Genomic DNA, 57,671 nt, shown 5'->3' on the forward strand with positions numbered 1-57,671 from the left:
AAGAAATTTTCAAGGGTTTGTTGTCTATTGTTTAATTATCAAGGTACTTTTTGTCGTTTGCTGTCTCTCGCGAGTCAGCTTAGATATAATATCATTTCTCATATACATTTGTCAACAGTTTTTTTAAATTTTTTCAACTTTTTTTCAAATGCTTTTTTTGACACTATATTTAGTGGACAAAGTGATGTTTTCTACTACATTTTCGGCAGGGCCTACATGCAAAAACTACTGGTTTTGCCCAGTAGTTCTGGAAAACATCAAACGGAGAAAGAGGGATTTGAACCCTCGCGCCGGTTTCCCGACCTACACCCTTAGCAGGGGCGCCTCTTCAGCCTCTTGAGTATTTCTCCTGATTCTGAATAATACCTGCCTTTTCAGCAGGACATTATTAAATTCTACCTATTGAATAATTGCTTTCAATTAAGTAAGCACCAACAGTGCAAAATTTATTATACTAAACTGATCTCTTAATGTCAACGCTAAAATTGCAACTTTTTCATTTTTTCTCATTTTTGTCAATTGTATCCTGTATCTTATCATGGACAAGGGCTGCAATCTCAGGTGTTTTCATATCTTTATAGTCATCATAATATAGAGGTTTCAGGAAATGTACCTGTACGGTAACCTTACTGATCGTATTCGTATCAAATGGTTTAAATGAGTCTATCAGTGCAACCGGCACGATTGGACACTTTGCTTTTGTGGCTGCCTTGAAACTTCCGCCTTTAAATTCTCCAATTCGGTTTTCATTTTTAGAACGGGTGCCTTCAGCAAAGATCAGATAGTTTCTACCATTTTTCACTTCATTAGATACATCAATAATAACCTGCATAGCCTGACGTACGTTTTCCCTGTCAATCATATATGCTTTCATGCATGCAAAAACCTGTTTTAAAAACTGGATATTCTTAATTTCTTTTTTTGCAACGACAGAAAAAGGCCTTGGACAGGCTTCTAATATTGCAAGTACATCATATAAGCCCTGATGGTTTGGAAAAAACATATATCCATTTTCTTTCGGAATATTTTCGATACCATGCGTTTCTATACGGACATTTCCGCCCTTATTGGCACGGAGTACAATAAACTTTAGGAGGTCATACTGCTCATCCTCAGTATATTTTTCCGTATGAGATGCATGATAACACAAGCGGCACCACATATAAGGCACCAGCAGTATATTTCGAAATACCATCAGTAGTATACGTTTCATTACATTTTCCTCTCAGATCCTATTCTTTCCAAAATAAATAATAAATAAACATTAATATAGAAATATTTTGCATTTCAGGTATGTCCATGCCGGCACAGCTCAAGCTGGTCCGGCATACACAAAAATTACTGTTCCGTACAGTATTCTTTAATGGCGGTCTCGTACAGGTTGTTTCCTTCACTGTCGATTACGACAATTACAGGAAAGTTTTCTACGGTAAGTTTTCGGATTGCCTCTGTCCCCAAATCATCATAGGCAATCACCTCCGAATTTACAATACATTTTGAAAGCAATGCTCCGGCTCCGCCGACTGCTGCAAAGTAGACACATCCATTTCTTATAATCGCATCGATCACTTCCGGGCTGCGCTTTCCTTTTCCTATCATAGCGCCAAGTCCGAGATCAAGCAGCTGCGGTGCATACTTGTCCATGCGGCTTGCTGTGGTCGGTCCGGCAGAACCAATCGGACGTCCCTCTCTGGCCGGGGATGGCCCCATATAATAAATCACCTGGTCCTTTATATCAATTGGCAGATCTCCGCCCTCGGCAAGAATATCATACATCCTCTTGTGCGCGGCATCACGTGCCGTATAGATTGTCCCTGTAATATACACATAATCACCTGAATGAAGCGATTTTGAAGTCTCCTTCGTAATAGGTGCCGTAATATGTTTGTCCATATCAAAGATTCCTTTCTGGCTAAATTTTGAGAATATTCTGAAAACGAGAGGCAAAAGGGTCTGACCCCTTTTCACACGTTAATATGCTAAACTTCCCGGACGATGTGTCTGTTTACATGGCAGCATATGTTGACTGCTACCGGCAGGCCGGCTATGTGGGTCGCGTAGGTATTGATGTTGACAGCGAGTGCTGTTGTTGTTCCGCCGAGGCCTCCCGGGCCGATTCCTAGGCTGTTGATACGGCTTAAGAGTTCTTCTTCCAACTCTTTTACATATTCTATGTCAGAATGTAAGCCTACTTCGCGTGTTAGTGCTTCTTTTGCCATGATTGCGCTTTTTTCAAATGTACCGCCGATTCCGACCCCTACTACCATTGGCGGACAGGCATTGGGGCCTGCGTCTTTGACTGCTGTGAGGACTGCGTTTTTGACGCCTTCGATTCCTTCGGCAGGTTTTAGCATGAAGATGCGGCTCATGTTCTCGCTGCCGAATCCTTTTGGCGCTATTTTTATCTTTACTTTGTCTCCTGCAACGATTCTTGTATGTATGATGGCAGGAGTGTTATCCTTAGTGTTTTCTCTGATCAAAGGGTCTTTAACTACGGATTTTCTTAAATAGCCCTCTGTATAGCCCTGACGCACGCCTTCGTTAACCGCGTCTTCCAGCAGGCCGCCCTCAAGATGGACATCCTGTCCGATCTCCAGAAATACTACTGCCATTCCTGTGTCCTGGCAGATCGGAATCATTTCTTCTGCTGCAATCTTCAGATTCTCCTGAAGCTGCTCCAGTATCTGTTTCCCGAGCGGCGCTTTTTCTTCCTGTTCTGCTTTTTTCATGGCTGCGTCCATATCTGGTGACAGGTAATGGTTTGCTTCGATACACATTTCTTTTATGTTCTTTGTAATTTCTCCAACATTAATTGATCGTAACATGGCTCCTCCTGATGACCTTATATTTATAACTTTTCTTATTATAATATAGTTTTTAAAAAAAGAAAATAGTGGTATAGTAAAGTTGGCCTGAAAATACAGGTTTTTCTTGTAAGTAAAGTGATTATTTGATCAGGAGGTTCATTCATAATGGGAAAAAATTATAATACTGAGATTAATATGGAAGAATTGCAAAAAGATGCTGTTGATATTTTCCATTCCGGCTTTGCCTGTTCAGAATCTATTGTATATGCAATCCGAAAACATTTTCAGCTGGAGCTTTCTGATGACGCGATCGCCATGAGTTCCGGCTTTCCCTGGGGACTTGGCGGCGGAGGATGTATCTGCGGTGCACTGGCGGGCGGAACGATGATGCTGGGATATTTCTTCGGACGTACAGAACCCGGCGACCCGAAGATTCATAAATGCTTCGAGGTCTGCCGGGAACTGCATGATGACTTTTGTAAACACTGCGGGGCCTCCTGCTGCCGGGCGCTGACACGGGGAATGGAGAAAAATTCTCCGGAAAGAAAGGCGCAGTGTACAGATTTTGTTTCTTTCACAGTAAAGAGGACCGCTGAAATTATTCTCGCGAACGCAGAATCTATTAACAGATAGCAGCTACGGCTGATTGTTCCTGTCTTCCTGCGAAACAGAGAAAGGTGCATCCGGCGGTGTATTCTCATTGCATGCCGGAGGTACATCCATCTGCGGAGGTACAGGCGGCGGTACAGGTCTTTGCGGCTGCACTGGCCTGTATTGCTGCACCGGCTGCCGGTAAACCGGGTATACCTTTACTTTCCTGCCATACACCACCCGCGTATCACACAGGAAATCATGAAGGCCCCTTTTTTCCTTATCGATCCCGATCATGATATATCCGATTCCAAGGATGATCCCGCTTAAAAACCTTCCGACCGTCTCCCTGTATACAACATTTAAAAATGACAGTTTCTTTGTCTCATCCGCGTGTATGACCCTGAGGTTCATTGCACGCTTTCCAAGTGTCGTTCCTGTGTAGTAGGTACATAAGATAAAATACAATACCTGGGCCGCATACAATACAATATCTTTCAGCGTATATTGAAAGAGGATACGGCCGCTGAAAAGTTCACCGTCAAACACAGACATTCCCATCCACATGACAAACCGTACGACGAGAAGTCCTGAAAATACAACGATGCTGTCTATTATATAGGCACCCAGACGAACCCAGAAACCTGCATATGTGTTCTCTGCCCTGCCTTGTTCCGGATGGGGTCTGCCTGTATTCCCCTGAAACGGCGGAGTACCTTCTCTCATGCCCTCGTTCGGGATATTACTGCAGTTGTTCTGCATAATACATCAGCCCTCCATTCGCCTTTTCTTCAGCAAGTTCCGTGAGTACCTGTGCCTCAGACTTAGGTGTAGCTTTTTTTACTTCGGAAAATAGTGAAGCCAATACGGAATCGGCCGACTTTGGTTCATAATAATAATATGTGTTTAATTCCTCACTCATTTCGGCTGTCATCTCTTCAAAAGAAGAAATCTCATCGATCAGGCCATTTTCCAAAGCCTGATTTGCAGTGTATGTCCGGCCGTCTGCGAGCTTCTTCACCTCTTCCACTGTCATACCCCTGCCCTCAGCCACAATTTCGACAAACCGTTCGTAAGCTTCATTTACCTGACTCTGGTAGATTTCAACCTGTTCGTCCGTCATTTTAGAGGAATCCTTGTTGGTCCCACTTGTAATGCTGACATACCGGATTCCAAGCTTTTCGTACAGGCCGCTCATGTCATATCCAGACATAATGACACCTATCGATCCGGTAACCGTGTTGCGGTTTGCATAAATCCTGTCCGAATTCATAGACACATAATAGCCGCCGGAAGCCGCATAATGTGACATGTAATCCCAGATCGGACGGCCGGTGCTCTCTTTATACTCCGCCAGCTTCTCATACAGCTCATCTGACTCATAAATCGTACCGCCCGGGGAGTCAACGTAAAGAAGAATTCCTTTGTTGTAACCGTCTGCCATCAGGTAGTCAATATAATCCAGTGTTGTGATATGCTGATATCCTTCCGCCGCTTCAAAAAGCGAAGTCGATGTCTGCTGCTGGATCGTACCCTCAACTCTGACGACAGCAATGTAGTCGCTTCTCGGTGCATCGAATCTAACACCCCCGGCCAGAAGCTTTTCCGCAGTCTCTGCTGCCCTGCGCTCTGCCGATACGTTTGTAAAAACACTGATTACCCCGGTCACAATAAATAGTATAACCGCGATAACCAGGCCACCTATCTGTTTTTTATTCATCCAAACTGCCTCCTGCCTGTGTGGTATAGTGCATTAATAACTGCCTTTAACATCATTATATAGGTAATGCACCCCTTAGGCAATGAGTTTTCTCTTTAATCTTTCAGGCTTATAATGGATGTTTCATATACTCTCTGGCCGCCTTCTTTGCCTCTGAAAGTGAATAATTCCATGATCTTAAGGTCATCTCCCTGTCCAGAATATTCTGGTAATAATCCGTGATGAGCTGCTTATAAGAAACATCTTCAATTCCCCCCTCAGGTACAGCCACCCTGCTGCCCATCTTAGCAATCAGCGGGGCCGCATCCAGAGAACCTGTGTAAATATGCTGGAGGAGGTCCTGCTGTGAAATCTGCTCCCATTTTGACAGATTATATTCTGCCGCTGCTTTATCGACTCTTACAAAAGAAAGCCCGATATAGCTTACCGCTACGACTGCCATGATATACTGGAACAGCCGGAACTGCTTCCTTAGGATACTCCTCATAACGCCAAACATGATCAGCAGAAGCACGCCGAGGAACCACAGGACGAGGATTCTAAGAAATGTAAGATGATAGGCTTTCACATAGAGCACCATCCTGTAAGCGGCAGAAAGAGTCATGATGCAGGTGCAGACTGAGATCGTCATCAGCAGGATTTTCAGAATCTTATTTTCAGGAAATATGCTTATGCAGATCAGAACGGTGACAAAGTTAATCAGGCTGACCGCAAGGAGCTGCCAGAAGCCCGAATTTGCATACTGTGAATACGTGACCCCCGCCGGAAGCCCGCTGTCCAGTCTGAGAAACAGGAACAAAATCTGGATCGCAGAATAGAAGACATAGATTGCTGCCAGTATTCCTGCAAAAGTGATTCCAGAAACAGCATTAACCTTTCCTTTTACAATATCTGTTCTTTCCCTGATTACATACCCCGACATACCTGAAAGAAACGCATACATCAGGATAAAACCAAGAAAAAATGTTAGGATAATCCCCCATTCAGCGCCAAAATGAACCGGCCTGAAAAGTTTCATAACAATCGTCCCGAATACTCTGTCTGAATACACAAGAAGTGGGAGAACGACAAACAAAATTGCTGCCGCAACACTGGCTCCCGCCAAAACAGGTTTTAAATAGGTACTTTTTTCCTTTTGTTTCCTTGCTCTTTTATATCTCATTCCATGAATAAATGGGTCACAGACCGAGATCATAGTCCTTCCTGTCAGAATCAGCAATGAGACTATATAATGCTGAAAACTCCAGCCGCTGTCCTCATTGAGCTGCTGCAGTACGGCAGTCAGAAGGAGAAGAAGAATCCCCATCCAGTTAAAAAAATGAAAGAAGATACTGGTCGTCAAAACTGTAGAAATTCCGAGCAGCATCATCCCCGCCGCATACAGCATAAATTCTTTTTTCACAGTAATCCCCATACGTTTTAAGAACAGCACCGTAGTCACAATCGTGCCTGCTACAAAAAGAGGAAATGTAATCCCTGACAGGTTCTTATACAGACAGAATGTGAAAACAATCCCGTAAATCCCGCACAGACAGCCTGTGAAAATGTAATTCTCTTCCAGTTTATTGATTGATAAAGTACCCATATAACAACTCCTTCCCGGCATGCATACCGCCCTGCCTACTCTTCGTCTTCCACATACTCCAGAATATCACCAGGCTGGCAGTCCAGTGCCCTGCAGATCGCATCCAGCGTCGTAAAGCGGACCGCTTTTGCCTTATTGTTTTTCAAAATCGAAAGATTCGCCATTGTAATATCTATTTCTGACGCAAGCTGGGTAACGCTCATCTTTCTCTTTGCCATCATTACATCCAGATTTACTATAATCGCCATACCGCGCCTCCTAAATTGTCAAGTCATTTTCTTCTTTAAAGCGGACCGCCTCCTGAAAAACACAGGACAGCACATGGCTGAATATCCCCGCAATAAAAAAGGTCAGAATAATAACAAAAGTGGCCAGCGTAGGCAGAAAGAAAATTTTTAGAATAAATAATACTGAAATCACCAGACTCACCTTTCCCATCAGCTGTAAACTGCTGACATTTTCAGTTACGAAACAATTCTGGTCCCGAACCGTCTTCATCATCCTGCGCAGCTGGTATACGATCGTGAGACCGCATATTCCAGATGCTCCAACTACAAACAGCATCGGCCAGAACTGTTTTGTGATGTCACTGTCATAATAATCTCCTGCCAGCTTTAACAAAAACGGGAGTCCGATCAGGACAACGATCCCTGCGTAAAACATAAGATTTAAAAACATACTCGTAAACTTTATTAACTTTTCATGACTCATATACTTCATATCCTTTCCTGAATATAAATCACTTGTAACTGTTCAGGACCATGAACAGTTACAATCACTTTATAATTTTACTGCTTCCTTTTTCTGGATTATATCACTTGCAGTCATGAATTTCAATATATTTTTATTGTTTATCAATATATTTTTATTATTTTAGAATAAATACAGATTATGTATGGGACGGGGGATAGGCTGACATGCAGTAAAAATTCACAGCAAAAAACCTGCTGGAACTTGTAATGTCCCAACAGGCCTTTTAGCTAATAACTACTGCATCCGTTATTACTTGTCTTTCATATTCTTTTTTCTTTTCATGCAAATAAATATACCAGCTATTGCAAGCGATAAAGCACTCAGGTTCACAAGCATTCCTGTATCACTGATGTCCCCGGTTTTTACGCTTTTCACGCTTTTACCTGTACTGCTGTTCTTCTTGGAATCATCATTTTTAGGCATACCCTCCTTTTTAGGTTCGCTTTTCTTAGCAATTGTAAACTTCTTAATCTCTTCCAATCCCATATAATTCATAGTCTCTTCAACAGATGCTTTCATGTAAAATGTTCCTGCCTTATCCGGCACTTTGTCTGTGAAGTTCCCGTTCTTCGAATCGCTGTATGTAAAAATCACATCTCCATATTTTGCACTCCCGGACGGGGTATTTGCTTTTTCTCCATATGTCCAGCCTTTGATGGCCGGGGCGCTAATCCAGCTGTTTGCTGCCTGTGATACTTTAAATTCTCTGATATCTTTTAAAGGCGCGTAATTTTGTGTCTCTTCAACGGATGCCTTAAGATACCATGTTCCTGCCTTATCCGGCACTTTGTCTGTGAAGTTTCCGTTCTCCGAATCGCTGTATGTAAAGATCACGTCTCCATATTTTGCACTTCCGGACGGGGCATTTGCTTTTTCTCCATATGTCCAGCCTTTGATGGCCGGGGCGCTGATCCAGCTGTTTGCTATCTGTGATATTGTAAATATTTCAGGTTCAGAGGAAGCCCCGTTGTTAAAGGTATCCTCCTTCAATTGGGCAGTCACTCTGTATGTTCCTGCATTCTTTGGATTTTCTGTGATTAAATTCCAGACATCACCTTTGTATTCTTCATATACAAACTGCACGTCCCCCGTGCTGCCTGAAATACTTACATCGTTTTTTGATAAACTCACTTCTGTACCGTCATAAATCTTATCGAGTTTTTTCGTTATTTCCACACTGCGGTCAAGCTTTGTAATATTAAGATTTACTTTTACAGTCAGCACCTCTGGTCCTTCAGCGCTTGTTCCACATGCATATTCATACATAAAAAATTGTGCATTGTCTAAGGTAACAGTATTTCCTTCAAGTTTTCCGCCTTGTATCATTTCTACTTTATCTAGATCGATTCCGGGAATTTTACTTGTGATATCAAATGAATTACCAGTTACATCTATTGTGGCTGGCAGGATAGGGTTTATAAGCTTTGCATTTAAATTATCATTATTCCCGATATTCAGCCATGTAAGAGGTGTATTATAACAAGTTAGTATTTCCAGTTTTGTATTATTACTTACATCAAGATTTGAGATTCCTGTATTATTGCATCCCAGTTCTCTTAAATATTTATTACCGCTTACATTTATATCCGTTACAGCAGTCCTCCCGCAAAACAGCCTTACTAGTTTTTCGTTATTACTAACATCCACTTTTGCTACATTTGTAATCTCACAATTCAGAAGTAATAACTCCTCATTATTACAAACATCTATAGCATCGATACCTGTGTTGTAGCAGTACAAATTAGTTAGTTTTATATTCTTATCAACTTTTAATTCCTTTATTTTTGTATTATTACAAGTCAAATATAAGAGCTCAGGAAAATGACTTACATCCAGACTAATGATCCCTGTATCATTACAGATCAGATACTTTAATGAAGTAAAATTTTCTATTCCAGTTAAATCATATATATTTTTATTGTATGCTACACTAATGTCAGTAACTTTTTTTATTTCATCTGCAGATAGAACGTCATCCTTAGGATTCTTGTCAAACTTCTTTACATATTCTCTGAATGCAGCATCCGGAAAGTTCTGTTCTGTAATTTCCACATTACCGGTGGACAATTGGCCGATACTACTGGATGCAAGATCCGGCGTTGTTTCTTCTACCCCATTTTCCTGACTGCCTTCCTGTGTTACAACTGGTGGTGATACCTCCTGTGCATAGACAACTGCCGGGCTGTTTACAGCCGTTATTATCAGTACCGCAGCCATTAAAACAGCTCTCATCCGCTTCCTGTTTTTCATAATTTCCGGTCCCCCTCTTTGAGTATTAAGTCTTCTTTTATCATAACAAATAGGCAGAAACCGACAATGAACTGGCTGAAATTTGCAGATTTTGGCCGAAAATTGCATTGTTTCATCACCATTTTTCATGTAAAATGGGGTTGACAAAAAATATTTATATTGACATAAGATAGTTAGGAGACAGTATGAAAGCAGCTATTATAGATGACCTTTTAGAATGTCAAAATGAGATCCGGGATTGTCTTCATCGTTTTTTTACAGAACATTATGCCAAAGACCCTGTTCAGATTGAAAGCTTTTTTAGTGGGGAAGAATTTCTGACAGGTTATACTAAAGACTCTTTTGACCTTATTTTTATTGACCAGTATATGCACGGGCTGTCCGGAATTGAAACGGCTGAAGGGATCAGAAAAATTGATGAGCTCGTCGTTCTGGTGTTTATTACCAACAGCCGCGAACATGCTATAGACAGCTACCACGTCAGGGCGGGAGGGTATCTGCTAAAACCATTTTCTTATGATGATTTTAAGCAGACGCTGACTCTGGCAGGCATCGCAAAGCTGAGAAATGCGAGATTCATCTCTATAGAAAATGATAAAATACTGCTGCGTGAAATTCTCTGGTGTGATTTAGACGGACATTATATACAGATCCATACAACGCAGCGGGGGATTCTGCGCTACCGCATCCCGTTCAGTACAGCGGCGGCTATGCTGAACTACCCGCAGTTTCTGACCTGCTATAAAGGATGTATGGTGAATCTTGACCATGTGGAGAAAATAGACGGGCTGCATTTTGTGCTGACAACAGGGGATAGAATTCTTTTTTCTAAAAGAGATAAAAAGAAGATTGAAAGTGACTATCACACGTATCTTTTTCAAAAAGCGAGGGAGGATGATTTGTTATGATTGATACATTCATGGTACTTTTGTTTCCCTTCCTTGATTTTATACCTTTTGCAGTGCCCCGGTATCTGATGTTCCGTGATAAACTGCGGATTCCGTTTAAATATGTCATGGTGCTGATTATAAGTGTGTCCGCGCTCAACAGCCTGTCCTTTTACTTAATTAATGCAGGCGGGTATGAGATGGCGGTACAATGGACCACCCTCATGCGCTATGTATTTATGCTCATCAATCTCACGCTTTCCTTTGCACTGATCAGAGAAAGCTTTCCAAAGCTGATGTTTACTTATCTGCTTATATTTGCATGGTCCTTTTTTGTTTTTGGCAACGCCAACTTTATTGAGAGCAGATTTTTCTGGGATTTCTCTGACCGGCACCCGTATCTGGTTTACAATATTGCCCGGGTTATCATTTATCTCATTACCTGCCCGATTCTTCTCCGGTTCTTTTCACATACGATTATGGAAGCGATGAAGATACAGGATACTGCCCTATGGAAACATCTGTGGAAAATCCCGCTTTTTTCGGCATTGTTTGGAATGCTGTACTGCTTTAATGATGATATCTATGCGTATGCAACCTGGCAATTTATCATATCCCGTTATCTGATGCTGTTTGGTACATGCTATGTCTCCTATGTTGCACTAAAAGTACTGGAATTATCTAAAAGCCGCACACAGCTGGAGGATGCTTTAAAATATGCCGACCAGAGCATAATGGCACAGAAGAAACAGTTCGACTCTCTGTCACAGCATATGGGAGCCATGCGCAAAGCCAGACACGACCTGCGGCAGCATCTGGCGGTTGTGCAGTCGTATATAGATAAAGATGACAGAACAGGCCTGAAGAATTATATTGACCTGTATAGAAGCGAGCTTCCGCCTGATATACTGGAATCGTACTGCCACAATGACGTCGTCGATGCCATTGTCTGTTACTATGCAGGGATGGCAAAAGATTATAAAATTCTCTTTGACACGAAGATTGATTATCCTGATTCCTGTCCCATTACAGAAACAGATATGACAGTACTACTGGGTAATCTTCTGGAAAATGCAGTAGAAGCCTGCCAGCGTCAGTCCTCAGGCCAGAAATTTATTAAACTGAGGATCAAACGCCACGGCAGTTCAGAATTACTGATCCTGACAGATAACAGCTGTATAATTCCTGTAACCTTTCAGGACGGCATACCCATGTCCTCGAAGCGGAAGGGAATGGGTGTCGGCGCGTCCTCTATACAAGACATTGCAGAGCGTTATCATGGTACAGTACGGTTTGAATGGAAAGAGGATGTTTTTTATGCTTCTGTGCTGCTTCAGTATGAAAATTCAGGGGATCGGTAATAAAAAAGTGATAATAATTCTTAATTTACCACATTCTGCGGAGTCCCGTGCATAAATGCTTCCAGATTCTCTACTGCAATATTCATCAGCCTCTGTCTGGATTCTTTGGGTGCCCAGCTTATATGCGGTGTTATGATACAGTTCTTTGCCCCGAGCAGCGGATTATCTCCCCTGATTGGTTCTGCAGATACGACATCAAGGCCTGCTGCATAAACTTTTCCACTGTCAAGAGCCTCCCGCAGATCCTGTTCATTGATCAGCGGACCTCTTGAATTATTCAGTATGATGACTCCATCCTTCATCTTATTGATATTCTGTTTATTAATGATTCCTTCTGTCTCCGGAAACAGGGGGCAGTGAAGGGAAATCACATCGGAAGCAGAAAATAATTCTTCCAGTCCGGCATATCTGCATGTTTCTGTTACAAGCTCTGGATTCCTGAACTTATCATATGCAAGCACATTCATTCCAAATGCCTGTGCAAGTCTGCCTGTATTCTGGCCAATCCGTCCGTACCCAATGATCCCCATTGTCTTGCCCGCGAGTTCGATCAGAGGATAATCCCAGAAACACCAGTCCGGATTATTTTCCCATCTACCTTCGTGTACCGCCTGACTATGATGTGCCGTATGGTGGCATATTTCCAAAAGCATAGCCATCGCAAACTGGCCGACTGCGGTTGTTCCATAGGTGGGAATATTGCAGACCGGAATGTTCCTCTTTCTTGCCGCTTTGATATCTATCACATTGTAGCCGGTTGCCAGAACACCGATATAACGGATCTCCGGACAATGCTTCAGAGTTTCCTCTGTTATTGGTACTTTATTTACAATAACAGCCTGTGCATTCCCAATCCTCTCTACTATATCTTCAGGGGCTGTACGGTCATATACTGTTAATTCCCCTAATTTTTCCAAATTATCCCAGCTTAAATCTCCGGGATTCTCAGTATATCCATCTAATACTACTATCTTCATATCTTTCTCCTTATTCTTTATTACTTTCTCAGGATTACTTTTCTTACAGCTTCTTTGACCGCCTCTTTGTCTAATCCGTATTTTTCCATTAATTCCCCGGGCTGTCCTGACTCTCCAAAACTATCATGAACACCAACCATTTCCAGCGGCACCGGTAGCTGTGTTACAAGGCGCTCTGCTACGGCGCTCCCCATTCCGCCTGCAATCTGGTGTTCCTCTGCCGTAACTGCACATCCCGTTTTTTTTACCGCGCTGAGTATACATTCTTCATCCAATGGCTTAACAGTATGCAGGTTAATCACCATAACATCAATTCCCTCCGCCGACATTTCTTCTGCTGCCGCTAACGCCTCATAGACCATTGCGCCATTTGCAAATATGGTTACATCTTTGCCATCTCTCATCTTATTTGCTTTACCGATTAAGAATGGACTATCAGCATCTGTAACAACCGGTACTGCTTCCCTGCCAAACCTAATAAAACACGGACCTTTCATTTCTGCGGCAGCAAGCGTTGCTTTCCTTGTCTCCTGCGCATCACAAGGAACGATTACAGTCATCCCCGGCAGTGTCCTCATGAGCGCAACATCTTCGAGAGCCTGATGAGTCGCCCCGTCAGGACCCACAGATATGCCTGCATGTGCACCCGCCAGTTTGACATTCAGATTGTTATAGCAGACTGTGGTGCGGATCTGGTCCCATGCCCTTCCGGCAAGAAATACACAATATGTAGATGCAAAAGGAATTATGCCTGTTAGTGCCAGGCCTGCTGCCGTTCCAATCATATCCTGCTCCGCAATCCCCATATCAAGAAACATTTCCGGATACTTATCCTGAATCCATACCGTTCTCGTTGATTTTGCCACATCGGCATCCAGAACCATAATTTTATCATTATTCCCGCACAGTTCCAGAAGGGCCTGGCCATAGCCATCGCGCATCGGTACTTTTTTACACATGAAAACCACCTCCATTTTCGATTTCTTTTCCCTGAATTTCTCTGATTGCCTGGGCAAGCTGCTCCATATCCGGAGGATTCCCATGCCAGATACAGTCGTTTTCCATGTAAGACACGCCTTTGCCCTTGACCGTATGAGCGATAAGCACTGTGGGCTGGTCCGTACATTTTTGGGCAGACTCAAATGCACAAAGGACCATCTCCAAATCATGCCCGTTTAATTCAATCACATTCCATCCGAAATCCCGCCATTTCTGTGCCAGGTCACCCAGTCCTTTTATATTTTCCACCCAGCCATCCAACTGGACACGGTTATAATCCACGATGGCACAGAGATTATTCAGACAATGCTGCGCCGCAGTCATAACTGCCTCCCATATCTGCCCTTCCTGAAGTTCTCCATCTCCCATCAGGCAGTATACCCTGCTGTCTATATTCTGCTTCTTTAATCCGATGGCAATTCCATTGGATATCGACAGCCCCTGTCCGAGAGAACCGCTAGAACAATCCAGCCCCGGCGTGTGTCCCCTGTGGGGATGCCCCTGAAGTATAGAGCCTAATTGACGCAATGTATCAAGTTCTCCAACAGGGAAAAATCCTTTTCTGGCCAGTACACTGTACAGGACCGGTGCCACGTGTCCTTTTGATAAAATAAACCGATCCCTCATATTCCAGTTCGGATTAAGAGGATCTATCTTCATGATTCCCCCAAAATACAGGGCTGTCAGCAGTTCCACCGATGACAGGGATCCCCCCGGGTGCCCTGAACCTGCATTGTGAATCATAGTGACAATATCTTCCCGGACTATCCGGCACATTTCAAGTAATTCCTGTTTCTCCATTCTTATCCTCCTTTATGTTTCGGCGTTGACATCTGTTCTAAATCTGATCAGTCTGTTTATCTTACTCCTGTGTGATGATACACGGCTTCTCGGGAATATGAATTTGATGTCCGCTGAAATTGCCGTCGATCTCCTTCATAGTATATTTTGCTGTTTCTAAAAGCTTCTCAAAATTAATACCTGTATCATATCCAGATTTATTCAGCATGTATACTAAGTCTTCCGAAGAAGTATTTCCCGATGCTCCCGGGGCGAACGGACAGCCGCCCAGACCTCCGACAGCAGCCTGTACACTGTCAGCCCCGTTTTCAATCGCTACATAGCTATTCAAAATCCCCATATTTCTTGTGTCATGAATATGTACATTAAATTCATCCTCCGGAAATTCAGTCTTCACTGTCCTGAACACTTTCTGTACGAGAGCAGGATAAGCCATACCGACTGTATCACACAATGTAAATGCATGAATTCCGATGTTTCTTAACTTTCCTATCAACTCCAAAAGTGCATCGACAGACATTTCACCCTCGAACGGACACCCGAATACAGTTGCAATATCCTGAGTCAGCTTCAGATCCGGATATGTATCCCTGATTTTTTTTAGCTCATTTATCGACTGTTCATGAGTCCGTTTTACATTTGCCTGATTGTGTGACACACTCAGGGAAATTACTGGGTTTACCTCCTTCAGCCCTGCTTCGGCAGCGGCACGTGCTCCGTAGAAATTAGGAACAAGCGCAAAAAAATCTATCCCCTTATATTTGTCCAGTACCGCCTCTGTAACCTCTTTCGCATCCCTCATCTGCGGAATTGCCTTTGGACTTACAAAGGAAGTTATTTGTATTTTTTTATATCCTGACTGTACAAGACCGTCTATAACTTTTAATTTTATCTTCGTGGGAATGAATTCCTTAACATTCTGAAAACCATCTCTCGGGCCTATTTCTACTACTTTTATTATTTTATTCATTCAATTACACTCCTATTTTTTGTTATATTGCCTTTTCATCCATTAATTCCTCATAATCATCATGCGACATCCCCAGCTTTTCAGTGAGAATTTCTTCCGTGTGCTGCCCCAGCAGAGGTGCCGGACGGCTGATCTCTATTTTCTTATTCGTAAACTTCAGCTGATTTCCAGTGACCTTCATTTTTCCAGCAACAGGATGTTCCAGATCCACAAACATTTCTCTTGCACCCGCGATGTGGGGGTCCTTTGCCACTCTGTCGATCGTATTGATTGGAGCGGACGGAATGCCGGCTTTCAACAGTATATCTACAATATCGTCGATCTTCCTTGTTCTTGTCCACTGCTCGATTATTGCCTTCAGCGGTTCATGATTTTCCACCCGCTTAACATTTGACGAAAACCGTTCTTCTTCAAGTTCCGAAATATTCAGAACCGTTTTCAAAAACTCATACAACTTGTCATTTCCGCAGGCTATGATTACCATGCCGTCTACTGCCTCAAACGAATCATAGGGATAAATTGCCTCGTAGCGATTACCGATAGGGGTTGGCACTCTTCCCGTGCAAAGATAGATCATGTTAATTATTTCTAAAGATGAGACCATAGAGTCTACCAGTGAAACATCGACCTTATCCCCCTCGCCGGTCTTAAGCCGGTTCACATAAGCCGCCAGAACACCGACACAGCAGCTAATTCCACCCATTACGTCTGAAATAGCGGTACCTGTTCTGGTCGGCTGCCCGCCCGGCCAGCCTGTAGTACTCATCAGTCCGCTCATCGCCTGCCCTAATATGTCATATCCCGGTCTGCTGGAATATGGGCCATAGTGTCCGAATCCTGAAACAGCGCCATATACGATTGCCGGATTTATTTTTCTTAAGTCCTCATAGCCCAGACCAAGCTTCTCCATCACACCGGGACGATAATTCTCAAGGACAATATCACTTTGTCTTACCAGTTCACGGAAAATTTCCCTGCCTCGTTCACTTTTCAGATTAAGTGTCATCCCCTTTTTATTCCTGTTCAAATTCATATAATATGCACTTTCTCCATTTACAATCGGGGCGTTGCGTCTTGCATCATCTCCTTTTCCGGGCATTTCGATCTTAATAACTTCGGCCCCCATATCAGCCAGCATCATGCCGCAGTAAGGTCCTGCCAGAACACGGGTCAGATCCAGCACTTTTACACCATCTAATAAACCTTTTCCATTCATATTTATCTCTTCCTTTCATGCTAAAATATTTTCACCTGATATATAAGCAACTTTCCTATCCAAGCATGCCAAATTCTATTTTTCCGGAATATTTTTTATGTTATAAAAGAAAAACGGATCCCCTGCTGTCATAACCAGGGATCCGCTTTACTGATTTGTTTCCATATTACTATAATTTAATGACTAATTACTGTGTATCATAATGTTTCACCGTTTCTTTATGTCTGCAACATTCTGCATTTTTGTATTAATCTGTCTCATTTTGTATCAATGTTTCACCATTGGGTAATACTAATCTATTCTGGCATAGGATTCATCATACTGCTCTCCGAACCATACTTCAAAGACTCCCAGTTTTACCTTAGGGGTGCAGTGGCTCAGTACTACCATGACAATACCTGATACAGCAAATGCCAAAAGAATAGGATGAACCGGTGAACTTAATACCGTAGCAAGTATATATACAGCCGTACCACACATGGTTCCTGCAATGGCTGCAACCGGTGTTGCCTTTTTCCAGTACAGACCGAAGAATAACGGGAAGAAGAATCCTGCTGCAAGTCCGCCGATGGCAAAGTTTACAATTACCTGAAGATATTCGCTTGGGAACATTGCCATGATAATGGCAATCGCAGCTGCGATAATTGTAAAAATCATATTTCCTTTGTTTTCTGTTTCTTCGGACATATCTGGTTTAAATAAGGTCTTATAGAGATCCTTTACGATTGTAGATGCAATAATAATGAAGAAGGATGCAACTGTTGACTGAATTGCTGCAACAGCACCCGCTATTACTACACCGCCCATAGCCGGAGGAAGCAGGGTAGATAACAGCATCGGGATGACGTAATCTCCCTGACTTACATTTGGATTTACCGCATAAGCAAGAGGCCCGATTCCTGACATTGTAAACTGGATTATTGTATAGGACACAATGCCTACCACGATTGCATTTTTCAATGTTTTACTGCTGTTATAAGTAAAGGTCCCCATCAGTGCATGTGGAAGAGGGATTAACGCAAAGCTCTGGATACATGCTGTTCCGATGAAATATAACGGTGCCCATGTCCTTGCATCCAGCAGGGCCGGATTTGACTGCTGCACAAATTCCATTGCTGACTGAAGTGAGCCGAATTTATCAAACAGTGCGCCACCTGTTGCCACATAAATACTGATAACAGAGATAATCATAATCGCCCCCTGAACGACTGCAATCTTGGATATTGATTTGATACCTCCCGTCAGTGTATAAATCAGTGTAATTCCTGCAAAAAGCAGAACACCGATCCTGTAGTTGCCACTTCCTGTTACTACAGAAAATAACTTTCCGCCTCCGATAAACTGGCTGCCCGCATAAGGCAGAAGGAATACTATAAACGTCAGGCCTAAAAATGATGAAAATAATTTTGACTGATATCTGTGTCTGAAAAGCTGGAGTACTGTCTGGGCCCCTGTTCTTCTTCCCATGATCGCCATCTTTTTTCCGACGCTTCCCAGCGAAAGAAAGATATTGATAAAACTACAGAATACACACAAAGACCAGATAAAACCAGTTCCATAACTCATACCGGGTCCGCCGACCATGCCGCCACTTGACATAATGTTCGTTACCATGATCAGGCCGACCGACAAAGCTCCCAGATTACCGCCCCCGGTCAGAAATCCTGCAACCTTCTGGGTGCTGTCTTCATTTCTGGAGGCATACTTCACATACGCTCCCAAAACTACAATAATTAATGTATATAAAAAGAACACAACTATAATCATTTTTTGTGTTTCCGGTGATATTGTAAATCCCAAATCCATACCCTATTCCTCCTTATCGTCTGCAATTGCATCCAGTTTATGTGGTTTGATCACCTTAATAGTGATTACAACAGCCACCAGTGACATACACAGATAAAACAGGGCTGCCACCCCGTACCACATAGGAAATCCCATGAACCATCTGCCGTTTCCGTTTAACGTATATATTAAGATTGCCGGAACGATAATCTGTATCAGGCCCACGAGAAAAATAATCTGCATCTCTTTTTTACATCTCGTAAACCGCTTATCTTCCTTAACTGTATTGACATCATATTCCCTGCTTTCCAAATCTCTTGTGGCATTCATCTTATTCTCCTCCTTTTATCAGCGGATATTTCTCTATAAATTCCAGCACAATCTGATTGAACCTCTCCGGCTGGAAGTAGAAAAAGAAATGTCCTGACTCTCCGATTTTCACAAGCTCATAATCTGTCCTGCATTTTGATACATAGTAATCCATGGCTATCTCCCCCTTTACGGCTGGGGAATTGCTTCCAATGAATAGCATGGGAACCGTAACCGCCGGTATGAAATCTGTAAAATCTCTTCCCAGAAAATCACTGTAGATACTGTATGCAATGTAAGGCGGTGTCTTCATTATTTCATGCTGAATCCATGCCTTATCTTCATCTGAAACCTCTCCCACAAGCATTCCATTTACCATCGCCCGGGCATCTGCCTGATGGTCCTCCATCATATGTATCAGTCTGTCGTTTGCTTTATCCATATTGTAATTGCTGTTTCCATGTTTGTTCCATTCTCCGTCCGAAAAAGGATACAGTGTCGAATCCAGTATCCCCATCCTGCGCACATAGCCATATCCTGCAAACAACCGCCAGTACATCAGAGCAACCTGTCCTCCCATGGACCAGCCAAGCAGTGTTACATCAGATAGCTGAAGGTATTCTATCAGGTCCTTTACATCCTGCGCCATTCTTGGCATTGTAACGCCGCTTAGTGTTTTGGAACTGGCACCATGACCGCGCAGATCCATCAGAATCAAACGATGTTTCTTTTTAAGTCCCTCGATATTATTTCTGAAAACCTGACTGCTGCAGCAAAAGCCATGAAGCAGGAAGATAGGGTCCCCCTCGCCGTAATCTTCATAGTATAGAATTGCACCATCGCTTGTCTCAAAAAAATTTTCTTTTGAGAAAATCATATTCTTCTCTCCCTTCTTTTTAGTAATCCCTTTTGCTTATTATTTAAGCAACTTTTCTTTTTTACTGTGCCATAATTCAAAATTTATCAATGAATCTTTTCATATCTTCAGGACTCCTACGCCATCCTGCCTGCACATCATGGTTTTTCATGAATGCAGAATTTTTAATTTTACCTGTATAGAAAAAAATTTTATTGACATGAACTAATACTCCCATTAGCCAGTCAATAAAATTTTTCAAAATGTTTCATCTGATTTATTATGTTTCAAATAGTATCATTTTATCTGAATATTGTATTTTTTTATCTTTCTCCAGAGCGTACTCCGGCTGATTCCCAAGTCTTCAGCCGTCTTTGTAATCTCGAGATGATTCTTCTTTAATGCCTGTACAATAAATATTCTCCATCTCCCAGTTTTCCAGATTCCCTGATTCATCAGACATCTGTCCTGCCTTTACATCTCCGGCATCTGTCCGTTTTTCTGTTGGGGATATTTTCAAATATGACTGGATATATTTGTCTACAAATTCATACTCTTCTTTCTGGGATAAGAGCACGTATGCGCGCTCCATCATATTTCCGAGTTCTCTTACATTTCCGGGCCAGTCATAGTCTCTCAGTTTTTTGAGCAGCTGTTTAACAAACAGGATATCTTCTGCCTGCCCTGTATCTGCATATCCATCGAATAATTTCAAACCTATTGGTATAATATCTGCACGCCGTTCCCGAAGCGGCGGAATGACAATATTCAGTACATTGAGCCTATAGTATAAGTCTTCCCGGAATCCTTTCTCCTGTATCTCTTTATATAAGTCCCTGTTGGTCGCCGTTATAACACGAATATTAACCGGCGTCACCCTGTCACTTCCGATTCTTCGTATTTCTTTTTCCTGAAGAACCCGCAGGAGCTGTACCTGTGTCTCCACCGGCATCTCTCCTATCTCATCCAGAAATATAGTTCCTCCGTGTGCCATCTCAAAAAGCCCCATCTTGCCACCCTTGCTGGCTCCTGTAAATGCCCCTTCCACATATCCGAACAGTTCTGCCTCCAGAAGGTTCCGGGGAAGGGATCCGCAGTTTACCGCCACAAAAGGCCCCTCAGCGCGCAAGCTTGCATTGTGGATACTTTGGGCGAACAATTCCTTTCCTGTTCCTGTCTCTCCCTGAATTAATATCGTAGCATCCGATCTGGCGAACTTCTTTGCCAGACTGATATTTTCCCGGAGTTTATAGGAATTTCCAATAATATCTTCAAAGTTGTACTTTGCAAATAGCCCCTTTTGATGCAGTTTAATTCTGATCTTCTGCTCACTGTCCTGCAGAGCCTTAACATCCTGAAATGTAGCAACCGCGCCCATCACTTCTCCGTCTACTATAATCGGGATACGGTTAGTCGACACAAGCGTCCCGTTAATGGTCATTAGCTGGTTCAGTTCACGTTTTCCTTTTTTCATTACTTCCTTCAGCCGTGTATTCGGCAGTACCTCGTCAACCTGCCTCCCCAGACATTCTCCCCTTTTTCCTTTCATAATTCTCTCAGCACCCTCGTTTAAGACATCGATCTGCCCTTCACGATCCACTGCTATGATCGCATCATGGGTGTAATTTAAAACAAGTTCGTACCGCTCCAGCTTTACTTTTAACTCCCTCTGCTTTTCCTGTTCCTTCCTCTTCATATCAAGAAGCTGTTCTGACGTATTTATGGCACGAAGCAGAGATTCTTCTGAATTTTCCACAACCAGATGCCTGAGTCCTTCTTTTTGTGCAAAATATTCTGTATCCGCTCCCCCGATCCCCAGTACGGCTCCATCCCTTAGTGCCTCTTCAACTACATGTTTACAGTCAGTGAAGTTTGCAAAAGAAGAGTATCTGGCATCTATTTTCAGAATCTGGCACATAGTCCGGACATCCTCTGGAATTTTGCCATAAGTGAAAAAGGCAACAATCCCCTCTACTTTTACCGCCTCCTCGATCACAGAAATGTAATCAGCTAACGTAAGTTCTATCTCAACAACCTGTACATGAAATTCCTTTTCGATCAATCGTTTCGTTCCCCGGCGGCTGATGAATATTTCAGTTCCTTTTTTCAGAAGCTGATTCACAATCTCTGCAGCGGTTGCAAGAGAAGCCTTATGAGTCTCTATGTTCTTATGATATTTCATGATGACAAACTCACTCTTTTTAAGCAATTCATCTGTCGGCGCAATCAGACATATTTCTGGTTTCCTGTTTTCCATCATTTTAGTTTCCTTTCCGAAGCTTTCTCTATCCCGGCAAGTTCCCGGTACTTTGCCACTGTTCTTCTTGCAATTGTGATTCCGCGGCTTTGAAGTTTTTCTGAAATATTTTTGTCAGATAAAGGTTTCTTTTTGTCTTCTGTTTCAATCAGTTTGTTTATCAGCAGAATCATTTTTTCCTGTTCAGGCTCTCCCTTCTCCCCCTCCGCCTGATGAGATGCCTGAAATAAGTCTTTTACCGCAAAGACACCTGACGGCAGTTCTATATATTTATCCTTCACAGCCCTCGTCACGGTTGACGGATGGATTTCCAACTCTTCTGCAACCTGCTTCATCGTTAGCTGTGTACGCCTTGTAAAGCCTAATGCGTACCCTTCCTGGTATTTCAGCACACACTGAATAACCTGTCTGATTGTGTTTTCTCTCTGTTCAATTGCCCGGATTATATTTTTTGCCCTTGTTATTTTCTCTTGGAAATATAGCTGGATATCTGGTTCTGCAGCATTCTGTGCCATCTGCATATACATGCTGTTCAGGCGGATGTGGCTGGTCCCACTATTCCTAATTGTTACTTCCCACCCATTCTTATCTTTTACGGCTCTTATGTCAGGGATGACATATACCGTGTCGTCTGTTCCGAATCCTTTCGCAGGTCTTGGATTCAATGATTTAATCATCCGGATACATTGTTTTACCTTTCCTGTAGATACTTTAAGTTTTCGGGAAATATGGTTGATATTTCCTAATGCTACCTCACCAAGAAAGTTATCTATAATCTCTATAAGCAGGTCATCCTTAATACCGGCACGCTCCAACTGAAGTTCCAGACAGTCAGAAAGGCTGAAGGCTCCTATTCCGGCAGGCTCCATCCCGCGGATTATAAAGAGCGCTTCCTCAAAGGTTTCCAGAGGGCACTTCATGATACACCCTAAGTATTCTTTCGGCTCCGTAAAATATCCTGTGTTCTCATCTATGTATTCCAATAGACGGTTCATCACCGCTTCCAGTTCTCTCTCATGTTCCCTTTCCCTTATCTTTTTATGTTCCTTTGATGCAGGGCAGTGCCGAATCTGGGATTTTAAATATTCGCGCAGAGAAACATCCTCCTTTTCAGGCACCTCTTGATATGACATGTCCTCGTTTACTACAGCCCTGTCGTCAGGCTCCGCATAATCATTTTTACGAAACCATTCACCCAACACAACATACTCCTCCCCTGCTGCTGAACATGTCTCATAATCAAGCATCGGGTTCTCCATCTGTTCATCTTCCAGAAACTGCATTAGCTCCTGATTTCCCATCGCCAGAATCTCCAGTTTCTGAAGTTGTGCAGGTGTCATTGCCAGAGTCTGGCGGGCCTTTTGTTCCATTCCCTGTCCGTAATCCATAATGTACCTCTTTCGTTTTTACAAAATTCATTTCGTTTTTATAGATCCTGCCATCAATATATCATTAATATTACTTTCATGCAAATATGTTTAATGGGTTCCTATTAACAACTTAAATAAGCCTGAAGGTAAACATTTACCATATTTATGTGATTGATAAGTAGAATAAGAACGTATATACTTGGAAATAATGACGCATTTTTACTATAACGAACTGGATTTATATTATACAATATATTTTTAGAATATATCTTGGGGAGGAATTACTATGAACTGGGAACCGTGGACAGGCTGTTACAAAGAAAGTGACGGCTGCACGAACTGCTATTTTTACGGACCGCATGCGAAGCGCTATGGTCAAAACACAATAGAAAAAACGGATAAATTTGACTGGCCTGTAAGGAAGAATAAAAAAGGGGAATACAACATTAAAGGAAATAAGATACTTGCAACTTGTTTTGCGACTGATTTTTTTCTTCCTGAAGCGGATGAATGGCGCAAGGATGCCTGGGCCATGATCCGGGAAAGAACAGATATAGATTTTCTAATCCTGACGAAACGGATTGACCGTTTCCCTGTATCCCTTCCTGACGACTGGGGGGATGGATATGACAATGTGAATATCGGCTGTACTGTTGAAAATCAAAAATTAGCCGATTACAGGCTCCCACTTTTTCTATCCTATCCGATTAAACGGCGTTTCATCGCCTGCGCGCCGCTTCTGGAAGCGATCGACCTGACGCCGTATCTGCATGGTGCAGACCATGTGACCGTCGGAGGAGAAACAGGTCGGGAAGCCCGTGAATGCGACTATGACTGGGTACTCGATATCCGTGAACAATGTGTAAAGGCAGACGTCACATTCTGGTTCAAAAATACCGGTTCCCTATTCAAACGCAATGGCATCACTGAAAAGATAAACCCATTTAAACAAACCGGAATGGCGAAAGAACTGGGGATCGACATTTCAGACGGGAGAAGGCTGTTTTAATCAGCCTCCCCCGCAAATAGGAAGAAAACGGACCTCATCCTCAGGCTTCGTTTTTGTCTTGAAATTATCTATAGACAAAATACTGACACCATTTAAAGTAATCAGACTTCTCTTAGCCTCCTTATAGGCTTCCTTGCCATACAATTGTCTGACAGTATTCAGACAGTTCTTCACGTCGGCAACATCCAGCTCCTCATCCTTTTTACCCGTCATTTCACGGAGGGAACCATAATAGTATACTCTCGGCATATCATCACCCGATTCCTAAATAATTTGAATATTCTGAATATGGCTCGCAAAGGGGTCAGACCCCTTTGCGGGCCGTTTTCTCCTAATTCATGAAAATATTTTTAATTGCCACAATTTTGTCTTTGACGGCGACCCGTCTTCTTTCCATCCTCTTACTTTGTAGTATCTCGGAAGCATCTTGTCGAGTCTGACTACGGACTTTGGGTTCTTGTCCTGAGGGACTTTTGTGAGCCGGCCGGGCAGGCTGTCGTCGTTGGCGGTCAGGCCTTCTCTGTAGTTATACAGGCGCTCTACGTTGTATCCACGTTCGCCGAGCTGCATGAAACGTCCTGTTGTCATTTTGATTCCGGTTATTTGCTTTACAGCCTCTGCGTGAGGCAGTAAGAACATGGAGTTGAACGGCAGTATCCAGGGCATGAATTTCCATATGATTCCTAAAACAGGCCATACCCATACAAGTACTTTTCCGCATAGTTTTGTGATCCAGTGGGACGGACCGAGGCGGAACAGGATGGACGGGATCATACTGTATGCGGTGAACAGGCAGAAGCCGGAACCGGATACGGCTTCCATTGCATTCTGCATGAGTACTGTGAGTTCCGGTTTGCCTTTTGTCTCCAGTGGATCTGTGGATAAGACACCGACGGATTCCAGCAGTGCCAGATAACCTCCATTTAAGTGGCATCCACCTCTGTTAGATGTGGCGTAGCCAAGTCCCATTCCTACGGATTTACGTGGTTCGTAGGAGGCCAGTTCCAGACCTTTGGCATGGATTGCGGCATCTTCAGCTCCATATTTTTCAGCAAGCCATTTGGAACCGTTTGCCAGTTCAGAATAAATACCTTCTCTGTAAGCTATTTTTCTAACGATTTCAGGAATGTTCCCGGTCTCGCCGAAATCTACTCCAAAGTCGGCGATTCCTCTCTCTTTGAGTTCCATTGCAAATGCTATGGTCCCGCCCAGTGATATTGTGTCCATTCCCATGATATCTGCTATATAGTTGATCTCGTTTATGATATCCAGGTCAGCACTCTCTACATTGGCTCCAAACAGCCCTACAGTCTCGTATTCAGGGCCTTTTACATCCTTATCGTATACTTTGACCCTTCTTTCACATCTGATCGGACAGCTGACGCATCCCATATTCCTGATCAGTTTTGTATCTGCCAGAGTCTCGCCACTGATGTCCTCCGCTTTTTCATAGAAGCCCCGCTGAAAATTCTTCGTCGGCAGGGCGCTGGTGGCATTTGCCTTCGTGACGAGCCCGGCGCTTCCGTATTTCGGAAGGGATGTTCCGGTCATCGGGTGCGACTGCAAAAAATGCACCCACTTTTCAACATGCTTATCCAATTTTTCTTTATTGTATACTTCAGGACGTTTCGTCCCGTATGCCACAACCGCCTTAATATTCTTGGAACCGAATACTGCTCCCGCACCACACCTTCCGGCGACTCTTTCACCAGATAATACGCCTGCATAATGAACAAGATGTTCTCCGGCCGGACCGATCACGATTTTCCCATAATGGGCCGGAAATTCTTCCTGCACCTTTTCCGTGTCCATCCCCCACAGATGCTGCGCATTTTTAATATGAACATCTCCGTCCAGAATTTCAATATAAGACGGCTCATCTGCCTTCCCTGTCAGGATCATCCCGTCATACCCAGCCTTTTTGAGCATCATTCCGAAATTACCTCCGCAGTTAGACGAAGCAATCCCTCCCGTCATCAGGTTTTTAAAAGACATGTTAAACCGGCTCGAAGACGGGGCCCCTGTACCATTCGCAGGTCCTGTATTGACGATGATCATAGCCTCATCTGACAGAGGGTCGATTCCCGGTCTTGTCATGTCATAGAGCAGTTTCGCCGCCAGAATCTTGCCGCCTATAAAACGCTCAAACATTTTCTTATCTATTTGAAAACGCCTGATTTTCCGGGTACTTAAATCAATCTGAATATAAACAGGTAAATTCATTACTGCCCACCTACTTCCATATGAATTGCATGTAACGGACATACCGATTCACAAATCCCGCAGCCGACACATTTCTTTGGGTCAGACAGTTCCGCAAAAACCCTGATGTCTCCCTTGAATGCGGGTTCTGCAATCCTCAGCGCATCCTTTGTACAATTCCAGACACACATCGAACAGGCGCTGCACTTATCCTTCATAATGACCGGCTTCTTCCACTGGTCCTTAGGAACCGCTTTCATCACATTCCCTTTGGAGTCCACAATGGCCTCCTGTTTGCAGGCCCTCCCGCAGACGCCGCATTCCACACAGCGCCTTTCCTTAATCCGATGCCTTTCCTTCAACTCCCCTTCAACTGCACCAACGGGACATAACTTTTTACACAATGTACATCCGATACATTTCTCCGTAATAAAAAAGGACATCCCCATACCTCCTGTAAATAATATCGTTTCTTTTTACTTCAAAGGGGTCAGACCCCTCTGAAAAAGTGCACTTACACCATAAAATTTTATTCATATGCCTGATTCAGTATCATGATTACATCTTCATAATCTACTGCCGCCGGATTTACGAGCATGGCTCCATCGTTGAGGGCGGTACGTGCTACTGCATCGAAATCTTTTTTGTCTACGTGTGCCTCTTTCAGAGTCATGGGAAGTCCGCTCATCTTGTGCAGCCTGCGCTCAAGCCTACGGACAGATTTGATTGCTTCTTCCCCGCGCTTTTCTGACGGGGTCCCTGCGTATACTTCGGGGCCTTCCAGATAAAGGAGGAGTTCTCCGTAGATGTCTCCTTTTTTCTTATAGTTGTAAAGCATACAGTATGGAAGCAAGATGGTCATGGCATCTCCGTGGGGTACTTTGCAGACTCCGCCTAATGCATGGCCAATCGCATGAACCATGCCCACCATGGAGTTAGAAAATGCCGCTCCTGCCATTGTAGAGGCATTAGCCATTGCCAGTCTTGCCTTTCTGTTCTTTCCGTCTTTCACCGCATCTTCCAGATTCTCTACTACCAGTTTGATAGCCGCCGTTGCATAGGCATCGCTTAACGGGTTTTTCTGATTGCAGCTGAATGCCTCAATGGCGTGGCACAGTGCATCGAACCCGGTAGAGGCGGTCGTCTTCGGCGGCAGCGTCTCTGTCATCCTCGGATCAAGTACAGCGGCATCCGGCAACAGGTAGTTGGAAATAAACTCCATCTTCACAGATTTCTCGATATTCTTAATAACTGCAACAAGCGTCATCTCCGAGCCTGTGCCCGAAGTTGTCGGCACGGCGATAAACGGTACGTGTTTCCCCCTCCCCATAGACTCACAGCCCTGCAGTTCCATAAGGTCCTCTACGTCCTGAGAGATCAGCATCTCCACGCCCTTCGCAGTATCAATGACTGAACCACCGCCCACGGCAACAATACTGTCACAGCCGCCTTCTTTGTATTTCTCACCGATCTGGTTCACCACGGTAACGGAAGAGTCCGCCGGAATATCAGTAAAAATCACGCCCGGCTCCATTCCGGTAGAAACCATGGCATCAATCACCTTCTGCAGTGACCCAATCTTCTCCAGTACCTTATCAGACAGCAGAATCGGTTTCGAAGCCCCCAGACCTTTCAATTCGTATGTAATATTCTCAAGGGCATTTTTCCCTGATAAAATCTTCGTTGAATTCTGAAACTCATAATATAATGGCAGCATAATCCATTCCTCCTATTGACTTTTTATTTTCAGACTACATTACTGATCTTTAAATTATTCTGTTAAAAACATTCCATAAAATCATTACACACCCAGAATTGCGTGGCAGTAAACAAGAATACTGCTGATCTGCTTTTTGGGCACCTTTCTCAGAATCCGCTTCGTCATAATCTTTGGAAACAGATATGCTTCTGTCAGGTCGATACACCGCACCGCCGACATAACCGCCGCAATATCTCCCTTTACCATGAAACGGTGCTGCGAGTAAGCCTGTGAAGTCCCAATCTGTCCGGAAAATACCAGAAAAGCCCCGTCAATGCTTTTGAATGAAATCATAATATCCGGGTCCTCGATATCCGACACTCTTACGATCCCCCATGACACCCTTCTGATACAGAGCTTAGGTCCCTTCTCACATGCCGCCAGCACCAGCGTCCTTCCTATGGGCCAGCCGGAAATCTCCTGATGAATTCTTGTGTCATATTTGTACAGCACTTTCATTCCCCGGTAGAGGAAAAACAAGATCACCTTTTCAAAAAGAATCTTTCCTCCGGCCATCCATCTTTGTTTTGAACTAACCTGCATGACATTTCCTCCTTTTTTATTCTTTTTGTCCCTATTATAAAAATCTTCCGTTCTTCGTTTTGGACATACTCTATGCTTATATTATACACTCTTTGAGCGAATAAGAAATCATAGTCTTTGGAAAATATCTGTGTCTTCCAATTTCGTCATATTGCCTAATTGCTCTTTCCCCTATCTCATGATATACTCTCGTCAGAAACTTCGAAAGGTATTCATCTTTCATTTTTCAATCGGCAGTTCGCCGGTTTACCCAATTAATTACTTATTAGAACCGCAGAAAACAAACAAGAACACTACATTTTGAAGGTATTCCTGTCTTTTACATATCTGTATTTCGTGATATGATAATAGTAAATCAGAATAGCTCCTTACATGTGTACCATTCGTTTTCTGCACAGGAAAGGAGATTTTATTTTATGACCAAAGACAACTTTATTATGTTACCCACTGTAGACTTTTGTTTCAAGGAACTGATGCAGAACCCCAAAGTCAGGAAGGGCTTTATTTCAGCATTATTGAACCTGTCTCCGGACGAAGTGGAAGACACAGTTCTTCTGCCCACGCTACTTCCGAGGGACTCAGCCGATGACAAACTGGGAATTATGGATGTACGGGTACTGCTAAAAGACGGGACGCAGATGAATATGGAAATGCAGGTCAAATACTTTGAATACTGGGATGAACGCGCCATGTTCTATCTCAGTAAGTTGTTTGACAGCCAGATCCGTAAGGGCGAATCCTATGAAAAGCTGCAGAAGTGTATCCATGTAAGTATTTTAGACTTCATCCATTTTCCGAATGATAAAGAATGTTACCGCAGGATTCATTTCCGGGATGACAGCACCTATGATCTGTATTCCGATAAAATGGAGCTTCAGATACTGGAGTTAAAAAAACTGCCTCAAGAAGTTAAGACCAGTGAGGATGCTCTTGCATGGATGAAGTTCTTCAGTGGCAAAAGCAGAAAGGAGTTTCAGAATATGGCAAAGACAAACGAATATCTCGATGAAGCATACAATACACTGCTCAATCTGAGCGCTGATGAGAAGAAGCGGTTGGAATACGAAGCCCGGGAAAAGGCATTGAAAGATTATAATACACAGATCAGCAGTGCTGAAAAGAGAGGACTTAAGGCCGGTCAAGAGATTGGACGCAAGTCCGGTGAAGAAGTTGGCCGTAAGGCTGGGGAAGAAATTGGCCGTAAAGCTGGTGTAGAAATCGGGAAAAAATTGGGTGAGCAGGAAGCTGAACACCGCACCCGTCAGGTCTTCAAACTATTCATGCAGGGTAAATCACCAGAAGAAATTGCGGACCTCTGTGATATCAGTATAGAAAAAGTCAGGCAAATATTAGAATAGCCTGTACTATTTCAATTGCAAATATCCCCGAAATCGAAAAATACAAAAAAGGGAACAGACATCATCCGTCTGCTCCCTTTCACTTTATTCATATTCTTCCTGATTCCGCCTTAAAAATCCGGCCACGCCATGTAATAGTACTGACAATATAATCAATGATACCGCCGCAATCTTTCCCGGTGCAGATGCAACCGCTGCCAGAATCTGCCCCATAAATGGTACGGACAGTTCTACCTTTCCCAGAAGGTTACTATACTCGGTCGGCATGGCATCTTCCTTCGCATTCGCGTCACCCTTCGTTACGAACTTACCTTCTACAACCTGGTTCTTCACTACACGGTGAGTAATAATCGCTCCGTTGTCCGTGGAACTGTAAAACGCGATGACGTCGTCTTTCTTCACGTCCTCCGGTGCAATACTCTTCGTATATACAAGGCTTCCCGTAGGTATCGCCGGTTCCATACTTCCGCTGATAACTGTATATACCTCGTAACCGAACAGCCTCGGTACCGTAAGTGGCACACAAAGTACGATCACGATGATCAGTAAAATGGTTCCCGTTACGCTTAATACAGTGGCAAAGGTGCCTTTATGATTTTTACTTTGTCTATGGCGTTTTTTTCTACTCATTATTTAAGGTCTGTCTTTCCGCGCTTTTTTAAATAAATAATTGTTGATGCGATTGCAGCCAGGGCCAGTACTCCTACTACAATACCTACGACAATCGGTGCACGGCTTGTTTTTCTCTCTGCGTCGATGTTGGCTTTTGGAACTTCCTCATCGTCCAGATCCTGTAATGCCTGCGGTGTCTCTTCATCCGGTACTTCTACAGTCTCATCAGCCGGCGGTGTTGTCTCAGTAGTTCCGCCTGCCGTACCGCCTGCGGCTCCTGCCGTGCCACCCGCTGCAGCTCCTGCTCCTGCGGCTGCTGTTCCGGCTGCCGGTGTAGCTGGTATCACTGTAACTGTTCCTGCCTGCGTAATTGTCGTTACTGTTCCTGTATCTGCCGGAACATAGATAAATGGAAATACATTCTCGGCTTCATTACTGCTTAGTGTCTTAGTAAGATTATAAGCCTGTGGCTGGTATCCGTCAATAAACTGATAAGCAACTACCGGCTTATCTCCTATATTACCATAAAAAGTACGGCTTGGCAAAAGTTCATTTCCATTTTCATCCTGATAATTTACAGTATAGGCTACCTGATTCCCTTTGATACCATATGCAATAACATAATCTGCATCACCTGTAACATCTACCCATAATGATTGTTCAGAACCGCCGCCATCTGTACCGCTCTGCCTGATTCCTTTTGCATAATATTTATCATCTAAAATCTGGGGCTTCATGTCAGCAAGATTAAGATCAAGATTTACCTGATCCCCATAACTAAGGTCCGATATAACCAGCTTATCCTGCCCGTTACTGAATACCCCGTGGTTACCTGCATACAATGTAATGGTATAAGTATAATCTTCTGCCGCTTTGACCTCTGAACCAAACATCATCTGGAGGGTCACTGCAAATAATATTGCGAGTCCAAGAAGGCCTTTACGTATTTTCTTTCCCGATTTCATACTTATCTGGACCTCCTTTTCTTATATTCAGCTCTTTCCTTATCTCTGTTCTTAATCTTCAGTAATACAATGATCAGAATGATCAGTCCTGCTGCAAATGCCGCTATTGACAGATAAAGGATCATGTTGGAACTGTCACCTGTTTTGATAATTGTACTGTTTGTTCCCGGTCTTGTCACGGTTGTATCGCCTGCAACTACCTCTGCCGCAAAAGTCATCTGAAGCTGCGCCAGTGTATTCTGGTAATCATTTCCCTGAGTTTCGCCGTCCAGTGTGACACGAAGTTCGATGCTTCCTGTTTCTCCCGGTGACAGACGGTCCAGATAGAAGTACTCATCCAGTGAATCCGTTGCGCTATGAAGACCATCTGCATCATCTCCACCGACAGTATCACTGTTATAGATCTCTGTCGTCGTCTTTCCGTCCGGATGATTATAGTTTAAAATATAAGTGTAGGCTCCGCCGTTTGCCGGACTGCCATCTTCCAAACTCTTAATGATTTCGTTGGACATATACCAGTTTGTGTCTTTATTTGCCTTATTGACCAGTGAAAGCTGAATCAGTGCTGTATCTCCCGGCAAAATCTGGTAAACACTGGCATCCAGATCAGAACTCTTAAAATTACTGCTCAACTTGTTACCGTCAAAACTGACCTGCCAGTCTGAACTTCCCGGAATTACCTCCGCGGCTGCTTCTATCGGGATGGCAGCGATCATGACCATAGCCAGAATAAAACCTAATATTCTTTTTCTCATGTCTCTCTCCTCCCTATTACAGACTCAAAGTTCCATCCGGAGATACCTTAACATCGACTCCCCAGGCACTCTTAATCGCATCCTGCGCGTTATGCGTCTGAACTGCGTCTACCTGTGCCTCCAGATTAAATGTTACCCCGTCATATTTATACGTTGTTGTAATTGTTGTGTATCCATTTTCAGATTTAACAGTCTCTTTCGTTGCCTGTGTTGCAACTGATCCATCGATACGGATGGTATCTGCAAAGATCGGCGCCTCTGCCCCGCCTGCAAGAATCCCTGAATAGTATAATACGGTACGCTCCTCAGTTGAAGCATTCTTATCTTCGATCCAGCCGTTGCCTGTGAGATTTAAATCAATCAGGTCCGGTGAAAGGGAAGTAACTTTCTTTCCGTCTTTCATCCAGCTCTTTACGATGCTGACACGGACATACTGGTCAATCTCACCCGTATTTCTTACCGTCAGTTCTTCCGGATATTTTTTTCCGAGCTGAATCTTTTCGTTCTCTCCAACCATATTGGCAAGGAGCTTCTCTGAAGTCTCATTTCCATTTTCAACAAGTGCTACACCTATCTCTGAAACTGCCAGATTCGCCGTATAGTTATCACTGTAATAAGAAAGTGCCGCGCTGGTGCTTCCCAGTGCACTGCCGACTAACAAAATGACTGCAAGCGCCAGTAAAATAATAATTGATTTCTGTCCATTCGTTGTTTTCTTTCTGCTTTTCATTATTTACCAGCCTCCTCTCCGCCAGATCCTGACCCTTGGTCGATCTTCTGTGACCAGTCTGCGTAAGGATTGCCGTCTGCATCGTACAGAACAGCTGCACACTCCTGAATAACTACTACATTAAAATTATCCTTAAACTCTTCCGGTACTGTAATCTTTGCATCAAGTACGGAAGTCTGGCCTCCTGCCGGTACGATATCACTGTAATACCAGTACTCGCCTTCGCCCTGGCTCCATGCAGTGCCATCCGGCTGGGAATAGTCAATAGTGAACTGACTTCCGCAATACGCCTTCACACGTACATAGCAATCATTTGTTCCGGTATTTCCAATCACAATATGCTTCGTCCAGTCAGAAAAATCTTCTGTTATCTCTGTCCGTTCCCCGAGAGAAATATCATGACCGCCGGATGCCGACGCATTCGCTGTAAAATATGCCATGGCCCCGTGTATTGTCATACTCCCCGCCAAAATCACAGCTACTGCTGTCAGCCAGACTGTTTTGTTCTTCATCATTGTTTTCATAGCTTCCAGCCTCCTTTACTGCGCCGTCTATTCGACCGGCTTCTGGTTCCACTGCCATTCACCGTCTTCATATGTGAACTGGTTCTCTACTCCATAGCCGCCGTTGTTGCCATCATTATAAGTATTTGCAAATGCTACGCTGGCAATTGTAACATCTACTCCATTTGCTACGATTGTAGCTGTCTGGCTCTGTGCTGTTGTTAATTCATAGCTTGAGCCTGGATACACTTCTGTAACTGTAACTATCATGCCTGCCGGAATATTCTCGACTATTAATGACTGCCGGCCTGCCTCTGTAAAAGTCATGGATACTACATTGCTGTATCTGTCTGTACCTTTTTCCCCTTCAATCGTAAATACGAAGGTTGCAGGTCCGAGTGAACTGTTGTATTCCGTAAGGTCCTTTATAATCTCCAGATTTCCCAGCCTTGGTTCTGCACCCATCTTGACAAGACTCTCTGCATCATATAACCATTCGTCATCTTCCGGCCTCTGTGATGAATAGTAGAGGTTATTCGGAAGAGAGATTAAATATGGGGTAAAACTATATTCATACTGGGTACTCGATAAGGTATCCATCATAACCAGATACATTCCTGTTTCAAGTCCTGAAGCAACTCCTTCTCCAGTAGTATGGTCAATTACGGCCTCCTTTGCCGGAGTCTTTCCATCTGTATTCGATGCCGCTGTGGCAGCCGCTGCTTCCCAGTCTGCATTTTCATCCTGTGAAAGCGCCTCTATGTCTACTCCATAGCTGCTGTCAAGCATTGTGAAATGTCTTGACTCTGATACAGATGCGATTCGGTAAAGCTTAGCCGTAATATCCGGAGCATTGGAATCTGTCCGGTATACACTATCCGACGGTACTGTCAGTGTCAAAGAACACTGCTTTGTGATGTCGATCGCATCTGCCGCGTTGATATCTGTCAGTGACAATATCGGTACAACTAAAGCGCAAATGAGAACGAATACCTTACTCTTTTTCATAAATTCTCTTATCTTCACTTCTTACCCTCCTCCAAGTCTTCTTCGGCCAGCTTCCTGCGCGGCCTGAATAAATGTTTCATAAGAACTATTATTAATGCAGTGACTGCCAGACCAAGTAATAAGAACAGCATATAATAATTCTGGATTGCCTGCACCATGGTGTCTACCGGGGTGCTCACCAGCTCTCCCTCATAAGGTACCCGGTGTCCCCGCACTAAAAGGCGGTGCGTATTCACCCCATAAGGTGTACAAGTAAATAATGTGACGTAATCCTGACCATCCTCGATCTGCAGTGCCTTATCGAGTGTTTCATGGTCATCTTTATCAACCATCGGAAGTATCTGGTCTACTTCATATGCCAGGTCTTCATCCAGTATGTGGAGATAAAATCTGTCTCCCTTTTTCATCTGGTCGATATCGGTAAACAACTTAGCTGCCGGAAGTCCCCTGTGTGCCGACAGAACACTGTGTGTGCTCTCCCCGCCAATCGGGAGCTTCGTCCCGTTCATGTGTCCGACCCCGGTCTGTAAAACCTCGTCTGACGTCCCGTGGTAGATGGAAAGCTTTATGTTAACCTTCGGGATGGAGAGATATCCCATAATCCCGTTCCCTTCCACGTTCAGGACTTTCCAGTATTCCGTATCTTTAATATCAGTGAGTTTTGCATCTGTATTAAATATATCACCATAAATATTGTTACTGTCAAATGTGCTGTTGAAACTTCTGGCTGCTTCCCATGCCGCGTCAAAATCCTCCGGTTTCATCTGGCTGATTGCTTTGTCATAGGTCGAAATCAGCTTTTGCTGCCTGTAAGTATTCCATTGATTAGATATTGTAGGATATACAAGAACTCCAAATCCAATCAGAAACAGCAATCCAAATAAAAATGTCGTTATCTTACGTTTCATCTTTTTTCCTGCGCTCTCTTACATACATTACTCCAATCAATACCCCTGTGATCAAAAGTCCTACAATTACCCACAAAATATAATTTGTCTCAAGACTGATGGATGACTGAGTCTCGTCTGTATATTTCTCTTCATATGGAACCCTGTGTCCGCGGACTAACAGTCTTTCTGTGTTTACACCGTATGGGGTGCATGTGAGAAGAGTCATCAGGTCTTCCCCGTCTTCGACGTTCAAATCGGAAGTATCTTCCGGCTTCACAACACTGATCTTATCAACCTCATAGCAAAGGGTATCATCCAGTACATGAACCATAAAATGATCGCCCTTTTTCAATTTATCCAGGTCTGTAAATAATGTTGCACTCGGCAGTCCTCTGTGGGCTGATATAACACTATGCGTATTCTCTCCGCCTATCGGAAGGGAACTTCCCTCCAAGTGTCCTGCTGCATTTCTCAGGACCTCTTCTGATGTGGTATGGTATATTGGAAGTTTTACATCAATTTTCGGTATTTCTACCAGTCCCATTATACCATCATCCGTAATATTCAGACAAGCCTCATAAGCGGCATCCTCTTCGGACTGGGCATCTGCTATTGCAAAAGAGTCCGGAAGTATCATCGGAACAAGCGCTTTATTGTAAGCCTCTGCCTTTTTCCACTCCTTCTCATAATCAATCTGTCCGGCCGCCTCCATTTTAGAAACCTTTTCATCATAGCTGCTGATTAATTTTGACTGCCTGTATGAATTCCATTGATTCGCTATAGTCGGATACAGCAGCAAGGACAACCCTATGACAAAGATGGCTACTATTATAATGTTATGATACTTTTTCTTCATATGAGCTCTCCTTAATGCTGTATATAAAATGCAGGGCGGGCGACTCCCCCGCCCTGCAACAAAATTAATTATTTGTTATTTTTGCGGCGTGATGCAAAAAACAGTGCTGCTGCAATTATCATGATCAGGCAGCCGCCAATTGTGAAGATAGTTGTACCGATACCACCTGTTGATGGAAGGGATGAAAGTTTAGTATTCTTAATAGTAGTCTCGTTTTTATCAATCGTAACCGTTCCATCATTTGCTACATTGAATGTAGATGTAACTTTACCATCAATTGTAATTGTCCAAGATGCTAATTTACCAGAAATAGTATCAAATGTAGCTGCTATTTTAACTTCAAATACATGTGTATTAATTGAATATCCATCTGGTGCATTAGTCTCTTTTAAGTAATAAGTTCCTGCTGCTAAGCCTTTCATGTAAATCTGGCCAGCTTTATCTGATAATGCTACACCGTCAAAAAGAACATTTCCGTCTTTATCAAAATTTTGATATACATTTTTGCACTCTGCATCTTTATAAAGTGTAAATTCTGCACCCTCTAAAGCTTTTGAATCAGTATCCTCTCCAATTTTAGTAAGAATCTTATCTGTTCCTGTTGCTGAACCATCAATATCAAATGTGTAAGTATATGTTTTGTCTTCTTTTTTACCAGTATTTCCATCTGTGTTAGAATCTCTTGTAAAGTCAAGTACTACATTGTTATTATTATCTTTTTCATTAAGTGCTGCATTTTCATTCAATTTTGCACTATAAGAAATAACAATTTCTTTACCTACATAATCATTCAGTGTGTAACCACCGTTTACAACAAAGTCAACTGTAATTTCTTGCCCTTTTAAGAAGAATGAATAATCTTTTGTATCTTCTAATGTTTTAATTACTTTATTGTTTTCTACAACATCAACCTTTAAATTACCAGCATAAGTCAGTCCAGCGGATAATGTATCAACTACATTTAATCTAGGATATAACCCACCATAATTTGGAACTGGGGAAATTGATACATTATAATTAATAGTATCACCTATGTTAGCACTATTTCCTTTTCCATTCTCGTCATCAGCTATTGTCTTCTCAATTGTAGGTTCATCTGTTTTCTTAACCCATGCATTTCCTTCGGTAATTGTATCAGTTACTTCTACTTTTCCATCTTTAATAACATTACCATTCTCATTTGCATAGTATACAGACGCAACTACTTCATTATAAACTGTTGCTGTTGAACCCTTGACAATAATAAGATACATACCTACCGGAACTTCAGCAGTATAATCTTTTCCTGAAAGTGTTAACGGATAAGAATCGTTGGGTAATGTATCTGCTGCAATAGCTGCCAATTCACTTTGTGTTGGGCTAGTAATATCTACTAAATTATAAGGATTACTATAACCAGAGAAATTGTTATTAGCATCATATTCTGCTGTTACAATTGGATAAGCTGTTACTGATGTAACCGTTTCCTCTATTCCTTTTACAGTAATAATTCCCGTGTCATCAGATGTTCCAACAACACCATCATTACCTTCTGCTGCGAATGTCGTTACACCCATTCCCAATACCATAGCCAATGTCAAAAACACTGCTAAGACTTTCTTAATTTTACTCATACTTTTTTCTCCTTTTTCTTTTTATTTTGTTGAGTTACTTTCATTTCTGTGCTGGCAGCGCTTTCACGTGCTGCCAGACGAGACAAGAGTTTCTGTTAAATTATGAATTATTTCGATAATCCAACCCCCCTCTTGCGTTTGTTTTTATATAGGGTCAGCAGTCCTGCTAAGCACATTAGCAGCGTTCCACCGACGGTATACCAGAAGATTCCTGCGCCTCCGGCTGATGGAAGATCATATACAGGAGTATTTTCAAATTTGAAATATACTGTTGTGTCATCCTGTACCATATTACCTTCGATCACTTTATCGCCGGATTTGATTGATTTTAAATCACCATTCTTTGTTATTTCTAGTGTCCATTTTTCTGTACTTACAGCATAACCGACCGGAGCTTTTGTTTCAGTAAGTGTATAGATACCTGTGGCCATCTTTCCTTCTAATGCTGTAGTATAATTCTCATCTGTATACCACTTAATAACTCCATTACTATCAGATTTTCCATAATAGGTTTTGGCATCAGATGCTAACTCAAACTCTGCATCTGGAAGTACTAAATTATTGTCGCTTGCACTTACTTTCTGAATATCCCAGTTATTATACACTTCTTCATTTGTATAAGTAACCTGGCCGAGAACTCCATTTTCGTAATCTTTCTGAGCAATAACATCTTCACCGTCTTTGTTGTTTCCAAGTTTAAATGCAACTGATTCAGATTCAGAGTTTGTGCTGCTTTCGCAATTTGTTATATCATCTATTACAAACGCTTTAACTGAATAGCCATTAGATACAGACTCTATAACTTCATATTCACCACGTGGAAGTTTCTTCAGTTCTTCACCTTTATAAGATGCACTTGTTTCACCAGCTGGAATAGTTATTGTAACAGTTTTATAATCAGAACCATCTTTATTTATTTTAAATACAAAGCTCTGATCTTTATTAGATAACTTATCTAATATTTTTGTTATCCTAATCTCACCAACGATTACATTTACAACATATTCACCGTCTGTAACCAGTTTGTTAGTTTTTGGATTCAGTTCTGTACCACCGTTTGCTGCTGGGGGATTGATTCCGTTAAGCTCACTCATCACCTTTCGTTCAGCTGTTGTATACGGGATAAACTGAACTTCTAATTCGTATGCCTCAACCCGCTTACCATCTTTATCAACCGCGTGTTCATTCATGTTACCACCCGGATTGTCAGATAACTTGTAGGTATATACGAAATATCCAACTGAATCTTCTGTATTCGGATAAATATATTCTATAGATTTATCCGCTCCTAAGGTGATTGTTTGCTTCTCTTGTAATTCCTTCTTTTGGCTTTCAGTTAACTCTGGAAATGATGGTTTGCCTGTATTTGTAGTTGTTCTATTGTCAAGTTCTACAATACTTAATGTATCAGCCAATTCTTTTGCAAAAGCTGCCGGATTGATTATATCACCCTTATATATAGTGGTTTCTTTATTATCCATATCCAGCTTAAGAAGTTTTACATTAACCGATGGCTGCGGAAACGTCTTTGTTGTAGTTTCATCAACATATATTCCTGATGAAGCCCCATTTGTCGGAACCATGTTACCGCCGATAAAGTCATCCTTTGCCTGAATTTTAAAGCTTGCTGACCAACCATTTGATGTAGGGTCTTCTGAATCTTTGTTTCCAATAATTGCAGAATCACCAGTCCACGTTATTGTTGTAGTACCATCCTCATTTTCCTTAATTGTTACATCTTTGTTTTTGCTAAGAGCCGCCTTTGATTCATCAGTAAGTTTAAATCTTGCATCGATTACATCAACAATCTTCTCCGCTTTAACTTTGAACAATTCTCCAATGCTTCCCGCGATGTCTTTAAAAATATCATTTAAACCATCTGTATTATCAGTAGTATAGGAATATGTCCTACCATCTTTTGGAGGAGTTGCAATATAATCACTTAAGAAATTTTTTGCATATGTCCATGACCTATGATTTTCATGACCATATTCGGAACCTGAAGGATCTCCTTCGTTCCAGTAAAAATAGGAACTTCCTAAATTATAACCAACCGTGTATAATGTAGCTTTTTCTTTGACATTTTTAGCTTCTTTAACCGCATGATTAGCTACCATACAATTGAAACTACTATTAGAAGAACTGTATCCTGGCATTCCATCTGTAAAGAAAAGTACATATTTGTTATCATACTTAGCCTGAGTATCCAGAATACTATTAGTAACTTCTAAAGCATCTCCCATTGGAGTACCGCCATAATGACTCTTATTGTTAATAAATCCAGTTAGCTTGGAGATATTATCATTAGTATTTAATTGATAAAAATCACTTTGGCTAGTTGTTCCATAGTCTCCTTCATCTCCCTGATACCATACAACAGCTATTTCACTTATTGAGGAGGCATCTTTTGCTGATTGAACGAAACTTGTTGCAGCAGACTTAAGCTTTGTCATACCATTACTTCCCATTGAACTACTTGCATCCAATACAAGTACGATACTAGCCCCTTGCGCTGCTGTTCCTTCTTCTCTTCCGCTAGTAGATGCCGTTAAATCAATCTGGAAAACTCTATTATTTTCATCAACTACTTTTACAGTTTTATCATTTGTCAAGTGTTTTACCGCTTCTTCATGTACTGTATAATTGACTATTTTACCATCTTCTACTAATTCTCCTCCTAATGTATATAACGTTGCTACTACCTTGTCTTTTCCTGATTTTTCAACCTTTACTTTCCATTCAGCATTTTCTTTAGCATAACCGCTAGCAGGTTCTGTCTCTGTTAATGTATATGTGCCTTCTGTTAAATTCTTAAACGTAACTGTTCCGCTTAAATCAGATGTTGCTTCATATTTTTTTGAAGAATCCTTGTCACTTACAAGTAAGAATTTTGCACCATTAACAGGATTGTCTGATGTATTAACCTTTTTGAAATTGAAGTCACATTTAAGACTACTTACCTGTACTACTGGTTTTTTGTACTCAGCATTTTTTACCTGATCCTCTGTACTTACTTTGTAAGATACTGATGCACTATCATTTGAATAGAAACCTGGTTTTTCAGAACTGGTTGCATTTCCTACTGCATCTGTGTTTAAATCTCCTCGGTCTGGATATTTTCCATTTGCAAAATAATCGTCTTTTGCCGCTTCACTTGGAACAACATCAAAACTGATACTGTAAGTCACACCATCTGCTAACTCGGCATTTTTAAGTACATTTAATGTAACTGTTTTTTTATTTTTATCCAACGTATATGTGTAGCTGCTTGTTGGAAGATTACTAGTATTTCCATTTTTATCTGTCTTTTGTACTTTGACATTAGGTTCATCAGCAAAGTCTACCCATTGACTTAACTTATCAGTAATAACAACATTCGTATAAACAGCTTTTGTAATTTCGTCAGCAATCTTTTTGAATTCTGCTTTCATTGTATCGGCATTTGTTCCATGAAGAACTTTTCCATTAATGGCAGTTGAAAAATTAACACAATTCTTTGCACTATCGTTAGTAGTTGAACCGCTTGCATTAACGACATATGCTCCATTTGTCGATGTTAAAACTGGAGAAGAATTCCATGCATTTAATGCGTATTTATAATTATATCCTTGTTTGTCTGATGATCCTGTTCCCTCTACTGTTGTTGTGCCTGTTTTATATCGATATGTTGGAGAACCATCCGTTAAAAAGATCACATAACTCTTATTTCCGGGATTACTATTCTGTCGCGATTTCAGAAGATCAGCACCTTCTTGAATTCCTGCCTGCCAGTTCGTTCCGCCATCACAATCATTATAACTCAGTTGAAAGTTAAAGTTTTTAACCGACTGCCATTTTCCATTGTTCCATACACTGCTATTCTTACCGAATGTAACTGCTGCAAGATTAATATCCGCATCTGCATTTCCAAGTGCACTTTTCAGTTCACTAATTGCATCATTTACATAATTATATCTATATATAGTCTTGCCATAACTAGATGACACCTCATCAGCCATACTTCCAGATCTATCTACAATCAATAAAATATCTATCGGTGTTGTTTTTCCTAATCCTCCTGTAACATCAAGTGTTAAAGTATAATCTTCATCTTTTTCATTATATTTGATGTACTTACTATGATCAGGTGCATCTAAAGTACTTGTTGAACCACCTCCGCCTGAACTGCCATCATTACTACTTTTGTAGTAGATCATATATATATTATTACTGCTAAAATCATCATATTTATTAAAATTTGCATTTTCACTATATTGCCAGCCACTTCTATACCTTATATAATAGTTGGTATAGTCAATGTCACTATCACCATCCTTACCCTGACTATTTCCCAGCCTTGTCTTTAAAAAAGTATATCCTTCAATATCCTGCTTATAAGTTTTTAACTGAGTTTCACTACTTATTTGAGTTTTAGATGGATTCGTTGTCATATCCGCTGATATTTCATTACCATCCGTATCAATATAATGTAGTGTCATTTTCTTTGCAGAAGAACTTGCGGTCCATGTAATGGTATACACTGAAAAACTATCCGTAACAAACTCAGCCTTTTTTACTTCTGCTGAATTTGTAGTTTCAACGGCTGTTTCTGTCTTACTATCGGCCACCATGTCAACAACATCTTTGACTTCACCCTTTTTATCTTCTTCCAGATGAAGTACTGTTACGTCTGCGTCCTTAGCCTTCTCTTCGTCTACCTCTTCCGGCAGGACTGCTTCTTTGTAATCCATGACAACTTTGACTTCACCATTTGGTTCTACCTTGTTGCCGTCTGCATCTACAAAGCTGATATCATAAGCAAGGAATCCGGCGATATCGTATTCTTCTTTTTCTGCTTTTTCCTGAAGTTTTTCTTCTACTTCTTTATACTGATCTTTTGTGTCTTTCTCGTCTTTCTTGATCGGTACAACCTGAAGTGTTGAGCCTGCAGGAATGATTCCTTCTTTTTCTGCTGTTACTGTAATTGCTACTTCGTCATCTTCATATTTAAGTGACTCAGGTTTATTAGTTTTTTCTTCTTCTTTATTTTCCTTATTCTGATCAACTGCTTCTTCCTGAGGTTTCTGATCTTCTACATAACATCCGTAGATTGTAGATCGTCTGCCTTCCATCATGATCTTGTCTGCCAGACCATCTTCTTTTAAACTGATTTCTGAAAGATCATAATCATCGATGTTGTCTATGCTTTCTCCAGCGTTCTGTAACTCTTCGATCTTATCTGACTTCTGAGTAATCTTTACGATCTCTGCTTCTGCATTTCCTGCAACTGAGTTTGCTTCATTGTAATAGAAGGTTGTTGCTTTCTTTGTATCTTTTATCTGGAAGTTGTTCTGTTCAAATGTGATCTTGATTTCTTTTCCCGGTTCAACCTGTTCGCCGTTTACTTTGAAGATTACATTATATAAGAAGTAATTTCCAAGAACGTTTCCTTCTGCTACTGCTTTGCTCATGAGCGTTTTGATCTGCTCTGTTGTATCGGCTGCCGCGTATGTGACTTCCATCGTTACGTCAGCTGTGTTGGCTTCAAATGTTCCTTCTGGAATGTTAGCCGTTACTTTGCAGACTGCCTCGCCATTCTCACCTGTCATTACCTGACTTAATTCCATCTCATCCTGATGAGGAGCCTCTGGCTCTGCCGGTGTCTCTTCCTGAACCTCTGGCTGTTCTGCGGTGGATGCATCCGGTGCAGGTTCACCTTGTTCTGTATTCTCTCCGGTATCACCTTCGGCCTGCTGGGTATCTTCTGCTGTCTGACCGTCCAGTTCCCCGGTATTGTTCGTTGTTGTATTTTCTTCTCCTATATGACTAGCTCTAAGCGGGCCGCGGCTGTTGAATGCTACACTGATAACCAGTACCACTACCACGAAAAACGCGAGCCATCTTTTCAATAATTTCATAATGTATACTCCTCCACTTCTCAAATACACGTTTTTCTCATTCTATTTAGGGGTTACAAATTTAATCTATTCACCTAACGCTCCGTCTATCAGCTTGATCAGCTCTAACGCTGATCTGAAGGGAACTGTCTTATCTTCGTCCACCCATGTTACCAGTCCCTGCCAGCTGCTGTGCTGACGCTGCTGCACCCGGATAATAAAAGTTCCTTTATCGCCGTGCTGTTCCAATAGTTCTTCATCTTTCATAACTTTTATCATCCTCTCCTTCTTATTTTCATTCTTTTTAACTGCACGAAATGTTCTGTCTTCTGTCCCCGGAAAAGGGAAGCTGATACTATTAAAGAAGTCTTCCATATAAAATATCATTTCTTCCAGACTATTTAAGACTTCCGCATCTCTCTTGTATGCATGATACAAACGTCCTGATGTTTTACCTTCTTTATAATCATCCACACAAAATACAATTCCGTTGCGGGCCCCTATATAACTTTGACTCTTCTTCAATGTATATCATGCTCCTTTTCATGCCTTAAGTTTCTATACTATCTATATCATAAACACACTTTAACAGTTTCAGAAACAAAGAAACAATCAAAAGAATTTACAAAAAGGGGTTTTTTACAAGTTTTTTATTGTTTTTTATTAATTTTAGAATGGACAGGTGGTTTTTAAAGGAACAGCTTGTATGGTGATGGCTATTCATCCTTACAGAACTGTTCCCCTATATGCCATTCTTAACCCTGTTATTTAAAGAAGCTGTCCTGCTGTTTCTCCGTGAAATACTGAAGCGGGTCAACTGCGGTTCCGTGCTCTTCCACCTGGAAGTGGAGGTGGTTGCCTGTGGACTGTCCCGTTGTACCGGATAATCCGATCTGCTGACCCTTCTCTACTTTCTGTCCTTCTTCTACGAATACTTTTTCATGATGCATGTATTTAGTTACGAGTCCATTTCCGTGGTCAATGATAACCATGTTGCCGGCCGTTCCTGCTTCTCCGGCAAATGTGACGGTTCCGGATGCTGCTGCGTAAGTCGGTATGTTATACGTTCCTGTTCCAAGATCGATGCCTTTATGATAGGTTCCTGCCCCTGCAATAGGTTCCTCTCTTGAACCGAAGTCACTTGATAAGAGTGCTCCCGGACACGGGTTTACAAATGTTCCGAGCATATTGCTGAACTCGCCCAGTGTCATGTTATCAAGTCTGTACAAGTCATACTGCTCCATCTGTCTGATCAGTGACTGTCCGTATGTCAGGCTGGTTGCCCAGCGGCTTCCTATCTTCATTGCAAATGTGTTTGCATCAGTCACACCTAAGGTAAGGTCCAAATAGACTTCCTTCAAAAGATCTGTGCGGTCCTCAATACATTCCGTGTAAGTATCATATACCCGGAAACCGGATACGATCGTGTAGAGGGATCCGTCCTTTGACTGTTCCCCTGTGATCATATCGACACTTCCTGCCGGTCCTGTTCCTTTGATTCCGAAAAGGTTGTTGTACTGGTATGCCAGATAAGATAACCCTTTTCCGTCTTCTCCGCCCGGTCCGTACTGTCCGAAACCTGACTCCTGGATGATCTGTGCAATTGTTACAGATGCCGGATACCCTGTTTCATCCTGACACTTCAATGCTGCTACGATCATTTCCTGTGTAATAAAGGACGGGAGTCCTTCGATTGGAACTGATACGTTATACTTAATCTTCTCGCTGTCATCTAAGAAGCGGATAGAAGCTGAATAGCTGTTTACCGTACTCTCTTCATATGTACCGCTGCCTGCTGTTTCATAATAGGAATCATCAGTAGCCCCGCCGTTATCTGAAGGGGGTGTCTGGACCGGTTCGTTTGAACCGCCGTCATCAGGCTGTACGTCGTCCGTTACACCATTATCAGTATTCCCATCATCCGGTTTCTCAGCTTCGTTCTGGTCACCGTCCGTGTTTCCATCATCAGGCTTCTCAACTTCATCCTGACTTCCATCTGTATTTCCGTCATCAGGCTTTTCCGTTCCATCCTGTTCTCCGTCAGGCTTTCCGTCATCAGGCTTTTCAGATTCTCCCTTGTCTTCGTCCGTCTTACCATCGTCAGGCTTTTCTGTTCCGCCCTGCTCTCCATCAGGCTTTCCATCATCAGGTTTTTCCGTTCCGCCCTGCTCTTCGTCTGTCTTACCATCATCAGGTTTTTCCGTTCCGACCTGTTCTTCGTCTGTTTTGCCATCATCGGGCTTTTCTGTTCCGCCCTGCTCTCCATCAGGCTTTCCGTCGCCAGGCTTTTCTCCCATACTTTCATCTTCTGGATTTGTCTGGTCAGTATTCTCTGTTTCAGTCTCCTGATTTTCGTCTTTCTTATCTTTATCCTTGTCTTTATCTTTTTCCTCATCTGACTGCCCGTCAGTATGTTCCGCCCCGTGCTGTTCAACTACATTATCCTGCTCTAAACCGAAAGTCGTCTGTATCTGGCCTGCTACGATGCAGATACTAATTCCTAATATAAGTACTACTTTTTTTAACTTCATAAGATACATCCTCTCCTTAATTGTCTGTTACACTGCAACTACAATCTGAATTTGAAATTAACATTTCACCCAAATATATACGTATCCTCAATATAATAACATCTTAACAGACTCATAGTCAAAGGAGCAATCAAAAAAATGTTGTTTAAGCGGTATTATTAGGTTTATTTATTGACTGTATTATTAAAAAAATTTCCACAACTGTATTTAAACAGAAGTGGAAATTTGTATTCATATATTTACTTTACGTCTGCTTCCTTCTCAAAGACAACGCTGTTAACATAGTACTGCACGCCAGTTCTCTGCCTGCCTACGAGGAAATTGTAGTTAATACGTTTCTGAACGATTGCGCAGCTCTCGAGAGTTGTATTTACGAGAAGTACCAGATATTGCCCTCTCCCGTAGCGGTTCACAGCATCGCCCCTGCGTATGGACTTGCAGATAGCGTCTCCCAGTCTGCCCGCCAGCTGTTCTAACTGCTCTCCACTCTTCATCCGGTTACCCTTGCTGTCCACGATCGTACAAAGCATCAGATAGATCGACTGTCCGCTTCTCTCTGCCATGCGGTTCACCATCCGGTAGATTCCCTGAAATACCGGATAAGAACACATATATCCTCCCCGGATTTCATCCTTGTCTTCGATCAGTTCTTTCTGGATATTATCCAGCAGATCATACGGGTGCAGCATCTGGTCCCCCAGCCTGTCGAGAGAACTCATAAGCTTCTGTGAAGGGCGGATTCCCCGCTCCTTGAAATATCTCTCTACCGTCTCTGCATACAGGTCACTTGCTTCTTCATAACATCCCATACTGATCAGGGCATCCATCGTGATACTTTCCCAGTCTGAGAATGGTGAAATCGCTGTCGCATAGACTCCCAGTTCCTGGAGCTGAAGGTAATCTTCCTTTTCCTTCAGTATCCCGGCAGCCTCCTCTACGCAGGTACAGAACTGGGCACGGTATCTTCTGGCCTCGGATGCAGCCCAGAGTACCCCCGCATACATGATCAGAAATTCACCCGTGTAACAGTGGCATGCATCAAGTAAAAGCTGAAGCCTGCAGTCAATATCCTCCTCATTCAAGGCCTCCTGATATAAACGGTCAAACTCTGACGCATCTTCTATCACAGGAATTTCTTTTGTCCAGTAGAATGTCCCTTTTTCAAGATAAATATAATTTACCTCGGGAAGACCTGCGTTCTTTAACTTATTCTTAGCATTATAAATTACACTCTGCATCGTGTGGTGAATATTCTTGATGTCCCTGTCCCCAAAAAGCATCTCCTCCAGCTGTTCCCTTGGCACCCCTTCCTTGCGGTTATGTAGAAGAATCTGCATGAGGTAGGCAAATTGTGTCTCACTTACTTTCTTGCCGAGCAGAGAATTTCCTTTGTACGTAATCGAAAAATTACCGAACATCTTTACATGTAATGCGTTGTCTTCCAGATCTTTTGCCATCTTAGTCATATGCCTTTCTCCCTTAAAAATACTAAGAAGTCCTATCCAGAAATAAACTACGCTATTTCCAGCGGTACGGCCGTCCTGCAGGAATTTTGCCTGAACTTTTATGCCGCCCTTCTCGATGATTGTTACCGGTTTATATTATATTACCAGTTTTATACATTATATCTTTTACTCTTTGGTGAGTCAATAACAAATCTGCACTTTACGTAAATGCAAAAATATGAGCGCAATCAAAACACATTTTGTATTTAAATTTGTTTTATATTTTTCCAATATAATATAGAATTCTTCCTGCGATATCATTCATACTGACAGGCCCGAAACTTCTGGAATCTTCTGATATCTCCCGGTTATCTCCCACTACAAATACTTCAGAAGCCCCAACCTGTACCGGGAACTGTATATCTGCCGACATCCAGTCAGTTTCACCTAAAGCTTCCTCGAACTCTGCTTCTTTCCCGTTCACATATAGTTTTCCTGCCTGTATATTCACGGTATCCCCGGCAACTGCAACAATCCTCTTCACATATTCTTCTCCGCCCGGGCGGTTCACAACCACGATATCTCCAACCTTGTACTCCGGCACACTGCGCATATATACGACTTTATCCTGATCATGCAGTGTCGGGTACATCGAATCTCCGTCAACTGTTGAGATTCCCATTAATATATAAAAGACAACAAGCATGATAATAATCAGCGCCAGAAACTGCACTGTCGTAACCAGTCTTGTCTTACGTTCTTCTTTTCTCTTTATCTCTTTTATTCTGGGATCTACATCCTCCAGAACCTTTTTCTTGATTGCATCTATCTCCATGACACCAGCTCCTGTCCTGTTTGTAAACGGTAACATTTCTTTTATTATAGTTTATTTATAAAATGAATACAAGCTGACAAATATAGGGATTTATATGTTATAATATTACTATTTATAGGAACAGCATATAACTGTTAGCCCTATATAATAATTTCAGATAAGGAGCATTTGTATGAAACGGTTCAGTATTTTTAAAGTCATACAGCTATCTGTCTTGGTCATCATGAGTCTTATCAGTATATTTCTGCTGTTAAAACCCGGTGTCAAGCAATATGTGTTTTCATCCGTTGAGGCAACTACCTTGTTTATCATGATCTGGCTGGTCCTGATTATCAGCTTCATCTTTATTCTGGTAGACTTAAGGCTGATTTCCTCTATGAAATCAAACTACCACAGTCTGTACGGTGTGGCCTATTCAGACCCTCTTTCCGGTATTCCGAACCGCTTCAGCTGTGACATTCTGATTGAAAAGTATGTAGATTCAAAGCTGCCGTCCGATATCGGCTGTATTATGATTGATATTACAAATCTTCCTGATATTAATAATTCTTACAGCCACGCAATCGGCAACAGGACGATCAAGGAGTTTTCAGACATTCTTTTTTCATGCTCCCTGTCACTTTGTTTTGTAGGAAGAAACGGGGGCAATAAGTTCCTCGCTATTTTTGAAGACTGTACGCAGGATAAACTGAATTCATTTCTTAAGAAAGTAAAGGACCGCGTGGCATTCCGCAACAAACGTGCCGATGCGATCCCGATTGAATACAGGGCAGGCTGTGCACTGAACAGTCAGGAGCACCTCACAAATATTACAGAATTGATTGCGCTTGCTAACAAACGGATTTATGAAACCTCAGAGACCGGGAGGTAATCTTTTATTATGGCAAAACTGGATTATGAATACCTTGCCGGGATCCTTGAAAAGGCCCGGGCAGGGGACGGCAATGCTTTTGCCGAGATTTACACAGCAACTTATTATACGCAGTATCAGGTGATCTGCCAGGATACGCAGGATAAAGATCTGGCTCTGGATCTCCTGCTTCGGCTGTATACTTCCGCTTTTATGGATATTCATTCCTTAAGCTCACCGAAGTATCTCTTATCATGGCTGGATCAGATCCGGTGTAATATCTGTGCCGAATTCTGCAAAACTGTACAGAAAACTTCATCAAGGAACATCCCGATTTCACACAAAGAGGCTGCCCTGGATGCGTTTACGGCCAACCGGATTCTTACCAATGCACTTGCAGTATGCGGCATTGCACCTAGTGATGTTCCGGTAGATGTATTGGAAACGTGGATGAATTACACGAAACCGGGAATATACAGGGTCAGATACCTTATTTATTCTATGCTGGCAATACTCGTTCTTCTGCCCCTTTTATTTGTAAAACCTTCTGTCAAAGCAGAGTGGACCGGTTCGGGAGAAGGGGGCGCAGAGTATTCACTATCGATTCATTCACTTCTTCCTGTGAGCAGCGTCAGTGCCGAGCTGAACGGGTCTCCTGCAGACCTTGAAAAGGCCGGGTACAGAGAATACAGGGCAGTGGCTGGTGAGAATGGTACGTTGGATATTACCGTGAGGAGTGTGAATGGACAGACATATACAAGAAGCTATGACCTGACCCCATTTGATACTGAACCTCCTGTACTGATCACTTCTGACAGGCGCAGCGGAAAGATTTACCTGACAGTCCGGGAGACCTATTCCGGGATAGATTATGAAGGAATCACTGGGTTAACTCCTGAATCTTATGACCCACAAAGCGGACTGCTTGTCTTTCCTGTACCAGATGCAGAAGTTACCGTAAAGATTCCGGATAACGCAGGAAATACGCTGACTGTCAGTCTGTCTCCTTAAATTGCTGGTATTCAGAATATGTAATGAATATAAATGAAATAAAAAAGACGCTTTAGATATGTTTTTACTGCTGATTTAATGCAGTTCCAAATCTAAAACGTCTTTTTTTCGTTACTTAATTTTATAGACTGTGCTCTGTAACTTTAGTCTGCAGATGACTCATCACTCTTCTTCATCCTCTGATATTTCAACTTCTTCTCCATCGATTTCCGCTGAAGCCTTCCTAACCTTCGCAACACTTGCAACTTTTTCGTTATCCGGCAGGTTGATCAGTTTCACACCGGAGGTTACACGTCCGAGTACTGATATGTCAGAGCATTTCATTCTTATAATGATACCTTCTGTATTGATAATCATAATTTCATTATCTTCATCTACAGCCTTCATTCCAACTACATTGCCTGTCTTTTCGGTGATCTTGTAGCATTTCACACCCTTACCGCCTCTGTTCTGTACAGTAAACTCATCCATATTGGTACGTTTACCCATACCTTTTTCAGATACGATCAGAAGATCGCTGCCCTGAATACTGATCTGCATTGCGATCACTTCATCACGGTCGCTTAAATTCATTCCGCGTACACCCATGGATGTTCTTCCTGTTGCCCTTACGTCCTGTTCGTTAAACCGGATGCACTGTCCATACTTTGTGACAAGAATTACATCTTCCTGATTATCGGTAATCTTTACTTCAATCAGTTTATCGTCTTCACGCAGCGTAATCGCTGCAAGTCCTGTCTTTCTGACGTTAGCATAGTCCTTGATCGGAGTCTTCTTAACAAGACCCTTTTCCGTTGCCATGAACAGATATTTGCCGTCCTCATATTCCTGTATCGGAATCATTGCCGTAATCTTTTCATCCGGCATCAGCTGGAGCAGATTGATAATGGCTGTTCCTCTGGCCGTTCTGCTTGCCTCAGGAATCTCATATGCTTTCAGACGGTATACCCGGCCTGTATTTGTAAAGAACATAATATAGTGGTGGGTCGATGTAATAAACAGCTCCTCGATGTAATCGTCATCCAGAGTCTGCATACCCTTGATTCCCTTACCGCCCCTGTTCTGGCTCTTGAATGTATCTACCGTCATACGTTTGATATATCCGAGCTTTGTCTTCGTTACCACGACATTTTCCCGAGGTATTAAGTCTTCCATGGAAATATCAAACTCATCGAATCCAATAGAGGTTCTTCTGTCGTCACCGTACTTATCAGAGATTATCAGGATTTCTTCCCTGATGACGCCGAGGAGAATCTTCCTGTCTGCGAGGATCGCCTTTAATTCTTCGATCCTTTTCATCAGTTCTGCGTATTCGCTCTCCAGCTTCTCTCTCTCCAGACCTGTCAGTGCACGCAGACGCATGTCCACGATCGCCTGGGACTGAACCTCTGACAGATCGAACCTTGCCATCAATTCTTCTTTGGCAACCTGTACATTCTTGGAACCGCGGATAATCTTAATAACCTCATCGATATTATCAAGGGCAATCAGTAATCCCTGTAAGATATGGGCGCGTTCCTCTGCCTTATTCAGCTCATACTTTGTCCTTCTGGTTACGACCTCTTCCTGATGCTTCAGGTAGTATGTCAGCATATCCAGAATGTTCATGACTCTCGGCTCGTTATTCACGAGTGCAAGCATGATAACGCCAAATGTATCCTGAAGCTGTGTGTGTTTATACAGCTGGTTTAAGATGACATTCGGATTCACGTCACGGCGCAGCTCAATACAAATCCTCATGCCTTCACGGCTGGACTGGTCTGCGAGGTCCGTGATACCGTCGATTTTCTTGTCTCTTACAAGCTCTGCGATCTTCTCGATCAGCCTTGCTTTATTTACCATGTATGGAAGTTCCGTTACAATGATACGGTTCTTACCGTTAGCCATGGGTTCTATATTAGTGATTGCACGGACTCTGATCTTGCCCCGTCCCGTGCGGTATGCTTCTTCAATCCCTCTTGTTCCGAGTATCTCCGCGCCTGTTGGGAAATCGGGTCCTTTGACTACCTTTAATATTTCCTCAATTGTTGTCTCCCCGTTCTCTTCGATCTGGTCATCAATGATCTTCACGACTGCGTTGATGACTTCCCGCAGATTGTGCGGCGGAATATTTGTAGCCATACCTACGGCAATACCGGACGTCCCGTTTACAAGCAGATTCGGGAATCTGGATGGGAGTACCACCGGTTCTTTCTCTGTCTCATCAAAGTTGGGCGCAAAATCAACGGTATCCTTGTTGATGTCTGCCGTCATCTCCATGGATATCTTGCTTAAACGCGCCTCTGTATATCGCATGGCTGCCGCCCCGTCCCCATCGACGGAACCAAAGTTTCCATGACCGTCTACCAGAGGGTATCTGGTGGACCATTCCTGTGCCAGATTAACGAGTGCCCCGTAGATAGAACTGTCTCCGTGAGGGTGGTATTTACCCATTGTATCACCGACAATACGGGCACACTTACGGTGCGGCTTATCGGGTCCGTTGTTCAGTTCGATCATAGAGTAGAGGATTCTTCTCTGCACCGGCTTTAAACCGTCCCTGACATCCGGAAGCGCTCTGGATGCAATAACGCTCATGGCGTAATCAATGTAGGAAGTTTCCATGGTCTTTTTCAGGTCTACTTCATGGACTTTATCAAAAATATTATCTTCCATTTTTATATCCTTTCCTGTTTCGTGAAATTGTGTAACTGTTCAAAAACCACGAAATTATTATATATCAAGGTTTTTCACATATTTTGCATTCTCTTCGATGAATTCACGTCTCGGCTCTACCTTGTCTCCCATCAGGGTTGTAAAGGTCAGATCCAGCTCAGAAGATGTCTCTTCATCCATGACAACCCGCAGGAGAACCCGGTGCTCCGGATCCATGGTGGTATCCCACAGCTGTTCCGCATCCATCTCTCCAAGACCTTTATAACGCTGGATCTTGTTATTCCCGTCTCTTCCGACTTCTGTCAGGATCTGGGCCAGTTCTTCATCACTGTATGCATACCATGCCTTCTTGTTCTTCTCCAGTTTATACAGAGGCGGCTGTGCCAGATAAACATATCCGTCTTTGATCAGGTCAGGCATAAACCGGTATAAAAATGTTAATAATAGTGTACTGATATGAGCCCCGTCAACGTCGGCATCAGTCATGATGATAATCTTATGGTATCTCAGTTTGGAGATGTCAAAATCATCATGAATCCCTGTTCCGAATGCAGTGATCATAGCTTTTATCTCTGCATTCCCATAGATTCTGTCCAGTCTTGCCTTCTCGACATTCAGAATCTTACCACGAAGAGGAAGGATTGCCTGTGTCGCACGGTCTCTGGCTGTCTTAGCTGAACCGCCGGCGGAATCTCCCTCAACAATATAGATTTCACAGTTTTTCGGGTCCTTGTCAGAACAGTCTGCGAGCTTGCCCGGAAGTGACATTCCTTCCAGTGCAGACTTTCTTCTTGTCAGGTCCCTTGCTTTTCTTGCCGCTTCTCTTGCACGCTGCGCCATGACAGACTTCTCTACCGTCATCTTTGCAACGTTCGGGTTCTGCTCCAGAAAAATCTCAAGCTGGCTGCTGACGATACTGTCTACTGCCCCTCTTGCTTCGCTGTTTCCAAGTTTCTGCTTTGTCTGTCCCTCGAACTGTGGGTCTTCAATCTTCACACTGATGATCGCAGTCAGACCCTCCCTGATATCTTCACCGGAAAGGTTTGGCTCACTGTCCTTGAGCAGTTTATTTTTTCTTGCATAGTCATTAAACGTCTTTGTCAGGGCGTTTCTGAAACCGACTATATGTGTTCCGCCTTCAGGAGTCGTAATATTATTTACAAATCCATAAGTATTATCGCTGTAGGAATCATTGTGCTGCATGGCAACCTCGACAGCCACGCCGTCTTTCATGCCTTCACAGTAAATGATCTGCTCATAGAGCGGCGTCTTGCTCTTGTTCAGATAGGCAACAAATTCCTTGATTCCGCCCTCGTAGTGGAAGGTCCTTTCCCTTGGCTCCTCCTCGCGTTCGTCCCGAATCATGATCTTAAGGCCCCTTGTCAGGAATGCCATCTCACGGAAGCGCTGTTTCAGAACATCATAATCAAAAATTGTTTCTTCAAATATTTCATCATCTGGCAGGAATGTGACTTTTGTCCCAGTCTTGTCAGGCTCACATTCTCCGATCACGTTTAATTTCAAAACAACCTTGCCACGCTCGTAGCGCTGCATATAGATCTTTCCCTCGTTGTAAATCTCAACTTCCAGCCACTGTGAAAGCGCATTAACAACAGAAGCGCCTACACCATGTAAGCCTCCTGAAACCTTGTATCCCCCGCCGCCGAATTTGCCGCCCGCATGCAGGATCGTAAATACGACTTCAACCGCCGGAAGCCCGGCTTTGTGGTTCAGCCCTACCGGGATACCACGTCCGTTATCAATGACTGTTACTGAATTATCAGGATTTATACTAACTGAGATTGTATCACAATAACCGGCCAATGCCTCATCTACAGCATTGTCCACAATCTCATATACCAGATGGTGGAGTCCTCTTGAAGAAGTGCTGCCGATGTACATTCCCGGCCGTTTCCTGACCGCTTCCAGTCCTTCTAATATTTGGATTTGATCTGCTCCATACTCGGCGTCAAATTCTGTACCTGTTGCACCCATTTAAAAACCTCCTAATTTTCTTTTGCTACCTGCCCATTTTTTACATGGAAAATTTTATTAATAGAAAACCGATGATTTACAAACTCATCTAATCCAGTACATGTGATTACTGTCTGTATATCATGAATACTGTCCAGTAAGTAGTTTTGCCTGTGTTTGTCCAGTTCAGACAAAACATCGTCCAATAATAATACCGGTGTGTCATTAATCATTGACCTCACCAGCTCAATCTCTGAAAGTTTCAGCGAAAGAGCCGCCGTGCGCTGCTGTCCCTGGGAACCAAATTTCCTGATATCAAGCGAGCCTGCCGTAAAGCACAGATCATCCCTGTGCGGCCCAACGGAAGTACTCTTCATCCTGATATCACGCTCTCTGTTTTTCCTCAGAGCCTGTTCAAGCCCCATACTGCCGGTACTTGACTCATAGGTAATCGTAATCTTCTCCTTACCGCCTGTCAGCTTATCATGGATTTTCGAAATGATTTTATTTACATCTTTCACGAACTGTTCTCTTCTCTCAGTCACTTTTGTCCCGTACTCAACTAATTGCATATCCCAGATATCCAATGTCTCTACAAGATTCTCCTGCCTGTATATATCTTTGAGTAAGGAATTCCTTTGATTAATAATTCGATTATAGTTAGAAAGATTGCTGAGATATACTTTATCCAGCTGAGATAATTCCAGATCAATAAATCTTCTTCTGCCGGACGGTCCCTCTTTGATAATATTCAAATCCTCCGGCGAAAAAAATACAAAATGGATAATCCCAAATAATTCGCTTGCTCTTCGTATCGGAATCTTATTGATTGCGATTCCTTTCGGACTGTTTTTCTTCAGATGCATGTCGATCTGGAATTCGGTGCCCCTTTTCTCGATCACCGTTTCCAGATGCGCCTCGTCACTCCCAAACTGTATCAAATCCCTGTCTTTCGTGCCTCTGTGAGATTTGGTCGTTCCTGACAAATACAATGCCTCCAGAATATTCGTCTTTCCCTGAGCATTATCACCGTACAAAATGTTAGTCTTGGGGTCAAATTTCAAATCTAACAATTCGTAATTCCTGTAATTCTTTAGCTTTAGAGATTTGATTACCATTGATGTTTCCTCAAGTATGTCACTATTCTACACTTTTTCAGACTATTTTTCAATTTTTATTTCCTGTCCGTCAAATTGAACGACATCTCCGTCATATAATTTACGTCCTCTTCTAGTGTCAGTCTCGCCGTTTACTTTTGCTTCGCCGTCCTGTATTACCTCTTTTGCTTCGACCCCTGACTCGACCAGTCCTGCTGCTTTCAGTGCCTGTCCCAGCTTAATAAATTCATCTCCGTCACGCAACTTAATGATTTCCATACTGCTCCTCTTTTCTGACTATTTATCTGTACTATGCAACTGCATTAAAGTTTACCGGAAGAATCAGGTAAATATAGCTCTGATTTTCGTCCTTGATAAAACATGGGGCCTTTGCATTCATGAAATACAGGTCCACTTCCTCGTCATCAATGACTCTGAGGGCATCGATCAGGAACTTCGGATTAAATCCGATCAATAAATCTTTTCCTTCTTTCACGATAAAAATCTCCTCATCCATGGATCCGATCTGGGATTTGATCTTCAGCTCCATGGATCCCTCACGGATATCAATGATGATCGGCTTCTTGTCTCCCTCTTTGATCAGGAGTGTCGCTCTGTCGATACAGTTCAGGAGTTCTCTTTTATTGATTCTGACTTTTGTCTCATAATCGCTGGAAAGCATCTGGTCAATCTTGAAGTACTCGCCTTCGATCAGACGTGATACAACGACTGTCCTGTCAAACTCAAACACAATATGATTCTTGGTAAATGATATATCAACGTCCGCCTCTGCCTCTCCGCCGATGATCTTACTGATCTCCTGCAGGGTCTTTCCAGGTACGATTACCTTTTTCGGGGCATAGGATTCTTTTAATTCGATCTTACGGATAGAGATTCTGTGTCCGTCCAGAGAGACTACTTTCAGGACGTTATCTTCGATCTCAAACAGTTCTCCTGTCATCATCTTGTTTGTATCATTGTCTGCAATCGAGAAGATGGTCTGACGGATCACTTCTTTGAGCGTGAACTCAGAAACGGTAATATAATCATCCTTCTCGATAATCGGGAGATAAGAGAAATCCTCCCCTGACTGTGCTGCA

At 42.6% G+C, this 57,671-nt stretch carries 51 protein-coding genes and 1 tRNA gene (1 of these 52 running past the window's edge); 7 read left to right on the forward strand and 45 right to left on the reverse strand.

The features are described from left to right. Nucleotides 1–262: 262 nt before the first annotated feature. The 4 genes from A8806_RS21415 to A8806_RS21430 all read right to left on the reverse strand — a co-directional run bounded on the left by A8806_RS21415 (nucleotide 263) and on the right by A8806_RS21430 (nucleotide 2,825). Nucleotides 263–350, reverse strand: a tRNA-Ser gene (locus tag A8806_RS21415). A 146-nt stretch (nucleotides 351–496) separates the two neighbouring features. Then, nucleotides 497–1,213: a lysophospholipid acyltransferase family protein gene (locus A8806_RS21420; RefSeq protein ID WP_109733219.1), complete on the reverse strand. Its 717-nt coding sequence runs from the start codon at nucleotides 1,211–1,213 to the stop codon at nucleotides 497–499. 125 nt (nucleotides 1,214–1,338) lie between these two features. Continuing rightward, nucleotides 1,339–1,893 carry a Fe-S-containing hydro-lyase gene (locus A8806_RS21425; RefSeq protein ID WP_109733220.1) on the reverse strand — a complete coding sequence of 185 codons (555 nt, stop codon included), beginning with the start codon at nucleotides 1,891–1,893 and terminating at the stop codon, nucleotides 1,339–1,341. 86 nt (nucleotides 1,894–1,979) lie between these two features. Continuing rightward, complete coding sequence (locus A8806_RS21430) at nucleotides 1,980–2,825, reverse strand: fumarate hydratase (RefSeq protein ID WP_109733221.1); 846 nt, start codon at nucleotides 2,823–2,825, stop codon at nucleotides 1,980–1,982. 147 nt (nucleotides 2,826–2,972) lie between these two features. Between A8806_RS21430 and A8806_RS21435 the strand changes: the two genes are divergently transcribed. After that, nucleotides 2,973–3,440 (forward strand): C-GCAxxG-C-C family (seleno)protein, encoded by a 468-nt coding sequence (locus A8806_RS21435; RefSeq protein WP_109733222.1) that lies wholly within the window; start codon nucleotides 2,973–2,975, stop codon nucleotides 3,438–3,440. Nucleotides 3,441–3,443: 3 nt separating this feature from the next. On the opposite strand, the gene A8806_RS21440 is transcribed toward A8806_RS21435, so the two are convergent. From A8806_RS21440 to A8806_RS21465, 6 genes are all read right to left on the reverse strand, one after another. After that, nucleotides 3,444–4,160 (reverse strand): RDD family protein, encoded by a 717-nt coding sequence (locus A8806_RS21440; RefSeq protein WP_242996220.1) that lies wholly within the window; start codon nucleotides 4,158–4,160, stop codon nucleotides 3,444–3,446. Further along, entirely contained in the window at nucleotides 4,141–5,118 is a 978-nt protein-coding gene (gene sppA, locus A8806_RS21445; RefSeq protein WP_109733223.1) for a signal peptide peptidase SppA, read from the reverse strand. The genes A8806_RS21440 and sppA overlap by 20 nt, the downstream gene beginning before the upstream one ends. 109 nt (nucleotides 5,119–5,227) lie before the next feature. Next, nucleotides 5,228–6,703, reverse strand: coding sequence for a DUF4153 domain-containing protein (locus tag A8806_RS21450; protein ID WP_181368820.1), 1,476 nt, complete (start codon nucleotides 6,701–6,703; stop codon nucleotides 5,228–5,230). Between the two features lie 35 nt (nucleotides 6,704–6,738). Continuing rightward, nucleotides 6,739–6,951, reverse strand: a complete 213-nt coding sequence (locus A8806_RS21455) for a helix-turn-helix domain-containing protein (protein WP_109733225.1) — start codon at nucleotides 6,949–6,951, stop codon at nucleotides 6,739–6,741. 10 nt (nucleotides 6,952–6,961) lie between these two features. Then, nucleotides 6,962–7,414 carry a DUF2975 domain-containing protein gene (locus A8806_RS21460; protein ID WP_109733352.1) on the reverse strand — a complete coding sequence of 151 codons (453 nt, stop codon included), beginning with the start codon at nucleotides 7,412–7,414 and terminating at the stop codon, nucleotides 6,962–6,964. Between the two features lie 291 nt (nucleotides 7,415–7,705). After that, nucleotides 7,706–9,706: a leucine-rich repeat domain-containing protein gene (locus A8806_RS21465; protein WP_109733226.1), complete on the reverse strand. Its 2,001-nt coding sequence runs from the start codon at nucleotides 9,704–9,706 to the stop codon at nucleotides 7,706–7,708. A gap of 185 nt (nucleotides 9,707–9,891) precedes the next feature. Here A8806_RS21465 and A8806_RS21470 point away from each other — a divergent pair, with 185 nt between their 5' ends. Further along, nucleotides 9,892–10,614, forward strand: a complete 723-nt coding sequence (locus A8806_RS21470) for a LytR/AlgR family response regulator transcription factor (RefSeq protein ID WP_109733227.1) — start codon at nucleotides 9,892–9,894, stop codon at nucleotides 10,612–10,614. Then, the gene (locus A8806_RS21475; protein ID WP_109733228.1) at nucleotides 10,611–11,954 is read left to right on the forward strand and encodes an ATP-binding protein; all 1,344 of its coding nucleotides are present in this window, start codon (nucleotides 10,611–10,613) and stop codon (nucleotides 11,952–11,954) included. The genes A8806_RS21470 and A8806_RS21475 overlap by 4 nt, the downstream gene beginning before the upstream one ends. Before the next feature lie 20 nt (nucleotides 11,955–11,974). On the opposite strand, the gene A8806_RS21480 is transcribed toward A8806_RS21475, so the two are convergent. The 11 genes from A8806_RS21480 to rpoN form a co-directional block, all read right to left on the reverse strand. Continuing rightward, complete coding sequence (locus A8806_RS21480; protein WP_109733229.1) at nucleotides 11,975–12,931, reverse strand: D-2-hydroxyacid dehydrogenase; 957 nt, start codon at nucleotides 12,929–12,931, stop codon at nucleotides 11,975–11,977. Nucleotides 12,932–12,951: 20 nt separating this feature from the next. Then, nucleotides 12,952–13,890, reverse strand: coding sequence for a transketolase family protein (locus tag A8806_RS21485; RefSeq protein WP_109733230.1), 939 nt, complete (start codon nucleotides 13,888–13,890; stop codon nucleotides 12,952–12,954). Beyond that, on the reverse strand, nucleotides 13,883–14,731 hold the full coding sequence (locus A8806_RS21490; RefSeq protein WP_109733231.1) for a transketolase: 849 nt from the start codon (nucleotides 14,729–14,731) through the stop codon (nucleotides 13,883–13,885). The genes A8806_RS21485 and A8806_RS21490 overlap by 8 nt, the downstream gene beginning before the upstream one ends. Before the next feature lie 61 nt (nucleotides 14,732–14,792). Beyond that, nucleotides 14,793–15,701: a hydroxymethylglutaryl-CoA lyase gene (locus A8806_RS21495; RefSeq protein WP_109733232.1), complete on the reverse strand. Its 909-nt coding sequence runs from the start codon at nucleotides 15,699–15,701 to the stop codon at nucleotides 14,793–14,795. A gap of 22 nt (nucleotides 15,702–15,723) precedes the next feature. Beyond that, nucleotides 15,724–16,917, reverse strand: a complete 1,194-nt coding sequence (locus A8806_RS21500) for a CaiB/BaiF CoA transferase family protein (RefSeq protein WP_109733233.1) — start codon at nucleotides 16,915–16,917, stop codon at nucleotides 15,724–15,726. Between the two features lie 291 nt (nucleotides 16,918–17,208). After that, on the reverse strand, nucleotides 17,209–18,723 hold the full coding sequence (locus A8806_RS21505; protein WP_109733234.1) for a sodium:solute symporter family transporter: 1,515 nt from the start codon (nucleotides 18,721–18,723) through the stop codon (nucleotides 17,209–17,211). 3 nt (nucleotides 18,724–18,726) lie between these two features. After that, nucleotides 18,727–19,032, reverse strand: a complete 306-nt coding sequence (locus A8806_RS21510) for a DUF997 family protein (protein WP_109733235.1) — start codon at nucleotides 19,030–19,032, stop codon at nucleotides 18,727–18,729. A 1-nt stretch (nucleotide 19,033) separates the two neighbouring features. Further along, nucleotides 19,034–19,888, reverse strand: a complete 855-nt coding sequence (locus A8806_RS21515; protein ID WP_109733236.1) for an alpha/beta fold hydrolase — start codon at nucleotides 19,886–19,888, stop codon at nucleotides 19,034–19,036. A gap of 276 nt (nucleotides 19,889–20,164) precedes the next feature. Continuing rightward, a complete protein-coding gene (locus tag A8806_RS27150; protein WP_354016697.1) occupies nucleotides 20,165–20,287 on the reverse strand; it encodes a helix-turn-helix domain-containing protein in 123 nt (40 codons plus the stop codon). Then, nucleotides 20,232–22,127 (reverse strand): sigma-54-dependent Fis family transcriptional regulator, encoded by a 1,896-nt coding sequence (locus A8806_RS21525; RefSeq protein ID WP_109733238.1) that lies wholly within the window; start codon nucleotides 22,125–22,127, stop codon nucleotides 20,232–20,234. Before A8806_RS21525 ends, A8806_RS27150 begins: the two co-directional genes overlap by 56 nt. After that, nucleotides 22,124–23,512, reverse strand: a complete 1,389-nt coding sequence (gene rpoN, locus A8806_RS21530) for an RNA polymerase factor sigma-54 (RefSeq protein ID WP_109733239.1) — start codon at nucleotides 23,510–23,512, stop codon at nucleotides 22,124–22,126. The genes A8806_RS21525 and rpoN overlap by 4 nt, the downstream gene beginning before the upstream one ends. A gap of 247 nt (nucleotides 23,513–23,759) precedes the next feature. Between rpoN and A8806_RS21535 the strand changes: the two genes are divergently transcribed. Next, nucleotides 23,760–24,503: a DUF5131 family protein gene (locus A8806_RS21535; protein ID WP_330405438.1), complete on the forward strand. Its 744-nt coding sequence runs from the start codon at nucleotides 23,760–23,762 to the stop codon at nucleotides 24,501–24,503. On the opposite strand, the gene A8806_RS21540 is transcribed toward A8806_RS21535, so the two are convergent. The 5 genes from A8806_RS21540 to A8806_RS21560 form a co-directional block, all read right to left on the reverse strand. Continuing rightward, nucleotides 24,504–24,752, reverse strand: coding sequence for a MoaD/ThiS family protein (locus A8806_RS21540; RefSeq protein ID WP_109733241.1), 249 nt, complete (start codon nucleotides 24,750–24,752; stop codon nucleotides 24,504–24,506). An 87-nt stretch (nucleotides 24,753–24,839) separates the two neighbouring features. Further along, entirely contained in the window at nucleotides 24,840–26,726 is a 1,887-nt protein-coding gene (locus A8806_RS21545; RefSeq protein WP_109733242.1) for an aldehyde ferredoxin oxidoreductase family protein, read from the reverse strand. Continuing rightward, the gene (locus A8806_RS21550) at nucleotides 26,726–27,148 is read right to left on the reverse strand and encodes a 4Fe-4S binding protein (RefSeq protein ID WP_109733243.1); all 423 of its coding nucleotides are present in this window, start codon (nucleotides 27,146–27,148) and stop codon (nucleotides 26,726–26,728) included. The genes A8806_RS21545 and A8806_RS21550 overlap by 1 nt, the downstream gene beginning before the upstream one ends. An 86-nt stretch (nucleotides 27,149–27,234) precedes the next feature. Beyond that, entirely contained in the window at nucleotides 27,235–28,422 is a 1,188-nt protein-coding gene (locus A8806_RS21555; protein WP_109733244.1) for an iron-containing alcohol dehydrogenase, read from the reverse strand. Nucleotides 28,423–28,506: 84 nt separating this feature from the next. Continuing rightward, a complete protein-coding gene (locus A8806_RS21560; protein WP_109733245.1) occupies nucleotides 28,507–29,007 on the reverse strand; it encodes a hypothetical protein in 501 nt (166 codons plus the stop codon). Between the two features lie 416 nt (nucleotides 29,008–29,423). On the opposite strand from A8806_RS21560, the gene A8806_RS21565 reads away from it, so the two are divergent. Beyond that, nucleotides 29,424–30,365 carry an Rpn family recombination-promoting nuclease/putative transposase gene (locus tag A8806_RS21565; RefSeq protein ID WP_109733246.1) on the forward strand — a complete coding sequence of 314 codons (942 nt, stop codon included), beginning with the start codon at nucleotides 29,424–29,426 and terminating at the stop codon, nucleotides 30,363–30,365. A gap of 84 nt (nucleotides 30,366–30,449) precedes the next feature. Here the strand turns inward: A8806_RS21565 and A8806_RS21570 are convergent, their stop codons facing one another. From A8806_RS21570 to lepB, 14 genes are all read right to left on the reverse strand, one after another. Further along, nucleotides 30,450–30,995 (reverse strand): signal peptidase I, encoded by a 546-nt coding sequence (locus A8806_RS21570; RefSeq protein WP_109733247.1) that lies wholly within the window; start codon nucleotides 30,993–30,995, stop codon nucleotides 30,450–30,452. Further along, nucleotides 30,995–31,942 (reverse strand): MucBP domain-containing protein, encoded by a 948-nt coding sequence (locus A8806_RS21575; protein WP_109733248.1) that lies wholly within the window; start codon nucleotides 31,940–31,942, stop codon nucleotides 30,995–30,997. The genes A8806_RS21570 and A8806_RS21575 overlap by 1 nt, the downstream gene beginning before the upstream one ends. A gap of 2 nt (nucleotides 31,943–31,944) precedes the next feature. Continuing rightward, on the reverse strand, nucleotides 31,945–32,697 hold the full coding sequence (locus tag A8806_RS21580) for a hypothetical protein (RefSeq protein WP_109733249.1): 753 nt from the start codon (nucleotides 32,695–32,697) through the stop codon (nucleotides 31,945–31,947). Between the two features lie 16 nt (nucleotides 32,698–32,713). Next, nucleotides 32,714–33,427 carry a hypothetical protein gene (locus A8806_RS21585; protein WP_109733250.1) on the reverse strand — a complete coding sequence of 238 codons (714 nt, stop codon included), beginning with the start codon at nucleotides 33,425–33,427 and terminating at the stop codon, nucleotides 32,714–32,716. After that, nucleotides 33,427–33,951 (reverse strand): hypothetical protein, encoded by a 525-nt coding sequence (locus A8806_RS21590; RefSeq protein ID WP_109733251.1) that lies wholly within the window; start codon nucleotides 33,949–33,951, stop codon nucleotides 33,427–33,429. The genes A8806_RS21585 and A8806_RS21590 overlap by 1 nt, the downstream gene beginning before the upstream one ends. Before the next feature lie 27 nt (nucleotides 33,952–33,978). Beyond that, nucleotides 33,979–34,956 carry a DUF5979 domain-containing protein gene (locus A8806_RS21595; protein ID WP_109733252.1) on the reverse strand — a complete coding sequence of 326 codons (978 nt, stop codon included), beginning with the start codon at nucleotides 34,954–34,956 and terminating at the stop codon, nucleotides 33,979–33,981. Beyond that, nucleotides 34,953–35,846 carry a class C sortase gene (locus A8806_RS21600; RefSeq protein WP_109733253.1) on the reverse strand — a complete coding sequence of 298 codons (894 nt, stop codon included), beginning with the start codon at nucleotides 35,844–35,846 and terminating at the stop codon, nucleotides 34,953–34,955. The genes A8806_RS21595 and A8806_RS21600 overlap by 4 nt, the downstream gene beginning before the upstream one ends. Further along, nucleotides 35,836–36,684 carry a class C sortase gene (locus A8806_RS21605; protein WP_109733254.1) on the reverse strand — a complete coding sequence of 283 codons (849 nt, stop codon included), beginning with the start codon at nucleotides 36,682–36,684 and terminating at the stop codon, nucleotides 35,836–35,838. The genes A8806_RS21600 and A8806_RS21605 overlap by 11 nt, the downstream gene beginning before the upstream one ends. A gap of 68 nt (nucleotides 36,685–36,752) precedes the next feature. Then, nucleotides 36,753–38,297 carry a SpaH/EbpB family LPXTG-anchored major pilin gene (locus tag A8806_RS21610; protein ID WP_109733255.1) on the reverse strand — a complete coding sequence of 515 codons (1,545 nt, stop codon included), beginning with the start codon at nucleotides 38,295–38,297 and terminating at the stop codon, nucleotides 36,753–36,755. 107 nt (nucleotides 38,298–38,404) lie between these two features. Then, nucleotides 38,405–44,194: a DUF7604 domain-containing protein gene (locus A8806_RS21615; protein WP_109733256.1), complete on the reverse strand. Its 5,790-nt coding sequence runs from the start codon at nucleotides 44,192–44,194 to the stop codon at nucleotides 38,405–38,407. Nucleotides 44,195–44,260: 66 nt separating this feature from the next. Beyond that, nucleotides 44,261–44,698 (reverse strand): hypothetical protein, encoded by a 438-nt coding sequence (locus tag A8806_RS26680; protein ID WP_242996221.1) that lies wholly within the window; start codon nucleotides 44,696–44,698, stop codon nucleotides 44,261–44,263. Between the two features lie 239 nt (nucleotides 44,699–44,937). Beyond that, nucleotides 44,938–46,704 carry a peptidoglycan DD-metalloendopeptidase family protein gene (locus A8806_RS21625; RefSeq protein ID WP_242996222.1) on the reverse strand — a complete coding sequence of 589 codons (1,767 nt, stop codon included), beginning with the start codon at nucleotides 46,702–46,704 and terminating at the stop codon, nucleotides 44,938–44,940. Between the two features lie 239 nt (nucleotides 46,705–46,943). After that, nucleotides 46,944–48,170 (reverse strand): BTAD domain-containing putative transcriptional regulator, encoded by a 1,227-nt coding sequence (locus A8806_RS21630; RefSeq protein ID WP_242996223.1) that lies wholly within the window; start codon nucleotides 48,168–48,170, stop codon nucleotides 46,944–46,946. Between the two features lie 256 nt (nucleotides 48,171–48,426). Beyond that, a complete protein-coding gene (lepB, locus tag A8806_RS21635) occupies nucleotides 48,427–48,984 on the reverse strand; it encodes a signal peptidase I (protein ID WP_109733257.1) in 558 nt (185 codons plus the stop codon). 172 nt (nucleotides 48,985–49,156) lie between these two features. Between lepB and A8806_RS21640 the strand changes: the two genes are divergently transcribed. Further along, nucleotides 49,157–49,855: a GGDEF domain-containing protein gene (locus A8806_RS21640; protein ID WP_109733258.1), complete on the forward strand. Its 699-nt coding sequence runs from the start codon at nucleotides 49,157–49,159 to the stop codon at nucleotides 49,853–49,855. Nucleotides 49,856–49,864: 9 nt separating this feature from the next. Further along, a complete protein-coding gene (locus tag A8806_RS21645) occupies nucleotides 49,865–50,845 on the forward strand; it encodes a hypothetical protein (RefSeq protein WP_109733259.1) in 981 nt (326 codons plus the stop codon). Between the two features lie 162 nt (nucleotides 50,846–51,007). Here A8806_RS21645 and gyrA read toward each other — a convergent pair whose 3' ends face one another. The 5 genes in view from gyrA to dnaN are tightly spaced (at most 57 nt apart) and all read right to left on the reverse strand, a layout consistent with a single transcriptional unit that may run on beyond the window. Further along, a complete protein-coding gene (gene gyrA, locus A8806_RS21650) occupies nucleotides 51,008–53,500 on the reverse strand; it encodes a DNA gyrase subunit A (RefSeq protein WP_109733260.1) in 2,493 nt (830 codons plus the stop codon). A gap of 57 nt (nucleotides 53,501–53,557) precedes the next feature. Beyond that, nucleotides 53,558–55,495 (reverse strand): DNA topoisomerase (ATP-hydrolyzing) subunit B, encoded by a 1,938-nt coding sequence (gyrB, locus tag A8806_RS21655; protein WP_109733261.1) that lies wholly within the window; start codon nucleotides 55,493–55,495, stop codon nucleotides 53,558–53,560. An 11-nt stretch (nucleotides 55,496–55,506) separates the two neighbouring features. Continuing rightward, a complete protein-coding gene (gene recF, locus A8806_RS21660; protein WP_109733262.1) occupies nucleotides 55,507–56,592 on the reverse strand; it encodes a DNA replication/repair protein RecF in 1,086 nt (361 codons plus the stop codon). A gap of 42 nt (nucleotides 56,593–56,634) precedes the next feature. Continuing rightward, on the reverse strand, nucleotides 56,635–56,850 hold the full coding sequence (locus tag A8806_RS21665) for an RNA-binding S4 domain-containing protein (protein WP_109733263.1): 216 nt from the start codon (nucleotides 56,848–56,850) through the stop codon (nucleotides 56,635–56,637). 31 nt (nucleotides 56,851–56,881) lie between these two features. Then, on the reverse strand, nucleotides 56,882–57,671 hold the 3' portion of the coding sequence (gene dnaN / locus A8806_RS21670) for a DNA polymerase III subunit beta (protein WP_109733264.1). 320 nt of this gene lie beyond the right edge of the window; the window shows 790 of its 1,110 coding nt (coding positions 321–1,110); its start codon lies beyond the right edge, outside the window; the stop codon is at nucleotides 56,882–56,884.

The sequence above is a fragment of the Faecalicatena orotica genome, from assembly GCF_003149245.1.
GTDB lineage: Bacteria > Bacillota > Clostridia > Lachnospirales > Lachnospiraceae > Faecalicatena_A > Faecalicatena_A orotica.

Coding starts and splice junctions, on each gene's coding strand:
- A8806_RS21540 (WP_109733241.1), bottom strand. CDS start 24,752: ATGCCGAGAGTATACTATTATGGTTCCCTCCGTGAAATGACGGGTAAA.
- sppA (WP_109733223.1), bottom strand. CDS start 5,118: ATGAATAAAAAACAGATAGGTGGCCTGGTTATCGCGGTTATACTATTT.
- A8806_RS21550 (WP_109733243.1), bottom strand. CDS start 27,148: ATGTCCTTTTTTATTACGGAGAAATGTATCGGATGTACATTGTGTAAA.
- A8806_RS21630 (WP_242996223.1), bottom strand. CDS start 48,170: ATGACTAAGATGGCAAAAGATCTGGAAGACAACGCATTACATGTAAAG.
- A8806_RS21505 (WP_109733234.1), bottom strand. CDS start 18,723: ATGGATTTGGGATTTACAATATCACCGGAAACACAAAAAATGATTATA.
- A8806_RS21555 (WP_109733244.1), bottom strand. CDS start 28,422: ATGCTGCCATTATATTATGAGTTTCAGAATTCAACGAAGATTTTATCA.
- A8806_RS21440 (WP_242996220.1), bottom strand. CDS start 4,160: ATGCAGAACAACTGCAGTAATATCCCGAACGAGGGCATGAGAGAAGGT.
- A8806_RS21430 (WP_109733221.1), bottom strand. CDS start 2,825: ATGTTACGATCAATTAATGTTGGAGAAATTACAAAGAACATAAAAGAA.
- A8806_RS21485 (WP_109733230.1), bottom strand. CDS start 13,890: ATGTGTAAAAAAGTACCGATGCGCGATGGCTATGGCCAGGCCCTTCTG.
- A8806_RS21560 (WP_109733245.1), bottom strand. CDS start 29,007: ATGCAGGTTAGTTCAAAACAAAGATGGATGGCCGGAGGAAAGATTCTT.
- A8806_RS21515 (WP_109733236.1), bottom strand. CDS start 19,888: ATGATTTTCTCAAAAGAAAATTTTTTTGAGACAAGCGATGGTGCAATT.
- A8806_RS21425 (WP_109733220.1), bottom strand. CDS start 1,893: ATGGACAAACATATTACGGCACCTATTACGAAGGAGACTTCAAAATCG.
- gyrB (WP_109733261.1), bottom strand. CDS start 55,495: ATGGGTGCAACAGGTACAGAATTTGACGCCGAGTATGGAGCAGATCAA.
- A8806_RS21450 (WP_181368820.1), bottom strand. CDS start 6,703: ATGGGTACTTTATCAATCAATAAACTGGAAGAGAATTACATTTTCACA.
- A8806_RS21435 (WP_109733222.1), top strand. CDS start 2,973: ATGGGAAAAAATTATAATACTGAGATTAATATGGAAGAATTGCAAAAA.
- A8806_RS21465 (WP_109733226.1), bottom strand. CDS start 9,706: ATGAAAAACAGGAAGCGGATGAGAGCTGTTTTAATGGCTGCGGTACTG.
- A8806_RS21605 (WP_109733254.1), bottom strand. CDS start 36,684: ATGAAGAAAAAGTATCATAACATTATAATAGTAGCCATCTTTGTCATA.
- A8806_RS21420 (WP_109733219.1), bottom strand. CDS start 1,213: ATGAAACGTATACTACTGATGGTATTTCGAAATATACTGCTGGTGCCT.
- A8806_RS21580 (WP_109733249.1), bottom strand. CDS start 32,697: ATGAGAAAAAGAATATTAGGTTTTATTCTGGCTATGGTCATGATCGCT.
- recF (WP_109733262.1), bottom strand. CDS start 56,592: ATGGTAATCAAATCTCTAAAGCTAAAGAATTACAGGAATTACGAATTG.
- A8806_RS21480 (WP_109733229.1), bottom strand. CDS start 12,931: ATGAAGATAGTAGTATTAGATGGATATACTGAGAATCCCGGAGATTTA.
- A8806_RS21460 (WP_109733352.1), bottom strand. CDS start 7,414: ATGAGTCATGAAAAGTTAATAAAGTTTACGAGTATGTTTTTAAATCTT.
- A8806_RS21610 (WP_109733255.1), bottom strand. CDS start 38,297: ATGAGTAAAATTAAGAAAGTCTTAGCAGTGTTTTTGACATTGGCTATG.
- lepB (WP_109733257.1), bottom strand. CDS start 48,984: ATGGAGATAGATGCAATCAAGAAAAAGGTTCTGGAGGATGTAGATCCC.
- A8806_RS21570 (WP_109733247.1), bottom strand. CDS start 30,995: ATGAGTAGAAAAAAACGCCATAGACAAAGTAAAAATCATAAAGGCACC.
- A8806_RS21625 (WP_242996222.1), bottom strand. CDS start 46,704: ATGAAGTTAAAAAAAGTAGTACTTATATTAGGAATTAGTATCTGCATC.
- A8806_RS21615 (WP_109733256.1), bottom strand. CDS start 44,194: ATGAAATTATTGAAAAGATGGCTCGCGTTTTTCGTGGTAGTGGTACTG.
- A8806_RS21490 (WP_109733231.1), bottom strand. CDS start 14,731: ATGGAGAAACAGGAATTACTTGAAATGTGCCGGATAGTCCGGGAAGAT.
- A8806_RS21455 (WP_109733225.1), bottom strand. CDS start 6,951: ATGGCGATTATAGTAAATCTGGATGTAATGATGGCAAAGAGAAAGATG.
- gyrA (WP_109733260.1), bottom strand. CDS start 53,500: ATGGAAGATAATATTTTTGATAAAGTCCATGAAGTAGACCTGAAAAAG.
- A8806_RS21575 (WP_109733248.1), bottom strand. CDS start 31,942: ATGAAATCGGGAAAGAAAATACGTAAAGGCCTTCTTGGACTCGCAATA.
- A8806_RS21525 (WP_109733238.1), bottom strand. CDS start 22,127: ATGATGGAAAACAGGAAACCAGAAATATGTCTGATTGCGCCGACAGAT.
- A8806_RS21545 (WP_109733242.1), bottom strand. CDS start 26,726: ATGAATTTACCTGTTTATATTCAGATTGATTTAAGTACCCGGAAAATC.
- A8806_RS21645 (WP_109733259.1), top strand. CDS start 49,865: ATGGCAAAACTGGATTATGAATACCTTGCCGGGATCCTTGAAAAGGCC.
- A8806_RS21495 (WP_109733232.1), bottom strand. CDS start 15,701: ATGAATAAAATAATAAAAGTAGTAGAAATAGGCCCGAGAGATGGTTTT.
- rpoN (WP_109733239.1), bottom strand. CDS start 23,512: ATGGATTACGGACAGGGAATGGAACAAAAGGCCCGCCAGACTCTGGCA.
- A8806_RS21475 (WP_109733228.1), top strand. CDS start 10,611: ATGATTGATACATTCATGGTACTTTTGTTTCCCTTCCTTGATTTTATA.
- A8806_RS21500 (WP_109733233.1), bottom strand. CDS start 16,917: ATGAATGGAAAAGGTTTATTAGATGGTGTAAAAGTGCTGGATCTGACC.
- A8806_RS21600 (WP_109733253.1), bottom strand. CDS start 35,846: ATGAAACGTAAGATAACGACATTTTTATTTGGATTGCTGTTTCTGATT.
- A8806_RS21640 (WP_109733258.1), top strand. CDS start 49,157: ATGAAACGGTTCAGTATTTTTAAAGTCATACAGCTATCTGTCTTGGTC.
- A8806_RS21665 (WP_109733263.1), bottom strand. CDS start 56,850: ATGGAAATCATTAAGTTGCGTGACGGAGATGAATTTATTAAGCTGGGA.
- A8806_RS21590 (WP_109733251.1), bottom strand. CDS start 33,951: ATGAAAACAATGATGAAGAACAAAACAGTCTGGCTGACAGCAGTAGCT.
- A8806_RS21585 (WP_109733250.1), bottom strand. CDS start 33,427: ATGAAAAGCAGAAAGAAAACAACGAATGGACAGAAATCAATTATTATT.
- A8806_RS21565 (WP_109733246.1), top strand. CDS start 29,424: ATGACCAAAGACAACTTTATTATGTTACCCACTGTAGACTTTTGTTTC.
- A8806_RS21510 (WP_109733235.1), bottom strand. CDS start 19,032: ATGAATGCCACAAGAGATTTGGAAAGCAGGGAATATGATGTCAATACA.
- A8806_RS21470 (WP_109733227.1), top strand. CDS start 9,892: ATGAAAGCAGCTATTATAGATGACCTTTTAGAATGTCAAAATGAGATC.